We start from the raw sequence: 55,088 nt of genomic DNA, 5'->3' as shown, positions 1-55,088 counted from the left end.
TTTTTTTTGCTTGCTTCTGACAAGTGATTAAATTATCTACGAAATCTTTGTATTCTAAATAAAAATCTAAAAATGCAGTAGGGATATTTGTATAAGCCGTGTTGTGATGTCTTAATAAGTAATTTCCAGTGTGATAAAATTCAAACAGTAAAAGTACGGGGCGGCGAAGAGTAAATTGTAATTGGCAGTTAGGGGCATCTAAATCAAAGTCGAAGGATTCTTTAAAAAAATTTCGAGCTTCATTAGAGTTCACCTTCTGAATATTTCTCTTAACACAGAAAGTTTCAAAAGTATGACCAATCCATAAAAAATGATCCAGTGTATTGTCGGAATATCCATCGCCTTTCATTTTTTTGATAAGTTGATTCATAGTAGGAACAATCTGATCGGTATCCATGTAAAAACCTCCTTTTCTTTTATTTGGATACAAATCAACTGTACCACCATCTTTCATTATGTGAAGAAAAAAAGTGAATAGACATTGACAAATCAACGTCTGTTCACTCAACTTTACATAACTATTTACTTTTCATAACATCTCTTATGTAAAGCTTTGCATAAGAAATGCAGGTGCAGCCCCACGAGTTTTTTGAAGAACGTGCCTTATTCTATTTAGCAAAAGCCTATATGTCCCCCTATGGCGATGAAGCGGCGAAATATTATATTGAGAACAACAACTTTTCTGGATTATGTCCCACCTACGGCATTAATATAGTAGATTTTCACTTATTTGATCCAAACGAAGAAGCACTTCAAAGCTTCAGTCTTCGCAATGACAAGAACGCTCGTCTCTATTTAGGAAGAAAACAGCAACCCCTACTGTCCCTTTGCTTTTTTAGTCTAAAGAACAAAAATGTTGAACCGAACAGTCCCTTGGCTCATTTGCAATATTTTTTCAAAACAGGCGAAGTGACTGAGAATGCGCCAGAATATATCAAAATAGCAAAGAAGCGAATTGATTTTTACCAACTCGATGAGGAGGAAAAGAAAATGATTATGCGAATTGATAAAGCCAAAGCAATAAAGAAAGCCGAAATAGATTATGCACACAAGGAAGGGATGGATAAGGGCCTGGAAAAAGGAAGGACAATTGGAGAAAATGAAAAGGCGCTGGAAATCGCAGTAAATTGCTTAAAAAAAGGCATGAAGCCAGAAGAAGTTGCTGAATTAACTGGATTGAGTATTGAACAGATCAACGAGCTAAAAAAGGAACAAGGCTAATGAGTAGTAGTTGTTAGTGACACGTTTGGCTATTTATAAAAGTTACTAATAGCAGAATGAAATTTTAATTTCCTTGTATATCGGTGTAGATGGAAGCCCTTATACTTTTCTTTACCCTTAAGCATAAATATGGTGAAGTCCTGTGGTATCCGCTATGATGAATATACAGTAAGATTATTCCTTAGGGGAGTAACCAACAACAGAAGTTGTAATAATGCCAACAGTAAGTTAGTCGCAAGGCTTTCTGGTATTATTTTAAATGGTGAGACCTAAGACAAGTTCGCTTGTCTTAGGTCTCATTTTTTTTATAAGGAGATTACTGAAAAAAATTAAGGGAGCATCGTGATTGGCACAAGAAATTTATCAAAAAAAATTAAGTGATGTATTAACTGAAAATCAAACCTCTGAACAAGGCTTAACCACCTCAGAAGCGCAGCAGCGATTATCAGAGAATGGTCCGAATCAGCTGAAGGAGGCACCGCGAAAATCTAGCTTCAAGCTATTCCTGGAAACCTTTAAGGATGCGATGGTTATTGTATTGGTCATCGTGGCTGCGGTGCAGATGATCATGGGTGCTTATGTTGAGTCAATCGTAATTTTTGCAGTATTACTCCTGAATTCGGTGGTTAGTGTGGTTCAAACCAAGAAGGCAGAAGGCTCACTGGCAGCCTTGAAGAATCTATCAGCACCGGATGCCAATGTGGTTCGTGATGGTGCGGAGCAGTCGATCTTAGCTAAAGACCTAGTTGTGGGGGATATTGTCCTGTTGGAGGCTGGAGATTATGTCCCAGCGGATGGCCGTTTACTGGAAGAAGGGTCATTGAAAATAGATGAGGGCATGCTTACGGGGGAATCAACACCGGCAGAAAAAGAAGTCCAGCTGATTGATGCCGCTGTTCCAATTGGCGACCGCTTGAACATGGTCTACAGTGGAACAATTGTGACGTATGGTCGTGGAAGATTTGTAGTAACGGCAACTGGTAACAACACGGCGATTGGTGAAGTGGCTGGCTTGCTGGAAACCACGGTTGAACAGAAAACACCATTGCAGCGCGGCTTGGATCGCTTCAGCAAGAAGCTGAGTTTGGCGATTTTAGGCTTGTCCCTGATTATCTTAGGTGTACAGGTAGCTCGAATTTTTATGGGAGATGGTTCAGGAGATTTAACAGCTGATCTGGTGAACGCCTTTATGTTTGCCATTGCGGTGGCTGTGGCGGCGATTCCGGAAGCTTTGCAGTCAATTGTAACGATTGTTTTATCCTTAGGAACCAAGAAAATGGCTCGCGAGCATGCGATTATTCGTAAGCTGCCGGCCGTTGAAACGTTAGGTTCGACTAGTGTCATCTGTACTGATAAAACAGGTACATTGACCCAAAACCGTATGACAGTGGTGGATTACTTTTTACCAAATGGTCAAAGCGGGGAGTTCTCAAAGACACCCGACAGCTGGACCAAGGATGAACGGCGCTTAGTTGAGATCAGTGTCTTAGCTAATGATGCGGCGATTGCTGAAGATGGAGCCAAGCTTGGTGACCCGACTGAGGTTGCCTTGATTGATTTTAGTAATAAGCAAGAACAACCTTATAAAAAAATTCGCCAAAAATACCCAAGGCTTAATGAGCTGCCATTTGACTCGGATCGAAAATTAATGTCTACCCAGCACGAGATTGATGGTGAGAAATTGCTGTTAACCAAGGGTGGACCAGATATCGTGATTAACCGCAGCAGCCACATTTTGCTGGATGGTGAAGTAGTTCCTATGACAGAGGAGCATAAGCAGCGTATTCAGCAGCAAAACGAGGCTTTCTCAGAGCGGGCGTTGCGAGTTTTGGCCTTTGCCTACAAATCATTGGCTGATCGGGATTTAGAATTTGAAGATGAAGAAGCGCTGGTTTTCGTTGGATTGCTGGCGATGATTGATCCTCCCCGTGAGGAAGTATTCCAGGCTGTTAGTGATGCTAGAAATGCCGGCATGAAAACCGTGATGATCACTGGTGACCACAAAACAACCGCTGTAGCGATTGCTAAAGAAATCGGCATATTCGCTGAGGGGGATCAGGCGTTAACGGGAACTGAACTGGATCAATTAAGTGAGTTAGAATTAAAGGAACGCTTGGAAAAAATTACGGTTTACGCGCGGGTTTCGCCGGAAAATAAAATCCGAATTATCCGTGCATGGCAAAGCAAAGGCAAGATTTCGGCTATGACGGGTGACGGTGTGAATGATGCCCCCGCCCTAAAGCAAGCCGATATTGGGATTGCGATGGGTACCGGGACGGATGTAGCGAAGGATGCTGCGGCAATGGTCTTAACCGATGACAACTTTGCTTCAATTATTAGTGCGGTAAAGGTTGGCCGTAACGTTTATGACAACATCAAGAAGGCGATTGCCTACTTGTTTGCTGGTAACTTAGGAGCGATTATTGCGATTGTATTTGCCTTAGTTATGGGCTGGAACAATCCGTTTACCGCCCTGCAGCTGTTGTTCATCAACCTAGTGAATGATTCGCTGCCAGCGATTGCTTTAGGAACAGAGAAACCGGAGCCGACCATTATGCAGCGGGCACCGCGCGATCCTGATCAAGGGATTTTCACTGGGAAGACCTTAAGCTCAGTAACGTATCGTGGGATTCTGATTGCAGCGGCTGTAATTTTTGCCCAGTGGCTAGGCATGCAGGAGTCAGCAGGTATTGGTGTTGCTATGGCCTTCTCTACCTTGATTTGGAGTCGGACCTTGCAGACCTTGCCAGCACGCTCCAACACCCAGACTTCATGGCAAGCTGGTTTCTTAGAAAACAAACTGGTTTGGTTAGCGATTGTCGTGTGTGGTGCGTTGTATAGCATTACGCTGATTCCTGGTGTACGTGAAGTCTTTGCTATTCCAGACAGCTTTACGTTAAGTCATGTTGGCTTGAGTATGGTGTTAGCTTTGTCAGCAGTACTTTTAATGGAAATCACTAAGCTGATTCTGTTAAGGGTGCAAAAAGATCCAGCCAGGGTTGGCAAGACTGCCGATGTTGAAGGGTAAGTGAATCTAGTAAAAATAGAAACAACGCAAATAGGAATCAGGGCTCTCCCGATTCCTATTTGTCTATCGTTTGAGCTCCCCACAGTGATGGGGATTTTTTGCGTGGATTACTGTTCCTGTGAAGGCAACGTCTGCATCAGCGCGTAAAAATGCTCCGACTTGCCAGTGCTGAAATAGTCATACCAAGCTTCTAAGGTATCTGGTTGAAAAACATCCAACTGCTGAATAATTTGTTTCGCCCACAACAAGCTGCCAGTAGAGCTTGCGGTAATTAGGTTGTCGTCTGCTGTAGAGGGTTGATCTACATAGAATTCTTGTCCCTTATAATTAGGAACAAACATTTCAAGAAAACCTGGGCCATTACTGGTGTGGGGACGATTGTCCAACAATCCAGCATTAGCAAGAGCAACTGTAGCCCCGCAGATGGCACCGACTGCAGCACCTAAAGAGAGCAGTACGCTGGCTTTTTCGATAATCGCCCCATGTTTTGGCTCACTCCACGTATCTGCTCCCGGCAGCAGCAGTACGCTGTCTTCCCCCACAATAATGTCATCGATTAAGCAATCCGGCACGATTGTCATACCGCCCATTGATTTGATTGGTTCTTTAGAGCCGCCCACTGTTTTGACAGATACAGATTGTGCATCTTTTTTGAAAAAACGGCCAGAATTCAGCTCGGCAGTCACCTGCCCCAATTCCCAGTCAGCGAAAGTATCAAGAATATAAACATAAATGGTAGTCATAATGTTCCTCCGTTTTCTTATTTATACCCTTAGTATACGTGGCAATTGTTGACACCTGTATGGCAACAATTCTACAATGGGAAAAAGAAATTGCGGAGGGCGGTCCTTAAATGAAGGTTGATCGGCTGGTTAGTATTATTATGATTTTGCTGGATAAAGAGCGGGTAGCTGGCCAGGAGCTGGCAGAAATGTTTGAAGTGTCGCCGCGAACCATTTATCGTGACATCGATTCCATCAACCTGGCGGGGATTCCAATTCGCTCAACTCCAGGCGTTGGTGGGGGCTTTGAGATTTTGCCGAATTATAAGATGGATAAAAAAGTATTTTCCTCGACAGATCTTTCAGCCATTTTGATGGGACTTTCTAGTGTTTCAAATTTGGTGCAAGGGAACGACTTGGTAAATGCAATGGCCAAGGTAAAGAGCTTTATGCCTGCCGACCGAGCAAAAGACATTGAAGTAAAGGCTAGTCAGCTGCATATTGATATGAGTCCGTGGATCGGTAATCGCACTATTCAGCCTTATTTAGAAACGATCCAGACAGCTTTGCTGAAAAATCAGCTGCTTTCCTTTGATTATGCTGACAGCCACGGCAATAAAACCAGTCGAATCGTCGAACCTTATCAGCTAGTCTTGAAGGGGGGACATTGGTACTGGCAGGGGTATTGTCTCGAACGAAAGGATTACCGGTTGTTCAAGCTAACCCGCATGACGAACCTGCAATTGTTGGGGAAAACCTTCGTTCCACGAGAGTATCAAAAGCCTCAGCTGGAATTTAATGATGTTTTGGCCACGATGCAGGTGGAAATTACGCTGCGTGTTCATCGATCTGTGATGGATCAGGTACTTGAATATTGTGCTTACGAAAACTTTTCACCAGACGGCAAAGAGTATTATATCGCTCGTTTCCCATTTATCGAAAATGACTACAGCTACAGTATTCTGCTCAGTTTTGGGAATAAATGCGAGTGTTTAGAGCCAAAGCATATTCGAGAGGGGATGCGGCGACGAGTACAGGAGATGGGTGAGTTGTATAGGGATTAAAATGATGGGCATCTTTTTCGCAAAAATACTCATTTCGAATGGGTATTTTTTGCCTTTCAGCTTGGTTGAAAGGCCTCGCTATAAAGCTTCCCAATCAATATCATCGACAGCAGTAGATCCACTGTCATCCTTCTCGCGAGCTTTAACGGTATTCAGAGTTCCGGTTTGACTAAGGAATAAGGTTTCTTGAATAGAATTCCAATCAGCTAAACTTACTAAAACGGCATTGTTGCCAGCAGATTCATCAATAATTTCAACAAGCGTGTCGTTTTCATTTACTTCTTGCATAAGCTGTTCCAGCTTATGCTGTGCCACTTGGGCAGTTACTGTTTTTTAAGTCATCAAAGTCATCCTCTCCAGTTATCTACATAATCGTTTCTTTAGAAAAAGGATACCGTTGAAACCAAGGATTGTAAACTAAGTTTGAAATTACGTAGATGCACAAATCAGGACATAGAGCAGGCCACCTACAAGTAGTAGGTGGCCTGAAAGTCATTATTCTCTATTGATGCTCCTCCTAAGGGATCATCAACACCTTCAATTCCTCGCCATTCATCGCTAGCTGGAAGGCTTCCTCCCATTGATCCAACGGCAAGGTCTTAGTCACAATTGGTGTAAGATCGACTTGTTTCTCCTGAAGCCAAGCCAGCGACTGCTTCCAGGAGGTTGGCTTCTGGGTACGAGAGCCGATATACTCAAGCTCTTTATGAATCAACAGACTCATATTGATTTCGTTCATATCTTTGGCAAATAGCCCTTCCTGAATTAAGCGACCCTTTTTCTTCAGAATTTTCATTGCCTGTAAAACAGCAATCGGACTGCCAGAGCATTCAAAGACTTGATCCACCCCATGATTATCGGTGTGTTGATTGATGTAGTCTTCCAGATCTTGCTGCTGACTATCAATAATGTGCTGAACGCCTATTTGTGAAGCCAAGCTGAGACGTTTTTGATCCTTAGTAATACCAATGAGAAAGACCTCGGCATCTAAAGAAACCAACACAGCAGCTAGTAGCATCCCAATCGGTCCAGGGCCAAACACAGCAATCTTTTCGCCGGGAACAATAGTAGATTTCTCCATCACCGCATGGATGCAGCAGGCCAAAGGTTCCATCATTGCAGCCACCTTGGTATCAATCTCCGGCGGTACTAAGTGGCAGCGAGCAGCTTTCACAATGACGTATTCGGCAAAGCTGCCGTCTACTTGAGTCCCGATGCCTTTTCGTTGGCTGCAAAGGTTGTATTCTTCGTTTAAACAGTACTCACATTTTTCACAAACTTCAAAGGTTGTTTCACTTACGACCCGATCTCCCTGTACTATTCCTGTTACACCTTCTCCGATTTCCACTACTTCTCCAACAAACTCGTGTCCTAAAGTCAAAGGGATTTGTTTGTTATATTCTCCTTTTAAAGCATGGATGTCTGATCCGCAGATACCCGTGGCGAGCACCCGAATTTTCAGCTCCCCTTTAGTAGGGGATAGTTCATTTAAATCAATGATTTCCATGTTTCCATAGCCTGATTTTGTTTTTCTCAATGCTTTCATATAAATAACATCCTTAATTTATTGTAGAGGGATATGTGTTATTCTATAGAAAGAATCATTCAATGCCTTCAGCCTAACATGGCTGGCTTTTTTTGACAATCATTGTTCTAGTACAATTTTTTTGGACGCGCAGTAAAAAGGATTGGTCTTGTGAATTATCTGGGGGAAAATATAATGGGAAGTGTAGAGGTGATAGGTGTGAATCGAAGAATCAATAAAATTTTATTGGATATTTTGCATGAGAAGAAGCAAACGTTGCACAGTTACGCGAGTTTATTCAAAGTTTCCGAGCAAACGATTCGTAATGATATCAAGGAAATCAATTTTCAATTGGAGAAGGACAACGATGCTCGCATCATATTCGATGAGGTGGGACATCTGCAGATTTCAAAGGAGGTTGATCTAAACGAACTGCTGAAAACGTATGGTTCATTTCAGGATTATCATTTATCTCAAGATGAACGACGAACGATTTTAGCGTTGCTGCTGGTTACCAGCAAAGATTATGTAACTACGTATTATCTATCAGAATACGTGTTGGTCAGCCGCAATACACTGGTTAGCGATATTGAAGAGCTGAAGCTGTGGTTTGAACGCAATAACCTTACCCTATACTCGGCAGTCGGCAAAGGCTACAAGGTGAAGGGTGACGAGCAAAGAATTCGAACTGCTATGACCAAGCTAATTATCTTTAATGGATTGTTTGACAATGATTATGATTATGCCTTTAGCAGTGAAAGCAATATTTTTCAAAATCTGCTGCTGGATATCATTGATAAGCAGACCCGTTACCGTGAAGTCGGGCAATTGTTGTTGGAGGTGGAAAAGCAAGAGGGCGTGGAGCTATCGGACTTTTCTTATCAGGAAGTGGTTTGTTACCTGTTGATTATGTTGGAGCGGTTGCAGCTAGGCTTTCGGATTGAGGATTCAAGCGAGCTGCATCGATTAAGGGAAAGCTCAAAATATGGCTTTGCCAAGGCAATTAGCAAGAAGTTAAGTGAGCATTATGCAATGTCTATTAATGAAGGAGAGACAGATTATTTAGTCTCGATTCTTCGCAGCAAGAGCTACATTAAGAACAACAGTCGCAAAATTGACTCGATCGAAATGCAAATTTTGATCAATGAGTTTATTTTCAACTTAACTAAGGAGCTGGGCATTAAGTATTACTTGAACAGCGATTTGTTCGAACTGTTGGAAAATCACCTTAAACTACTGATTTACCGTATTAAATTAAACAGCAGTGTGAAAAATGCTTTATACGATGAAGTTTATCACTCCTACACCGACATTTTTCCGCTAGTGAAAAAGCACCTGCAAAAGATTGAAGAGTATTTAGGCAAAGAAGTAACCGACGATGAATTGTCTTTCATTGTCATGTATGTCATGGCGATTCTGGAAAATACGATCAACTCTACGTTTCAAGGACCGATTCGGATTCGCTTGGTTTGCAACTCAGGCAGTGGAACGGCCCAGTTAATCAAGGTTAAGCTGTTAGCGGCTTTTCCTCACTTAGAAATTGTCTCTGTGGATTCTTCTCACACGCTGCAGAAGATTCAGCCGGAAAATCAAGATCTGATTGTTTCCACGGTACCTTTGCAATTTAAAAAATCACCCGTGGTTTTGGTTCACCCGATTTTGACGGAGGAAGATATTGTAGCGATTCAAAAGGCAATTTATCAAATTAAGCCGCAGCAATTTATTGATCAGAATTATTTGATTACTAAGGAAGAAAAATTGATCCAAAGCTTTTTACCGGTAATTGAGAAGTATGTAGATGAAGAAAACCAGGAAAATTTCCTGCGGGATTTGGAACAATTTTATCGCTTGAATGAGCAGATGACATCAGATCCTCAAGAGGTAGTTCGACTGTCCTCAATCTTGCGTTTGGATCATATCGTGCTGGATCAAACAGCGGCCGATTGGCAGGATGCGGTACGTCAGGCAGGCGAAATTTTACAAAAGGATCACTACATTACCTCAGAATATATCGACGGTATGATCGATATCATCGAGGAAAATGATCCATACATTGTTATCTCGCCAGGTGTGGCGATTCCTCATGCGGAGGCCTCTCAGGGAGCCCGAAGAATTGGCGCTAGCTTCCTGCGTGTAAAAGAAGCGGTTTGTTTTAACCACAAGCAAAATGATCCAGTGAAATATGTAATCGCTTTTAGTTTGCCAGAAGGAAAATCAATTGGCACTTGTTTATATTATTTTACCGAAATACTGGCAACTGAAAACTTTTTAGAACGAATGGATCGTTGCCAAACGCCAGAAGAAATCATGCTTGAACTAAAAAAAATGGAAGACAAAGTGATGGGATTCTCTTATGAAAAAAATATTATGTGATGAAAAGCAAAAGTACTTATATTGTAAATTTGATGAAACTGACAAAGAAATGCTGCTGAAGAAAATGAGTGATGTCTTGTATGAGCATGGCTTCGTAAAGGACAGCTACCAGGCAGCTGTGATTGAGCGGGAGAAGAATTTCCCGACTGGTCTGCCTACTGCTGGCATTAGCGTCGCAATCCCTCATACTGATTCAGATCATGTAGAGAAGGAAGGCTTTTTGGTGGGGGTGCTAGAGCATCCGGTGACCTTCGAAATCATGGCCAGCAATCAAGAATACGTTGATGTTGAGCTCGTTTTCATGTTGGCAATCAAGGAGCCTCAGCAACAGCTAGTCATGCTGCAGCGATTGATCGCATTATGTCAGGATGAACATAATTTGCACTTGTTAAAACAAGGAAAACAAATGGATGAAGTAGAGCAATTGTTAGAGACGATAAATTAGGGAAATAGGGAAATAGATAAATAGGGAAAAAGAGAAAAAGAGAAAAAGACGAAAAGTTAAAATGAACGAGGGTGCCAGTCCAACTTTTTGCAGCAGACAAAGTTCGAAGTACACATTTCAGGTTTTAGCAAAGTAATGATACGAAGAGTTTAGTTGGATGGTACACGGCATGAAAATAAGACTATTTTTTGGAACAAAAAATAATTCATTAATAGGAATAAGGGTGCCAGTCCAACTTTTGGCAGTTAAAAAAGTCCGAAGCATAACTCACAAGTGTACCCGATTCATCAAAACAACCAGTTTAGTTGGATGGTATACGCTGTGAGAGTCAAACTATTTTTGGAACAAAAATATTACATTATTAAGAACGAGGAGATGAATGAAATGCTAGATATTATCAAAAACGGGGTTAACTATATTTTGGATTTAGGGGCAGCGGCCATGCTGCCGATTATCTTAACAATTTTTGGAGTTGTGCTCGGTCAAAAGCTGAGTCGGTCGTTTCGGGCAGGTTTAACCGTTGGTATTGGGTTTACTGGGTTGAATCTAGTTATTGGTTTGCTGTCTGATTCAGTTGGTCAGGCGTCAACCGCGATGATTGAACGCTTGGGCTTGAATTTAGATATTTTGGATGTTGGTTGGCCCATCGGAGCGGCGATCACCTTTGCAACACCGATTGCAGTATTACTCATTCCGACAATTTTTATCTTTAACATGGTGTTGCTGCGTTTTAATCAAACGAAAACAATGGACGTAGATATTTGGAATTATTGGCATTTGATTTTCCCAGGAGCAATGATTTATTACGCAACAGACTCAATTATTATCGCTGTTGTTTGTGCATTGATTAATACGTTTGTAATCTTCAAGCTGGCTGACTGGACGGCACCTGCAGTGGAACATTTCTATGGTTTGCCTGGAATTTCGCTGCCACACGGGGAGACGGTCAACTTTGCGCCAATTACGTATGCCTTAAATCGGGTATGGGATAAGATTCCTGGTATTAACAAAATTGATATTAATGCGGATAACTTGAAGGACAAATTAGGAATTTTCGGTGAACCGATGATGATTGGTTTGATTCTAGGGGTTGGCATGGGCTTCTTAGCTGGTTACGATTCACAGGCAATTATTCAATTAGGGATTCAAATGTCAGCAGTTATGATTTTAATGCCAAGAATGGTAGCGCTTTTAATGGAAGGGCTGTCACCAATTGCGGAAGCAGCAAAGACCTTCATTCAAAAACGCTTCCCAGGAAAAGAAGTATATATCGGCTTAGATGCAGCGGTGGTTACAGCTCATCCAGCAATTATCACAGTTGCTTTGATTATGGTTCCAATCACTATCTTGTTAGCAGCGGTTTTACCATACAACCGGTTGTTGCCATTTGCTGATTTAGCGGTATTGCCATTTACGGTAATTTGGTCAATTGCGGCTTCGAAAGGTAATATTTTCCGAGGATTGTTAAATGCGATTGTATCTGTTTGTATCGTCTTCTTTATTGCGACTAACTTAGGTGCTTTAACCACAACCATGGCTCATGCAGTAGGCTTTGCCTTCCCAGAAGGAGCAACTATGATTTCCGGGATTGATATGAGCTGTCATATTACCTTGTGGATTATGCTGAAATTAATTGATCCATCCAACGTGCCTGCTTTTGCTGCTGGTGTGATTGCTTTGGTAATGTACGGAGCACTTTGGTTCTGGACAAGAAATGACATCAAAAAACAATTCAACATTGAACCAGATAAAAAGAATGTAGAAGGAGTCGAGACAAATGAATAAAAAACATGTATTAATCGCTTGCGGAACGGGAGTAGCAACATCAACGGTAGTTTGTATGCGGGTCAAAGAAGAATTAGAAAAAAACAATATCCCAGCAACAGTAGAACAATGTAAGGTGGCTGAGCTGCCTTCGAAAATTGCTAATGCTGATTTAGTTGTTACAACAACTTCCTATGAAAGCAACGATATTCCAGTTATTCGCGCCCTGTCCTTTTTGACCGGGGTAGGAATTGAAGCAGATGTACAAAAAATTGTAGAAATCTTGCAATAAGGACGTGGACGTAGTGGAAAATATGCAAGGGAAAGTCGCGGTCGTCACTGGAGCGGCAAAGGGAATCGGGCGGTCAATTGCGGAGAAATTTGCGCAAGCTGGTGCAAATACCGTTATCGTTGATTTCGATCAAGCAGCTGGCGAAGAAACTGCTGAGCAATTGAGTAAAGAGTATGCCCAAGCACTGTTTGTTAAAGCCGATGTAGCTGCAGCAGAAGATTTGCAGCAGGTAAGAGAGCAAGTCTTTGCAACGTTTGGACGTGTTGATGTGCTGGTTATTAATGCCGGAATTAGTTACCGTCACTCGGTAGAAGAAATCAGTATCGAAGAATGGCAGCGAGTGCTTCACATCAACTTAGATGGGTCCTTTTACACTATCAAAGCCTTTTATGATGACTTTCTATCTAATCAAGGCAAGATCATTTTTGTAACGTCAGGCTCGGCCATTACTGGAACCGGCGGAGGAGCACATTATGCTTCTTCCAAGGCGGGTCAGCATGGCTTGATGCGCACCATTTCAAAAGAGCTGGGACCAAAGGGTGTAAATGTGAATGCCATCGCACCACGAGTAATTCAAACCGAAATTTTGGATCATTTGTATCCAGATGAAGCTAGTCGAGCAGAGCTGCTGAAGAAGATTCCAATCTCTCGCATTGGACAGCCGGAAGATATTGCCAATCTAGCCCTGTTTTTAGCCAGCCCGGAGAGCTCATATATTCATGGGCAAATCATCTTGGCAGATGGCGGCAGAACTTATTAATGGAAAAGGAAGAATTTGCATGAAGAATATTTTAGTAGCAGCTGGAACCTCAGATAACAAGCGTAACTTTGCAGTTAATTTTATCCAAGATTATTTGACACAAAAAGGCGTGGAAGCAACCGTTACTGGTAAAAGTATTTATGAAGTAGAAGCACTGGACCCATCAATTGATGTTGTGGTAGTCATTGGACAGCCTAAATTTACGATTGATGTGCCTAAGGTAGATGGTACCCCCTTCATCACTAAATTTGGGATGGAGACCTGCTGTGATCAGTTGATTGCAGCGATCCAGTAGTTTATAGAAAGCATTCTGCAGATAAAGCCATTGAACCCACACGATAGTAGACTGTCTTTCTAGTCAGCTCTGCTGCGTGGGTTCAATGGCTTCCTGTCGTAACTTTTTCCAAAAAACGTAACATATGTCACTAGAGCTCTCTCGTTTGGAACATACTGTAAACATTTACATTGGCGTCAGAATAGCGTTGACACCAGCATCAATCCGACCTACTATTAGTGTGTAACATATGTCACGGTATATAACATATGTTCATAAATGCACAAAGTTGGCAAATGCTTTTTAACAAAAAAAGTCTTTTGGAGGGTAGGAAATGAGTTATTCAGATGATCGCAGGCTGTTGACGGAAATGGCGTCCATGTATTACGAGGAAGGAGCCAAGCAGTCAGAGGTAGCCAAACGGTTTAATATCAGCCGTTCGTTAGTTTCTAAATATTTGGCTAAGGCTCGAGCTTTGGGATTAGTAGAAATCATCATCCATGATGATATGGCTCATCCTTACCGTGTACTAGAAGAAAAAATTGCCGAGAAATTTATGCTGCAGGAAGTCATTTGTATCGCCCCTACTGGTGTAGAGATGTTGAATAAGCGCATCGGAATCACAGCTGCAAAATACCTCGCCAGGATATTGCAGCCTAATCAAAAAGTTGGCGTATCCGCCGGCACAGTGGTTCACGAGGCGGCTATGAACTTCTCGCCTAAGAGTCAAATGGAATCGGTAAAATTTGTCCCTTTAGTTGGCGGCCTTGGTCAGCAGCATATGGCCCTGCAAGCCAATGTTGTCTGTGAATTGTTTGCTAAGAAAAGTGACGGTATCGCAGTTGAGCTGCATGCACCCATTACAGTAGATTCTGCGGAAGCCAAGCAGGTGTTCATGGAGCAGTCGTTTATCAAACAGGTATTTGACGAAGCCAAGAGTGTTGATGTTGCCCTAGTGGGAATTGGCGGTTTACCAGCCTACTCCACCATGACCAAAACCTATTTGTTAGCTGATTCAGATCAGCTGCAGGTGGAGCTGTCAGATCGTAAAGTGGCAGGAGATATTTGTTACAACTTTATTGATGAAGAGGGAAATTTAGCCGCATGTACTTGGAATGATCGAGTATTGGCAATTGATCTGGAAGATTTGAAAAGAATTCCGACTCGGATCGGTGTATCTGGCGGAAAAGAAAAAGTCGGTGGGATTCGGGCAGCTTTAAAAGGCGGCCTAGTAAATGTCCTGATTACTGATGAAGAAACAGCGAAAGCGTTACTCAAGTAAACCACTTTGATTTTGCTGGAAGCAGTGAAATTAGTGATAGATGAATCAAGAAAAGGAGCGTAAATTATGTCAGAGACAAGTAAAATGTCCGTACCAAATCGTGCAGGATTGACTGACGAAGATCTCAAAAAAGTATTCAGAACTATGTGGGAAATTCGTTACTTCGATGAAAAGGTGGATCAATTGTTTGCTAAAGGGTTAATACACGGAACGACTCACTTAGCAGTTGGGCAAGAATCATCCTCAGCTGGGAGCGGAGCAGTATTACGCAAAACAGATTGGATTACTGCAACCCACCGAGGACATGGTCAAACGATTGCTAAAGGGTGCAACATTAACGAAATGATGGCAGAACTTTTCGGTCGAACTACTGGCACGAACAACGGAAAAGGCGGATCTATGCATATCGCTGATTTAGATACAGGAAACTTAGGTGCTAACGGGATTGTCGGCGGCGGCTTCCCAATTGCTACCGGAGCTGCGTTAACCGCTAAAATGAAAGGTCAGGACAACGTGGCCTTGGCTTATGCAGGTGACGGCTCTACCAATGAAGGAAGTTTCCATGAAGCAGTCAATTTAGCAGCTATCTGGGATTTACCAGTTGTTTACTTTATTGAAAACAATCAATACGGCATGAGCGGTCCATTTAAAACGATGATGCGAGTGGACAAATTGTCTGATCGTGCAAAGGCCTATGGTATTGAAGGTGTTACTATCGACGGCAACGACCTAATCGAAGTTATCAACACCACTTATGATGCAGTAGAAAAAGCACGTCGCGGAGAAGGGCCAACCTTAATCGAAGCGATGACTTATCGTTGGAAAGGGCATTCAAAATCAGATGCCAAGAAATACCGCACCAAGGAAGAAGAAGAAGATTGGCGCAAAAATCGTGATCCAATCAAGCTGGCGAAGGACAAATTTGTAGCCGCTGGATTGTTCACTGAAGAAGAAGCCGAAGCGATCCGCGTGGAATCCAAACAAGCCATCGAAGACGCAGTGAAATTCGCCGAAGAAAGCCCAATGCCAGAAATCGAAAGCATGTACGAGGATGTCTATTCAGATTAACCCTACGTTTTTTGAAAGCAAAAATAATTACCTTAGTATAAACAAGGATGCCAGTTCCACTTTTCACAGTAAGTACCCGTTCGAAAGTAATAAAGAATGATAAAGCAAATAGAGTTACGAACTATATAGTGGAATGGTACACGTATTGAGAATCAAACTAATTTTTTCAGAGAAAAAATTAATACCTAATTATCGAAATAGGGTGCCAGTTCTACTATTTGCAGTAAACAATCGAACGAGAAGAATCAAAAGCTACCAACTAAATAAGCATACGAGTCGTTTAGTGGAATGGTATACGGCGTTAAAATCAGACTCATTTTTCAGAGAAAAATGATTACCTTAGTATTAACAAGGAGGAGCAAGTTGATGAGAGAAATCACTTATTCAGAAGCAGTAAGAGAAGCAATGTCTGAAGCGATGCGAGAAAACGAAGACGTTTTCTTGATGGGCGAGGATATTGGAATATATGGCGGGGCTTTTGGAGTCAGCCGAGGAATGTATGAAGAGTTTGGAGAAGAACGAGTTCGTTCAACACCGATTGCTGAGTCTGTTATTGCTGGAGCTTCTGTGGGGGCAGCGATGACCGGAATGCGGCCAATTTTTGAAATTCAGTTCTCAGATTTTATTACGATTGCCTTAGATCAAATTGTGAACCAAGCAGCGAAGATTCGCTACATGTACGGTGGAAAAGCGAAGATTCCTTTGGTTATGCGTACACCCGGCGGATCAGGAACTGGAGCGGCAGCACAGCATTCCCAAAGCTTAGAGAATTGGACGGCGCATATTCCAGGCTTGAAAGTTATCCAACCAGCAACTGCTTACGATGCAAAAGGACTGTTGCATGCAGCGATCGAAGACGATAATCCTGTCATGTTTTACGAGCATAAACTATGCTACCGAACTTCTTGTGATGTACCAGAAGGCAAATACACGATTCCGATCGGGGTAGCCGATGTGAAACGTGAAGGAGCCGACATCTCAGTGGTAGCGACTGGAATTATGGTACACAAAGCGTTAGAAGCAGCGGACATTTTAGCTGAAGAAGGCATTGATATTGAAGTAGTTGACCCAAGAACATTAGTACCATTAGATAAAGAAACCATTGTTGCCTCTGTTATGAAAACTGGAAAAGCCGTTGTAGTGACTGAAGCGGTAAAACGCAGCGGATTTAGTGCTGAATTAGCCAGCGTGATTGCTGAGGGCGAATCCTTTGATTTCTTGGATGCACCAATTGTTCGTTTGGCTGGGAAAGAAATTCCAATGCCATACCATCCTGAACTAGAGAAGAAAGCCGTACCGCAGGTGGAAGATATTGTTGAAGCTTGCCGCGGATTAATGTAGGAAGGGAGAAAAACGATGGCACATGAAGTACTAATGCCCAAATTAAGCTCGACGATGGACGTGGGAACCATCACCACTTGGCTGAAGGACGAAGGTGATTCGGTTGAAGTGGGAGAAGCGATTTTCGAAGTTATGACTGACAAGATTGCGATTGAAGTAGAAGCCTATGACGAAGGGATTCTATTGAAGAAATATATTGGCGATGATGAAAGTGCGCCGGTAAACTCCGTGATTGCCTACATTGGTGAAGCTGGCGAGGAAGTACCAGACGAAATGCCAGGCAGCACAGAAGAAGCAGCGCCTGCCGAAGAAAAAGCAGCAGAGCCAGAAAAGGCAGAGGAAAAGACAGTTGCCGCAGCACCAGTTGCTGCTAAGAATATTCGTGCAACTCCGGCTGCTCGTCGAATTGCCCGAGAAAAAGGCATTGACTTGCAAAAGGTAGAGGGCTCTGGTCCTAAAGGTCGCATTCAGGCCCAAGATGTTGCCAATTATCAAGAAAAACCTGCGGCACCAGCAGCGACTGCTGAAGCAAGTAGTGGCGAACTGATTCCATGGAGCGGTATGCGTAAAGTAATTGCTGACCGCATGCTTAACAGCAAGACTACGATTCCCCATGTCACGATGAATGCAGAAGTAGATATGACGAAGCTGAAGGAATTACGAGGACAGCTGTTGCCAATGGTGGAAGAACAAACCGGCAATCGGATTTCCTTCTTAGAAATTATTATCAAAGCAGCAATGGTTGCCTTGAAGTCTTACCCAGAGTTCAATGCTCATGGTTTGGAAGAAGGCATTCAGCGTTTTGACGAAGTAAACATGGGTGTAGCAGTAGCTGTTTCTGAAGGCTTAGTTGTTCCAGTTGTGAAAAATGCCAGCCGAATGGGCTTAAGCGAATTGACAAAATCAGTTAAGGAAGTTACGCAAAAAGCACGGGATGGTCAATTGTCACCACAGGAAATGAGTGGCGGTACCTTTACAGTCAGCTCATTAGGCCGCAGTAAAGTCCAAACCTTCAATCCAATTATCAATGCACCGGAAGTAGCAATATTAGGTGTTGGCGGCATGTACGACAAGCTGGCTTTGGATGCAACTGGTGAAGTGAAGACGATTTCCGCTTTGAATCTTTCTCTATCCTTTGATCATCGGGTTGCTGACGGTGCACCAGCCGCAGCCTTCTTAAGTCTGATTGTTGAGATGCTGGAAAATCCGATGAGTCTATTGTTATAGGAATGAAGACAACATTACGTGAATACGAGGAGTAAGCTATGACGAAAAAAACAGATACGGTGGTAATCGGAGCTGGTCCTGGCGGCTATGTCGCTGCGATTCGCGCCGCACAAATGGGACAGAAGGTAACTGTTGTCGAAGCGGAGCATGTCGGCGGAGTGTGTTTGAATGTCGGATGTATTCCATCTAAAGCCTTGATCACAGCAGGGCACCGTTACCAAGAAGCACAGCATTCTGACTTTTTAGGCTTGAAGACCAAGGAAGTGACCTTGGATTTTGAGAAAACCCAAAAATGGAAAAATGAAAAAGTAGTCAAAACCTTGACCTCTGGTGTGGCAATGCTGTTGAAGAAAAACGGCGTAGAAACGATTGATGGCCGTGGACGCTTTGTCGGCAAAAACACTCTGGAGATTGAAACTAAAAAAGGCAAAGAAAAACTAGAGTTCAAACATGCAATTATCGCTACAGGCAGTCGTCCAATCGAAATTCCTGGCTTTACATTTGGCGGTCGAGTGCTAGATTCGACTGGCGGTTTAAATTTGAAGGAAATTCCTAAACGTTTTGCGATTATCGGCGGCGGCATTGTTGGTTCGGAACTAGGCGGTGCTTATGCCAACCTTGGTTCAGAAGTCACTATCATTGAAGGTACCCCAAGTATTTTGCCGAACTTTGAAGCTGATATCCAGCAAATGGTCACTAAGAAGTTTAAACAAAACGGCATCCAGGTTCATACTGGGGCCAAAGCGAAAAAAGCGATTGAAAAAGGCAACAGTGTCGTCGTTGAATTTGAGGTCAAAGGCAAAACCGAAACTGTTGAAGTCGATTATGTAATGGTGACTGTAGGCCGCAGACCGAATACTGATGATCTTGGTCTAGATAAAGCGGGGGTTCAAGTCACTGAGCGAAACTTAGTTAAGGTGGATGAACAATATCGCACTACCCAAAAGAACATTTTTGCCATTGGTGATATTGTTCCTGGATTAGCCTTAGCCCATAAAGCCAGCTATGAAGCGAAGATTGCCGCAGAAGTTATCGGCGGCAAGAACGTAGCCAAGGATTATCGAGCAATTCCGTCCATCTGCTTTACTGATCCGGAAATTGCGACGGTAGGCTATACCTTGGCTGAAGCCAAAGAACAGGGGATCAAAGCTAAATCAGTTAATTTCCCGATGCAAGCCAATGGACGAGCACTGTCCTTGAATGCAACGGAAGGCTTTGTCCGGTTAGTCTTTGAAAAAGATACCGAGCTAGTTCTAGGTGCACAAATTGTTGGGGTAAATGCCAGCGACTTGATTGCCGAAGTTACTTTGGCAATTGAATCCTTCCTAACCTTGGAAGACATTGCTTTGACGATTCATGGACACCCAACCTTATCGGAAATGGTAATGGATGCCACCGAAGTTGGTTTGGGTTTGCCGATTCATATGTAGATGACAAAAGAGCGTGGACACTTGTTCATGCTCTTTTTGCCTGCTTGCACTGCGATTAAGCTTTTGGAATAATGGGGGAAAAGGAGAAAATTCATGAAGATACGGGAGGATTACACTTGTCCCTTAGAGATTACTCATGATCTGATTAGAGGAAAATGGAAACCAATTATTTTGTGGCAGCTAAGCAAGAAGGCTTGTTCACTTTCGGAATTAAAACACGAGATTCAAGGGATCAGTGAAAAAATGCTGCTGGAGCAGTTAGCGCAGCTGCAAAACTATCAGTTTATTGGAAAGCAGAGCGCGGATGGCTATCCTTTGAAAGTATCATACTTTTTGAAAGAGCGAGGGCAGAAAATGTTTGCCGCCTTAACGATTATGCAGGAAGTAGGGACAGAATTATTAGAAGAGATACCCACAAAAAAGTAAGTAATGTACAGCCGGAAATTCTCGTGCTATCCTCAAAATAAAAACGGAGGAAACGAGATGCGACCAAGGATAGAAGAGCTGATACAGGAACAAGAGATTTGTTTTCTCGGTTCGGTTACAGCTGTGGGTTACCCGATGATTCGAGCAATGCTGAGGCCAATTAAAATAGAAGGAAACAGTTTTTATCTGCACACGAATACGTCTTCCAGCAAGGTGCAGCAATTAATTAAAAACCCAAAGAGTTGTTTATACGTGTGCAATCCAACGACTTTTGAAGGGGTCACGCTTTTAGGAGAAATGGAAGTCTTGTTGGCGGAGGCAGAGAAGCAGCCTTTTTGGAAAGAAGAGTATCGAATCTACTATTCTCAGGGAGAAGGACTGTCTGATTTTACCGTCTTGAAATTTAAGGCGGCCAGCGGAGAACATTATCAGAATTTTGCTGTTGGAACCTTCGATTATTAGATGAATTCGCGGAAGTACTTCTGTATTTAAGGTGAACAGACAGTCAAAGAGGGAATGACCAGCAATTATGATTGCCGAGTCATTCCCTCTTGGTGTTTATTTTTGATTTAATTCGAAATCTCTTTGGATGGTAGCGTCGATGCCTTTAATTACGGTTGAAATGAAGGCATTATTTTCCAGTTCTACGATCCCAGCTACCGTTGTTCCGCCAGGTGAGCTGACCCGATCAATCAAGGTCCAAGGATTTTCCCCGCTGGCAGCCAGCATTTCGGCACTGCCTAGAATGGCTTGTGTAGCCATTTCCAAGGCGATATCTTTCGGCATACCATTCTTCACGGCTGCTCGCGCGATTGAGTCGATGAATAAGAACGCATAAGCAGGCGAGCTGCCGGCAATTGCGGTAAAAACAGAGAAGTATTGTTCGTCTAACGGCCAAGCTTTGCCGATTGCGTTGAATAAAGCAATCACTTCATCTACATCTTTCTTCGCAGCATGTGGATTCCCGCAAACTGCGGCGGCTCCTTGACCAACCATGGCATTCACATTAGGCATTACGCGAACAATGCGGATAGGCTGATCGGTTTCAAAGACTTCGTAAATAGCTTCTGTACTGGTTCCGGCTGCAATTGATACGACAAGCGGCTGGTTAGTCAAAATTTCTTCTTTCGCTTCCTGCAGTACACCTCGGATTACATTTGGTTTCACAGCTAAAATAACCATGTCGACTGTCCGAATTAATTCCTGCGGATCGGTCACTGCATGAGCCCCTAATTTTTCACAAAAAGCCTGCACCTTTTCTGTTGCAATATCATAAAGATATAAATCCTCTGCTTTACTAAAGTGGTTATCCACTACACCTTGGGCAATAGCAGAAGCCATGTTTCCTGCACCGATAAATCCAATTTTCATAAATGATCCCTCCAAAAAAGTGTCTGATTCAAATATTCCGTGTTATACTGATAAAGCTATTATAAGGTGTTTTATTTTAATGGAAAATAGTGTAGATAAAGAAAAAAGTGTTTGATTATAAGGTGGTGCAAAATGGCTTATTTCAATGAGGAGCATTACGAGGCATTTTATCAATTTTTGGTTACTCTGGATTGTTACCTGCATAATAATGAGGCAATGGCCAAGGAGGTAGCAGACTTTGCGAACAATCCGAAACGAGAAATCGCGGCCTTTGTGTCTCAGCAGGCTCAAGGAGAAATTACGGTTCCTCAGGGCTATACGCGAATTTTGTATATTTTAGAAGGGACTGCTCAGGTAGCCATTGATGGAGTGGAAGGCGTCTATCAAGCAGGACATTTGTTTTTGAGTAATCCTCGTACGAAAATAGTGTATAAGGAAAGCCAGGATACAGCGGTTGTTTGTTTCTATTTTAAAGAAAGCTATTTTACTGATTCACTGCTGACGCAATTTGTTGAAGAGCAGCAGCTGTACCGTTTCTTTGTGGAAGCAATCAGTGAGGAGTTCCAGCAGATCAGCCGTTACTTGATCTTTCATTTTGATCAGCTGACGGATGTGCATGTCTATTCGCTGTTGCTGCTGAAGCAAGTCGTGAAGATGTCTTATTTCAATAATAAAGTAACCAAGGCGGCGTTTGTTTTATTAATTGTTGAAATCAGCCAGGGGGCAGACCAGGCCTTAGTTGAAAAGGACCATCACGTTGCCAATGACCAGCTGATTGAAGAGGTACTGGCCTACATCGATACGATGATACGAGTGGTGAAATTAGAGGAAACCGCGAGCTATTTCCACTTCCATCCCAATTACTTATCGGCGTTATTAAAGGAAAAAACAGGTCAAACCTTTACGGAAATTGTTTTGCAAAAAAGGATTTTATTGGCACAGAAAAACCTGGCGCAAACCAACTTATCGGTGCAAGAAATTGTGGAGCATCTAGGCTATAAGGACAAAGCCTTTTTTTATAAAAAGTTCAAGCAAGCGGTGGGGATGACCCCTCGTTTGTACCGTATATATTGCCAAGAACGGGAGGAAGTATAAATGTACGAAGAAATTTTCCAGGAGCTTCATTTATCCGTGATCGAACTACCCATTGAATGGGCCTCAGAACGGCCGGTCTATTCGGGTTACTTGAAGGAGCTGCCTTTTATTACAGGTGAAGGTCAGTCGAGAAAAGAGCTGTATCGGCAATTGGTGGAAAAATACCAGACATACCGCGAAGAACAGCTGGAGGAGGCCGAGGTTGAGGAAGAAGAAACGCTGCTAAGTGCCAAGGATTTTCTTCGTTACTATGATGGTGAAACACCGGATGATTTCTCTTGGTTCAATCAGGAGGAAAATGAATGACTACGATCCAACTATACGTTCAGGAAACCCCCACTTTGACCTTCCAAAGGGCTAGTCTGTCATTATTGGGAGAATTATTAACAGTTGAAGTGAATAAAACCTTTCGCTTAAACGAACGGGAAGAACTCTTTCAGGAATTAGAAAATGCCAGTGTTCAATTGATCCAGCAAGGCCGCGAGCTTTTAGAAAGTATTGGTGAAACCGAGGATTTTATCGATTTTGCCTATGTGGCTTATGAGAACCCATTGTCGTCACCCACGCTGGAGCAATTGCTGCACTTTCCTTTTCAACAAATTCAAGGGATTTTAGCCGAGGTTTTTAGCGAGGTTGCGGATGAAGTAGCGGATAAATTTTTTGAGGAATTGAGCAATCGTTTGGAAGAATCCACCGATGATGAGCTGGTGATGGAGGCTCACCTAGGAGAAGACGAGCTGCAGCTGGAAGTATTTTTGCCACGCGCTTTTATTGAAACAGTTCCTTTAAGGGATCTAATGACAGATTATCAAGGAACGCTAGAAGAAGCTACCCGCTGGTTTTTAGAAGAATTGATGTAGAAGCAGCTCCATAAAACACTTGTTGAACAAGCGATACTAGTTTTAGTATCAACCATTGTTTTCAACAGGTGTTTTTTCTGTGGACAAAAAAGAGGGACTATTTACTCAGGTCATTTGATTTTGCAATCTTATCTGCCAGTAACTAAGCTTGGTAGAGTTAGTTGACGTCTGTTGTCGCTGCCCTTGTTTGCTGAAAATCGTATTGGATCAGCTGACAGTTTTTTAGTTAATAAAAAATTTAAATTATGAATGTTTATAAAATTTAAAAAAATTCAATAAAATTAGTGCATAACAACTTTTTGAAATTTAAAGACGATAGGCGTTGGTCTGCCGCTAGATTGATTAGCTTACGATAACCAGGAAAGTGATATTGCTTAAAAAGCAGAAAAATGCTCGTTTCGTTAAAATGGAGGTGCTAAAGGAAAATGAAGGGAGGGAGTGCGATGGACTTTCGCGGCATTCTTAGTACGAGCAGCAAGCGAAAGTTGATGTTGATTGAACGTCTATATTATAAGCGTGAAGGCATACCAAGCGATCAATTATTAGTGGAACTGTCTTGTTCGCTGCCCATATTGTTGAACGATGTCAAATTGATAAATGAGCAGCACGAAGATTTCTTTGTAAAAAAAATCAAAGGGTTTTATCGTCTGCAGATAAAAGAAAAGGTAAGTATCGGAAAGATTTATTCAGATGTAGTGAATCAATCACCTGAGTTTCAGATTATTGAGCAGCTGCTTTATGAGGAGTGTGACAATCTTATCACGTTGGCTGAACGCCTATTCCTAAGTGTCTCAAATACTCAGCGTTACCTGAAAAAAATTGAAAAAATCCTAAAACAAGCAGGTCTGCATTTGTGTTATCGTCCGTTAAGAATTGAAGGAAAAGAAAGTGTTGTTCGGCATTTTTACTACTGCTACTTTATCGAAAAGCAAAAAGCGGTAGAGGAGGTACTGCCGGATTTAAAAAGCTATCAATTCCTTTCTATAGAGCAGTTTGCGGTGGAGTTTATTGAGAGAAATCAGCTTTTGAAAAAGTATATTTTCCAAAAACGGATTGTTTATACGATATATATCAGCTTGTGGCGGATAATGAATCACCATCCCTATCCGATCGATGAAATGCATAATAATGGACTTGTTTTGCCCAGCAAACAAACTTGTACTGATTTTGGCAATACCGTGCAGGAATTGTTTCATATGGAGCTAACCAATGAAATCATGCAGGATTGCTTGTGGCTGTTATACTCAAATTCGCTAGTTGTTAGTGAGCAACAGCAAAAATCAGCTTTGGAAAAGAACCAGCGATATTTAAAAATGTACACCATACATAATGAACTGGCAGAGTCCTTCAATCAGTTGACTGGCAAAAAATTTAGCAAAGAGCAAGTGAATTACTTAACGACTGTGCTACTGAATGACTGCTACTTGTACGAGCCTAACGGAAAATACATCAATATTTTAAGTAAGAGCCGGGATGTTTTTCTTGAGCTGGCTTCGATCATGTATAAGCCGGCAATTGAAAAAGTACGGGCAATTGTGCAGAATTTTGTTACTAAGCATGAATTGTATCAGGAGGAGGATTTTGTAAAGAACTACATGTACCTGCTGCTTACGTCGATCCCCGAAACGTTTCAGCTGCTTGTAGAACAGGAGAAGGTTATTCATTTATTGCTTCTTTCGGATTTAACACCAACCGAGGAAGAGTTTTTGGCAATGCATATTAAGGATAATATATACGGAAATTTTAAAATTGATCATTTTGAGCTTGTAGCCAACGGGAAAAATGGGATGTATGCAGCAATGCTGTGCTACGACGGCTTAATTACTACTGGATCAGTCGAGGGGCTGCCAGAAAATTTTCCGTTAATTGTGCTGGATTCCTATATTACCCCGCATCATTTGGTGGTCATTCAAAACCTAGTTAATGAGCTTTCTATACAAAAGAACGCCGAATTTGTGATAAATTAGTCTTAGTGACGATCTTTTGTCTACCAGAGGGAGAAATAGGGGGATACAGAATGACTAGCATGGAGAAAATCAATCAATTCCGCGATGAACGCAATTGGCGCCAATTTCATAATGAGAAGGATTTAGCTTTGTCCATTTCGCTGGAGGCTGCGGAACTATTGGAATTGTTTCAATGGAAATCATCGGAAGAGGCTCGGGAAAATCCAGAACGTCTGAAGGAAGAGCTGGCAGATGTGTTGATTTATTCGTATATGATGGCAGATAATTTAGGGTTTGATATTGATGAAATTATTGCTGAGAAGCTAAAGAAAAATGCAGTGAAGTACCCAATCGAAAAAAGTAAAGACAGCAAACAAAAGTATAATAAATAAAGTCAGCAGAAAGAGTATTTTTGATAGTCAAAAGAGGTTTCGACTATCGAGCAAGCTCATTCTGCTGCTTTTTTTTAGCACTGGGTAATAAGATAATTGGAGCAGTGTTCAAGTGGAACTATTTATGTTTTAAATGAAATAAAATAGCTGAAAATGGCGATTTGATGAATTATTACGGTTTTTTTTACTAGTCAAATTTACAAAAATAAAAAAACCTGATACTCTCAAGTTGAAGGACAATTAGAAAAGGGGGAGATAAAAATGGACTTTCGCGATATTCTTGGTACGAGTAATAAGCGGAGGCTGAGATTGATTGAATTATTGTATTATCAGAGGGATGGGCTGCCAAGTGATCAGCTGTTAAGTGAGCTGGAATGTTCACTGCCAATATTATTAGAAGATGTAAGACTGATAAATGAGCGCACGGGATACTTTCATATAGATAAATACAAAGGGCTTTATCGTCTGACGATGAAGGACAGAGTCAGTATTGGTAATTTATATGCAGATACGTTAATTAGTTCGCAGGAATTTCAGATTATTGAACAGCTGCTATATGAAGAATGCGATAGTATTACTTCTTTGGCTGAGCGTCTATACTTGAGTGTGTCAAATACGCAGCGCTACTTAAAAAAAGTGAAGTATACGTTAGAAAAGGCTGGAATGGAGCTACGGTATCGACCTTTAAGAATAGAAGGAAAAGAAAGCGTTATCCGCCATTTTTATTATCGTTATTTCATTGAGAAGCAAAATGCTTTCGAGAATATTTTGCCTATGTTAAAGGATTATCAGTTCAATTCCATTGAGCAATTTGTGATTGAATTCATTGAGAAGAATGAGATGTACAAAAAATATATTTTCCAAAAACGTCTCATTTACACGATATATGTCAGTTTCTGGCGGATTAAAAATGGACACAATTATCCGAAATTTGAGCTGCGCAAAGACGGCTTCATTATTCCAGAAAAAAAATATTTTGATGAATTAAGCAAAACTGCTCATGAACTGTTCCGCATACACTTGACGGATGAAACTATGCGGGATGCAATGTGGTTAATCTACGCGGACGCAGTTGTTTTCAGCTACCAGCATCGAAATTTAGCTTTGTCCGATAATCACCGTTACCAAACGATGTACTCGAAGCATTATGAATTAGCGGAGGAATTTAATCGTCTGGTAGGCGGAAAAATGTCAGAACAGCAGTTAATTGATATGACTTCAGTGCTGAATAATGACCATTATCTTTACGATCGAGACGGCGCGTTTGTTTCTATTTTGCGACGAAGCCGCGACACTTTTTTGGAAATGACAGCTATTATGTATGAAAAACCGATTGAACGAGTGGCCAAGATCGTGAAAGATTTTGTAGATAAATACGACATGTACCGTGAAGAAGATTTTATTATGAATTATATCTATCTGCTGCTTACAGCTGAGGTAGATAGCCTGCAAATGTTAGTCGAGCAGGATCAGACTATTCAACTGCTGCTCTTATCTGATTTGACTCCAACGGAAGAATCATTCATAGCTAAGCATATCACACGAATTGTTCACGGGAATTTTTCGATCTCGTATTTTGAAAGCGTAGTGGATCGTAAACATGGCATGTACGAGGAAATGTTAAATTATGATGGATTGATCACTACGGGTTCTGTCGAAGGGCTGCCTGAGGATTTCCCTGTAATTGTAATGGATCCTTATGTGACACCCAAGGCTTTGGTGGTTATCCAGAATTTAGTTAATGATCTATCCTTGAAAAAGGAATTAGGTTTATAAAAGTAAAGCCAGCAGACTCTGCTGGCTTTACTCGTGTAATTCTAGCGGCAAGCCGTCAGGATCGAAAAAGAAGGTCATTTTTTTTCCAGTGAAATCATCTGTTCGAAGAGGCTCACAGGCGATGCCGTGAGATTCTAAATAGGTCATAGTGGCTTCAATATCATCCGTTTTGAAAGCTAGATGGCGCAATCCGCTGGCTTCAGGATAGCTAGGGCGTTTTGGCGGATTGGGTAAGGCGAAGATTTCTAGTTCGATATCATTTGTCAGCTGCAGGTCCAGTTTGTAGTCCTGACGTTCCTTGCGATAATTTTCTCTAATAATAGGAAGTTTTAAGATATTCACGTAAAAGTCGCGGGCTTTCTGATAGTCAGAAACGATGATCGCTACGTGGTGAATGGTAGAAAATGTCGGTTCGTACATAAAAATCCCCTTTCTAGTTGTTAGAATAGCACAGCTTTTAGTAGAAATCTGCTGAGAAAACTGTCAGGATGAGAAAAAGTATGCTATACTTTAATCACAATTTCATAAATAGAAACATTTGGGGTGCTTTAGAGCTGAGATTATACCCATGGAACCTGAAACAGTTAGAACTGGCGCAGGGAAATGTCGTAAAACCATCGATCTCGCCCGTCCATTTATTTGGTCGGGCTTTTTTTAAGACTCCTTTTGCTTCTATTTAAGTGAGGGGTCTTTTTTGTTTGAAGTAAGGAAAGGATGTTGGAGGTTTGCAAAGAGAGAAGTTGCAAAAGATGATGTTGCTGGCAATGATGATTGCACTGGATGTCGTTTTGTCGCCGTTGTTTCGGGTAGAGGGCATGGCACCGATGTCTAGTGTGATGAACATACTGGCAGGAGGGCTGTTAGGTCCTTTATATGGTACCCTGATGGCCTTGTGCTGTGGCATTATCCGGATGCTGCTGCTGGGGATTCCCCCGTTAGCACTAACTGGTGCGGTTTTTGGTGCTTATTTGGCAGGATTACTGTTTCGAGCGACTGGCAACCTGTATGGAGCCATGCTGGGAGAAATTATTGGAACAGGAATTATTGGTTCCCTACTTTCCTATCCAGTGATGGTTTTGTTTACCGGCAGTCAGCAAGGAATGTACTGGCTGATCTATACGCCTAGATTTGTTGGAGCGACCTTGATTGGGTCGGTGGTAGCTTACTTTGTCTGGAAGCTTTTATCTCGAGTACCGGTATTTAAACGGTGTCAGCAATTATTTTTAAGGAGTGATCAATCATGAATGAATTATCTGAACTAGTAAAAGCCGTGTTTCCTTTGTCAGCGTCGCCTTTGGTGCAATGTATCACCAATGAAATTACCTGTGAATCAATGGCGAATGCTCTGCTGTATATTGGGGCCAAACCAGTAATGGCCGATGATGCTCGGGAATTTCCGGCTTTTTTCCAGCAAACAGACAGTCTGCTGTTAAATTTGGGTCATATTTCACCACAGCGAGAGGCAAATATTTTGGAAGCCAGTCGTTTTGCTGAAGAGACTCATAAGCCGACTGTGGTCGATGTGGTTGGCTTAGCAGCCAGTCCTTTACGGGCGGAACTGACGCAACAATTAATGAAAAAGCATCCTGAAGTCGTAAAAGGCAATATTTCAGAGATGCGCGCATTATGCCGGTTAGAAAGTCACGGTCGAGGAGTTGATGGCAGCTCGCTGGATCAGTCAGAAGCAGCACTAAAAGAATTGACGGCAGCGCTGGAGGTCTTAGCTAAAGAGTACCCCCACACCACATTTCTTGCTACCGGGGCAGTGGATGTAGTGGTAAATCAAAATACCCGCTGTCTGCTGCAAAACGGCGTAGCAGAGCTGGATTGTTTTACTGGAACTGGTGATATAGTTGGAGCCATGGTTGCGGCTTTATTAGGTACAGGAGTGGAAGCTTTTCCAGCGGTTGCAGCTGCAGTCAGCTATTTCAATTGCTGCGGGGAAAAAGCGAAGGAGCTGGTACCAGAAGGTTTAGCTGATTTTCGTCAGGCAACATTGAACCAATTGTCGATCTTAATGAATCGAGACTGGTATAAACAAGTGAAGGGAATGTTGATATGAAAAAAGAATTACTGACACTTTATTTAGTTACGGGGCGTTATGATTTCACAGAGGAACAATTTTTAACCATTATTGAGCAGGCCTGCCAACATGGAGTTACATTAGTCCAGCTGCGGGAAAAAGAATTATCGACTAATCAGTTTTATCAATTGGCTTTAAAAGTAAAAGAGGTTACGGATCGCTATCATATTCCGTTGATTATTAATGACCGACTGGACATTTGCTTAGCAGTTGATGCCGCAGGACTTCATATCGGCGATGATGAGCTTCCCGTGTCGGTAGCTAGACGTTTATTGGGAGCGAATAAAATCCTAGGGGTGTCGGCTAAATCACTAGCACGGAGCTTAGAAGCTCAAACAGAGGGAGCTGATTACTTAGGGGTTGGGGCGATTTTCCCCACCCAAACGAAGGATTCTCAGCTTACACCAATAACCGTGCTGAAGGCTATTACGAAATCAGTGGAGCTTCCGGTAGTAGCAATTGGTGGAATTAAGCAGGACAATATTCTTACTTTGGCAGATTCAGGAATTGCAGGAGTATCAGTAGTGAGCGAGATTATGAAAGCCGAGGATGTTTCCCAGACTGTCAAACAGCTGCGAGTTGCAGCGGAAGCATTATAAATTAGTAGGAGGAAGCTTATGATCAGTTATCAAAAAGACCAGATATTTCAAAAGGTCGATGACAATACCGAACGCTGTATCGTTACTCATAGTGAGAAAATGATGGCTGTTCGCGTTCGTTTTAAGGAGAGTGGTAAAGAGACAACCTTGCACAGCCATCCTGAAGAACAAGTGACCTATATTGTAAAAGGCAAGTTCAAGTTTTTCGAAGAGGAACGAGTATATATAGTAGGACCAGGAGATTTTCTGCGCTTTGATGCGGATGTTCGCCATGGTTGTATTCCTTTGGAGCCAGATTCAGAACTAATTGACACATTTACACCGATTCGCAAAGATTTTTTATAAACGAATAATCCAGCCGATGGGGATAGCTCTATCGGCTCTTTTTGTCTAAACGTGAAAGCCTTGAAACCAATGATTTGAGTACTTGTGACGTATAATAAGTTTATATCAGTGAAGTGTAAAGGAGTACAATCATGTTAGAAAAAACAACGATCACAAGTGGAGAGAAGTCGCGAAGGTGGCTGTCGATTACTGCCCCGACAGAAGAGGAGATTCAACAGTATACGGCCCAGTTTGATTTGCCCAAAGATATCTTTACCTTGCATTCTTTTACAGAAGAAGTTTCGCGCATCGAAAAGCTCTCCTCAAAGGAATTAGGCGCGTGTGTCAGTCTTGTTTTAATCAGCTATCAGGTAGAGCAGGATGTGACTGACTCAGTGGAGGGAGCCTTGCAGCCGATTTCTTTCCTGTTTACTGAGGAGTTAGTGATTACGGTAGCTTCTGGGGCTTATGAGCTGTTAAAGATCCAGCAGATGTTTGAGGAATGTGAAGGTGAAGTAGATCAATTCATTATTTTCTATATTCTTTATACGTATCACAATTATTTATTGGCGTTGAATAAGCAAAAGCGGATGATTGATGAAGTGAATGACGCAGCTAAAAACAGTACTGAAAAGGATAATTTAATCTTGCTGCGGGATATCGAAAAGAATCTAGTCTATTTGGAACATACCCTAGATGATCAGAAGCAAACGACAGATCAAATTATAGAAAATGAACAAATTGTCGCTAAAATCTCAAAGGATGTGCTAAATGATGTCCGTATCAGCTGTCGACGGGTGGAAAAGCTGATTCATTTATATCGTGGACTAGTAGATTCAACCAGCGGCATGGTTTCTGCCTTAATGGACAATACCTTGAATCATCTGATGAAGTATTTGGATTCGGCGGCATTGATTATTTCCATTCCAACACTTATTTTCAGCTTATGGGGCATTAATACGGGCGGTTTATTATGGAAGGATTCGATTCTAGGCTCATTAGGGGTCGTTTTGTTGGCATTAATTGTCACTATAATCGGTATCATTTTATTGCGTCGCAAGGATTATATGAATTAGTGCTGCTTGTTTCCAGAAAAAAAGATACAACGATTGGCTGTATCTTTTGAAGAGACTATCTAAGAAAAGAAGATCCATGCTTTTCTGCTACAAAGTTGAGGCTGACTTATTTTAAGACTTGTTCTATTTGGTCGAGATGCATCCTCACTGCGATTTTCAGATTGTCAGCACTCTCTTTTTCAAGCTGTTTAAGTAAGGAGGGCAATGTGTTGTTCAAATAATGAGCAGCTTCTTCACTTGACTGGAAAGTTACTGTAGTGGGTTCTTCAACGACAGAATCAATACTTAAAATAACGCTTTCTAGCAGCAAGTGATATACGTTTAAAGTATAACTCATTGTCATTACCTCCTAAAGATATTTCTTTTATCATTATAAATCTAACAATTATTTCATAAAAGATCAATTCCTAAATGCGATCAATAATTACCAACTATTTCTTAAAAATGATTGAAAAATAAGTGGACTTTTCAATTTTTTTAGATTGTTTAAAAATGAGCTTTTATCAGCAAAACGTCTTTTTTAAAGGGAGAATAACCCTTGCAGTACAAGGATTTTTCTTCTTCAGGAAGGAGAAAGAAAAATTTCCGGATATTCGATAATTTAACAAAGAATAAATGATTTTAGTTTATTTGCTTATTTTAAGCAATTCGGGAGAATAGGCAGGTATTCAATAACAAAATTTTTTTAGGCTTAGTATCAAAGAGGGTTGCTTCTTTTGTGGTAAGATGAAGGAGAAGAATAAGATAGGAGGAGACAGACATGATGTGGATAGCGCTTAGCTCATTTATAGCATTTTTTCTTGTGCTGATCTTAGTTCAAAGCAAAAGGATGCAATCAGTAGATGCTTCATTGGCTAAACAAGTGATTGCTCAGCGACGAGATGGATGGACTAGCATATTCCTTTTTTTTACCAAGCTGGGAAAAGCGGTGCCGACTATTCTAATATGTTTACTGCTGGTTCTGTTTCCTACGACTCGTACAGCCATCGCGTTAAACGTCGGAATAAATGTAATGGCTACCACAGGACTTACTTATATAATTAAACGAATATTTAAACGTGAACGTCCTAAAGGTGACCGCTTGGTAGAAGAATTAGATCACAGCTTTCCAAGTGGTCATTCTTCTACAGCCGCCGCCTTGTATTTGGGCATATTTTTAAACAGCTTTTTGTATCTGAGTATTTCTTGGTGGTGGATTATCCCAGCCCTCCTGATCTGTTTTCTAATTGGTTTCAGTCGAGTGTATCTAGGTGTCCACTATTTTACTGATGTTCTAGGCGGCTGGCTTTTAGGAACAGGAATTGTTTTTCTAATACCGCTGATTGTTAGTTGAGAAGATTTAAGGAATAGACTCCTTCTGATATACAGAAAAGAGTCTATTTTTTTGCTTTATTTAATGCAGCTGCTAGTTTACGGTTCGTATAGTTTGAATAAAAATAGAAGCCAATTAAATGACCAATCAAGGTAATCAACAGGATAGGTAGAAAAAATGGCTGGATCCGACTAAATAATTCGGCAGAATAAAGAGCAATAACTGCAAAACCACAAAGTGTATTAAAGAGAGTACTGAGTAAAATATTTACGCGAGCTTTAAACACGGAGTATTCCCATAGGTAAGGATAAATGACACCAAAAACCAAACCTAGCAGACTGCCGATAGCTAGCAAACGCCAAATAAAGGAAACTGGCACAGTGGTTTGATTTGTAAAAAGCAAGGTAAGCAACGCGACCCAAACGGTACTGCCAAAAGCAGCTTGCATAAAATTATTCTTTAAATGTCTCATCATTGTAAGTGCTCCTTAATTTGTTTAGCATAGTGGCGACTAACGATATAGCGCTGGTGATTTTTAGTAAATACTTCTAAGCGAGCATGTTGACCAGCCGAGAACGCCGAGATTTGTTGAATATTTAAGATAGTTGAATTATTAATGCGATAAAAACCAGATGATTCCAAATAAGTTAGCTCTTTTAACTTCTTTTGCAGCCATAAGTCATTGCCAGATAGCAGCCGAATTTTACTCATATGACCCATTGTTTCAATGGCTTCTATCTCTGTCAGAGCAACTAGCAACGTGCGTTGATTAGTTGGTTGAATGGCTTGCAGAGTAGTTGTCTGCTGCCACTGATTTTGCCAGCTGGTCACGAGCTTTTGATTGATGGGATGACTAATAATGTCGATGCAATCTTTTTCTTTTTGTTTATTCCAGATAATGTTGAGTTTCATATAGCCTCCTTCTGAGATAAGCATAGCAAGAATATCTTATCTAGCAATAGTACTATTTGTTTTGTTGCAAATAAAGACGTGTTTGTTGCAAATATCCGCTATTTTCTTCAAAAATGAGTACCGTTAAGTTTTAAGAGAAGATTTAGCAAAAAATGCTAGGTCTTTTTTTTTCGAAAAGAGCATTGGAGTGCAAGCCGAGGGTTAGAGGATTGGGTATGATAAAAGAAAAAAGCAGGTGATGAAATGATTTGGAAGGATTGTTTTCCAGCTGAAGTCCAGCCGACGGAACAGCAAATAGCGACCTTTATTGCTAATCCTCTTTGGGATGTATGTAATCAGTATCTTCAACAAGCCTACGAAGCCAAGCCTAAATACAGCTACAGTGGTTGTTCGATGCAGGCCGGTTGGAATATAAAATATGCCAAAGCAGGTAAGTCGTTATGCACCCTTTATCCGATGGAGGGCTACTTTATTTTGTTAGTCGTGGTTGGAAAGAAGGAAATGGCTGCAGCAGAAGAACTCATGCCATTACTATCCCCTTACGTCCAACAAGTATTTGCAAAAGCTAAAATAGGGCAAGGTCAGAAATGGCTGATGCTGGAGATCAAGCAGAAGGAAGTCCTAGAAGATGCATGGAAGCTGATCACGCTGCGCCGTGAACCAAAGCATCCAATAGAATGGAGGAGAAGCAATGACTAGAATCAGCCAAATTTTGGAGAAAAAGCTACCGGAAATACAATTGCTTACGCTCCGTAGAACGATTCATTTCTTTGAGGAATATTCGGAGTTTGTCGGAGAAGCCGTTACAAAGATATCACAAGTACTTAAAAAAGCTGACAGCTTTCCTAGTAGTGGACCGATTGTTTGCTTTCATAATGTTGATTTAGAAGCATTGGATGTGGAGATTGGTTTTCAAGTCGCTGAGACGATTAGGGAAACTGAAACAATCAATGCTGTAACTTTACCGGCGTGTACCGTTGTTACGGCCATAGATTTAGGTCCTTATGAGCAGTCAGATCCAGTGATGGAAGAGCTGCTGAACTGGATACCGGCTAATGGCTACCAGCAGGGTGGCGGTATTTATTACCACTACTTGAATGATAACGAACGACCAGATACAGAGCTTTTGACGGAAATTTATATTCCTATAAAAAAATAATTGAACAGACAAATCACCTTCTATTAAAAAAATAAGGTGGTTTGTCTTTTTTATCTTCAAATTGAAGATTAAAAAAGTTAGATCAACAACAAAAGTCGACAGGTATAGAGTTTTATAGTCTAATATGTAGCAGTCTTTAGATTGTTCGCCTGGTTTGTGTCATAAAGAATCACCATCTGCAACTATTTTAAATGAGGTATAATGAAAAAAATCAGCAAAAGAGGTGGCAGAAATGCATGAGGAATATGAAAATATTCAATTGGATCATGAAACAGATAGCTATATCTTCAAATTTTTATCTCGCGATACGGCGCGAATCATCCCAATGCATTTTCATAAGGAAGTCGAAATTTTGTATTGTATTAAAGGAAATTTGAAGATTTGGATTGACGGAAATCAAGTAGTGCTGAATCAGGGAGAATTTTTCTGCTTAAATAGTCTGGTTCCTCATGCAACCCAAAGTTTAAGCAGCAGTGAAGTTGTCGTTCTTTATTTATCAGATGAAGTTTTTAAAAAGGAACAGGTTCAGGTCAAGATTCCTAAAGCCGAAAAGCCCACGAAGACCTATCAAAGATGCATTGACCTGATCAATCAAATCTATCAGCAAAGTCAAAGTCATGAACGATTCCAAAAATATTTACAGCAAAGTCTCGTTTTAGAATTGGAATATCTATTTTTGACAGAGTTTAGTGAAGATCTAGGAAAAGGCGATCAAAAGCAATTCGCTCAAAATGCAAAAATTACTAAGGTTATTAACTTAGTACGCAACAATTTCCATAAAAACATTAGCTTGGATGAGCTGTCACAGTTGAGCGGTTATTCGATGCATTATTTGTCACGAATGTTCCATAAAAATACCGGATTGACATTTTACGAGTATAAAAAAAGCTTGTGTTTGGAGCTGGCACTGAAAATGATTGAGACTACCAATGAAAGCTTAGAAGAAATTGCGCTGAAATCAGGGTTTCCTAACGAGAAATCAATGAGGGAATACTTTAAAAAGATTATGGGAATTAGTCCGATAAAATACAAAATGTCAAAAAATGACCGAAAGTAGATAAATTACCAACTGTTTAAGAAAACGCCATCATTATATAGTTAGAGTATCAAATAAACGGAGTTGAATCAGATGACACAGGAATATGAAAAGATTGGAAAAGCGGTAATTGATGCAGTTGGTGGACAGGAAAACATTATTTCCATGGCGCATTGTGCCACACGTTTAAGACTTATTGTGAAGGATCGAGAAGCTATTGATGATGAAAAAGTAGACACGATTGATAAAGCCAAAGGACATTTTTTTACCTCTGGTCAGTACCAAATTATCTTCGGAACCGGGACTGTTAACCGAGTATACGAAGCGATTGAATCATTAGGCGTTTCCGCAACTTCTAAATCCGAATTAAAAGAAATTGCTTCTCAGGAAGAGGACAATCCTTTTAAACGGGTGATTCGTGTATTCGGTGATGTATTTGTGCCGATCATTCCTGCTTTAGTAGCAACCGGGCTATTCATGGGACTTAGAGGGATTTTGACTCAGGAAGCGATTTTGCAATTTTTCGGGATGACTAGTGAGAGCATCTCAACCAACTTTTTAACCCTGACGCAAGTCTTAACGGATACAGCCTTTGGTTTCTTGCCAGTGCTAGTCTGCTGGTCGGCTTTTCGCGTGTTTGGTGGTTCACCGCTATTGGGAATTTTGCTGGGATTAATGCTGGTAAGTCCTTCACTGCCGACATCTTGGGACGTGGCTCAAGGAAATGCCGATCCGTTACTATTTTTTGGTGTTATTAAGGTAGCCGGCTACCAAGGCTCAGTTTTACCAGCTTTTATTATGGGCTTTGTTGGTTCGACAATTGAAAAACGGATTCGTAAAATTGTACCAGAAGTCTTGGATTTAATTGTGACACCTTTTCTAAGTTTACTGTTGATGCTGTTGATTGCATTGTTTATCGTAGGACCGATTTTCCATCAGGTTGAAATGTGGTTATTAACTTTAGTTGAGCTTTTATTGAATCTGCCATTTGGTTTAGGCGGCTTAATTTACGGCGGAATCAACCAAATTATAGTTGTCACGGGTCTGCACCATGCCTTGAACTTAATTGAAATTCAAATGCTGGCGGATAATGGCTGGAATTTGGTTAATCCAATCAGCTCTGCGTCAATCGCGGCCCAAGCAGGAGCAGCTTTCGCGGTGGGAATGAAAACGAAGAACTTGAAAACCAAATCGATTGCCTTTCCTTCAACTGTTTCGGCGTTGCTAGGAATTACTGAACCAGCGATTTTTGGAATTAACATTCGTTTTATAAAGCCGTTTGTTATGGGATGTATTGGTGGAGCAGCCGGCGGATTTATTGCCAGCCTGTTCTCAGTTAAAGCAACTGGGATGTCGATTACGGTTATTCCTGGCATGCTGCTTTATTTAAACAATCAAATGCCGTTGTATCTGTTGGTATGTGCCGTTGGCTTTGGTGTAGCCTTTGCTCTAACCTGGATGTTCGGTTACAAAGACGATGGGATGGAAATGAATGGATAGTAAAGAACTAAAAGCTTTGGCAGCTAGTCTGTCAATTGAAGAAAAAGTTGGTCAGCTAGTGCAGCTGACTGGGGATTTCTTTAATACTAGTGAAGAAATCATTGTCACGGGTCCTATGAAAAAATTGGGTCTAGACAGTGAAAAATATCAATTAGGCGATACTGGATCGATTTTAAATATTGTTAATCCACAGGAAATCATGGCTATACAGGAGAAGTACTTGGCGCAGTCAGCGCACAAAATTCCTTTATTATTCATGGCGGATATTATCTATGGCTACAAAACGATCTTCCCGATTCCATTAGCTCAAACCTGCAGCTGGAATTTTGATTTAATTAAGGCCAGTGCAGAAGTAATTGCTAAGGAATGTTACGAAGCTGGAATTCATGTAACCTTTGCTCCGATGGTTGATGTGGTGCGGGATCCACGCTGGGGCCGGGTGATGGAATCTCCTGGTGAGGATACTTTAGTGGCACAGCGTTACAGCCAAACGATGGTTGAAGGTATCCAAGGAAAGGCACCGAGTATTCCCAAAAACAAACTGGCCGCTTGTGTGAAGCATTTTGCCGCTTATGGTGCACCTCGTGCCGGAATTGAATATGGGGCTGTGGAGCTTTCAGATGATTCGTTGCGCAATTACTATTTGCCTAGCTACCAAGCGGCTATTGATGCTGGAGTGAAATTGGTAATGACAGCTTTTAATACGTTAAACGGGGTTCCTTGTACTGGAAATCAATGGTTGAATCGGGAGATTTTACGTAAGGAATTTGATTTTTCGGGCGTGTTAATCGCTGATTATGCTGCGGTAGAGGAATTAAAAAACCATGGGTACACGGCTAATGATCGAGAATCTGCTAAGAGGGCTATAGAAAGTACTTTAGATATTGACATGAAAACATCCGTCTATGCCAACCATTTAGCTGATCTGGCAAAATCCGATGGCTCAATCATGGAACTATTGGATGAAGCAGCTCTGCGAGTCCTTACACTTAAGAACGAGTTAGGATTATTCGAAGATCCCTATCGAGGCTTGAAAGATGATAAACAACCAAGCTCGATTCTTTCAGAAGAACATCGAAAGCTTTCCCAAAGATTGGCAGAGGAATCCACTGTTTTGTTGAAAAATGATGGAGTCCTGCCGTTGAAAAAGGGGCAGCGCATAGGATTAATCGGTCCTTACAGCGAGGAGCCCTCCGCATTAGGATTCTGGGCAATAACTGGTGATGCCAAGGATACAGTCACATTAGCGGAAGGAATGAAGGCTTTAGAAAATGAGCTGGATTGGGAAATTCAAACGGCAGCGGGTGCTCGAACGATTGAAGCTGTTGACGTTGAAAAGTACGGAAAGTATTCGGAAATAATTACTGTTGATGAACGAAGTGATCAAGAGCTGCTTCAGGAAGCTGCGGCAGTAGCGGAGAATGCGGATATTTTAGTTTTAGCGCTAGGAGAATCGGTTTATCAAAGTGGTGAAGCTGGTTCGCGGGTTGATCCTTCCTTGCCAAAAAGTCAATTGAACTTAATTAAACAAATGAAGCAATTCAACAAAAAAATTGTTTTGGTTGTGTATGCCGGACGTCCTTTATTGTTGACGGAAATAGCCGACGAGGTAGATGCGATTTTGTACACTTGGTATCCAGGAACCAATGGCGGCAAGGCACTTGCGAATATTTTGAGTGGTCAGGTGAATCCTTCAGGGAAACTATCCATGACTTTTCCACGGGCTGTAGGACAAATACCATTGTTCTACAATACAAATTCAACTGGTCGCTCAATCGATACCAACAATCCTAACCATCGTTTTGCTTCTCGATATATCGATGAAAGCAATGATCCCTTATACTGTTTTGGCTATGGCTTGTCTTACACTGAATTTATTTACCAAGATTTTCAAATGGATAAAACTGAAATTATGCCAGAGGAAACGTTGACCGCTGCAATTAAAGTTAGAAATGCTGGTTCGCAAGCAGGTCAAGAAATTGTTCAACTATATCTTCACGATATTGCTGCTTCAACCGTCCGACCAGTAAAGGAGTTGAAGGATTTCCAAAAAATTGCTTTGGCAGCTGGTGAGGAAAAAACGGTAACCTTCACGATTACACCTGCTATGCTGCACTATTATACTAAGAACAATTGTTGGGAAAGTGAAGCTGGAGAATTTGAGCTGTTTATCGGCAAGGATGCCAGTGATCATCGTTTTTCTGCAAAATTTACGCTGCTTGCAAAGGAGTCATTATGTTAGACGGAAAAGTAAAAGCTTCTGAATTTCCTCTGCTGTACCATATTACCCCTGAGGAAGGGCTGTTGAACGATCCTAATGGGTTGGTTAAATTTCAGGGCAGCTATCATGTCTTCTATCAATTAAATCCCTTCGGTACGGTGCACAAAAATAAATGTTGGGGCCACGTAGTATCTGAGGATATGATTCATTGGAAACGCCTGCCGATTGCTCTGGCTCCTTCAGAATATTACGATAAAGACGGTGTATATTCTGGCAGTGGGATTGTAAAAGATGGAAAGCTGTATTTATTTTATACAGGAAATGTGATTGTTAACGAAGAAGAACGCAAGAGTTATCAATGTGCTGCTGTTTCCAGCGACGGGATTACCTTTGAAAAGCTGGGACCAGTGATTGAGCATCCCATCGGTTATACTCGTCATGTGCGAGATCCGAAAGTCTGGCAGGAAGAAGACGGCAGCTATTGGATGATTCTAGGTGCACAAACAGAAGAATTAACTGGGGATACGTTACTTTATCGTTCAGAGGATTTGCTGAATTGGGAAAGCTGCGGCAGCTTGCTGCAGGACAAACCTGAATTAGGCTATATGTGGGAATGTCCTGATTTGTTGAAATTTAATGAGTCGGACTGTTTTCTCTTTTCTCCGCAAGGTTTACCAGCAGAAGAGAAGCGATTTTTGAATACCAATCAAACAGGTTATCTCGTTGGTAAATTTAGTCAGACTGATCATTTTGTCAGCGTCAGTCGCTTTCAAGAGTTGGATCATGGCTTTGAGTTTTATGCACCTCAAACCTTTCGGGATGGGGAGCGGACGCTTTTATACGGCTGGGCTGCAGCCATGCCAGCTTCTAATGAGCAATGTCTGCCAACGATCAAAGAAGGCTGGGTACATGCGTTGACTATTCCTCGGGAGGTGGCGCTAATTGAGGACCAGTTGATTCAAAAACCGGCAGTCGAACTAAAGCAACTGCGGGTTAACGAGGAACAAAGTACGTTTAGTCTAGACATGGCCAAAGAGTATAGAAAAACTATGGCACATGCGTATGCAGAGCTGGTTGTAACGTTCAGCCAGCACACCAAAGATTTTGTCATAAATATCTCTGATGCTTTCTATTTGAAGCATCGATATAAAGAACAGGAGATAATCATTGAACGAAAGAATTGGGAAACGGGTCAAATGGAGCAGCGTTTTGGTTTTTATCAAGGGACGCTCACTGATCTGACAATTTATTTAGATGGTTCAATGATTGAGATTTTTATTAACGGTGGCCGTTTAGTTTTCACCTCACGCTATTTTGTTTATGGCAGCCAGCGTGAGCTGATAATTACCGGTGAATTAGGAGCAGCAGAGGGGATAATTTATCCGTTAGCCCTTCAATAATACGAAAAGCTCAGGCATTGTTTCTGCGAAAACAACGTCTGAGCTTTTTTTATCCAATGCCAGTAACAAAATAGAACAACTTATCGGCATAGGTTGGTGCCTTTAAATCAGTTTTGATGGTTTGCTGCAGCAGTCCCAAATCATCGGTGACAATACCATCCACCCCGTAAAACATCATTCGAGTCATCGTGTCTTCATCGTTTACTGTCCAAGCAAAAACAGCCTTACCGTCATCGTGAGCAGCATCAATAAAGTTGCGATTCAAGGTAGTGTATTCCATCGTGAAAAAATCTACCTTGGAAACGGGTGGTCCGACAATATTAAAAGGCATGATATAGCCAACATAAAATTCTGGCGCCTTTTCTTTCAGTTGAGTGGCAACATCAAAATCCAGTGTCTGCAAAATTGAGTGCTGATCTAAAATTGCTTGCTTATACTTTTCAATAAATCGATCAATCATATCAGGACTATCTTGAGGTGTCGCTTTGATCTCGATCATTAACGGCTGTTTCAGCTCTTCAGCCGCTGCCATATAATTATCGAAGGAAACCACTGATTCGCTTTGACCGTTGTCTTTGACCCGCAATTTTTCCAGCTCAGCTAAAGTCAGCTGATTTGGCCGTTTATTGACGCCCGTCAAAGCCTTTAGGTTAAAATCATGCATCACTACAAACTGTTTATCCTTGGTTTCCTGAACATCCATCTCAACATAAGATGGATGCAGCTTAGTCGTTTTGTGCAGGGCGGCTAGACTATTTTGTACACCATTACCCGCTGAAACACCACGATGAGAAACGGTTTGCGGTGCCTTTAGCGAATAATTGCTGAGATAATTAGTATTGTAGGTACCGACCCCAATTCCAAAGAGGATGGCGACTACGATAAACAACGTAATTTTTCCAAAGGACCAAGTTCCTTTAGGCTCGTCTGGTTGAAACCAGTCAGGCAGTGAGTTTAGCAAATGATTATCATCCATATAAGCAATCGTAATGTAAAAAATCCCCACTGTCGAAAGTACAATGTTAGCTAGAAAAATAAACTGCATCAAGGTCATTGCTACTACTGCACTTGGCAATGCATACTCAGGCAGGTTCATCTCAATCAGACTGAGGCCTAAAAAGACAGCCCCATAGCTAAGAGAAGCCAGGAACACCACCGCTGCACTAATCAGAAAAAACTGACCAAAAATCCGCAGGAAATTCCAGCCCTTTGTAGCCTGCCAGCTCTCTTTAACGGCTTGTTTAAAGCGACGGTCTCGCAGAATCATTTCTGGGAGAGCGAAAATCAAGCGAATCGAGAGATAGATCAAAATTAAGTAAGCCACTATGACTGAAGCAACGATTATTACCCGATTGGCGAAAATATAATCCAAAATGAAGGCGGGAATCTTCACCTTTGCCAACAGGTCTGAGTTGAAATTCAAACCGCCAAAGGGCAGAATCAATAGAAAATACACTAAGAAAAACAAAATAGTAGAAGGCCTGATTTTTTTTAACTGAATCAAGGTGCCTGTTAAAAGCTGTCGAAGAGAAATCGGTTCTTTCTTTTTAATGAAGTAGACGCTAATCAGCAGGAAGGTGAATTCAAAAAAGACTCCCACCAGAATTGCCAGCAATACAGCAATCAACGAAACCAGTACACCTGGATGATTTCGCAAAATAATCCCCAGCGAATCATAGGATAAATAAGCAATGTGGCCGCGCCTTAAAATAAATTTAATCAGACTGGTCAAAAAAGGCAGCAGCACAAACAACATAAACCCATGCAGCAGCAAAACATCTCGAAAATAAGCCATCGTGCTGCGTAAAAAGCGAAATAAATGCAGAAAACTATTTTTTACATAAACCATTCAAACATCTCCAATTGTCGTAAATCCACCCTATATTCTACTAGAAGCAGGAAAACAAGTCCCCTCATTATAGCAAGGAATCCAATATTTATTGAATATTTTACTTTAACGAAAGAAAGTAGTTGACAACTGTTAGGTACCGAACTATAATAAGCCTCGTCAGATAGTTAGGTACCGAATTAAAAGGAAAGAGGAAATGATGATGAGTCAATTTACAGATAGCTTAATGAAGCAGCTGAGGTTTATCAGTGTAGCCAGCAATGCATTTATGAGTCAAAAGAAGCAACGATTAACAGGACAATTACGCGTTCTAGCGATTTTAGAAAAAGAAGATGGGTTAATCCAAAGCCAATTGGCGGAAATTTTGGATTTGCGACCTAGTTCGCTGGCTGAATTGTTAAAGAAAATGGAAAACAACGGTGATGTTATTCGCAAGGAAGAAGAACAAGATCGTCGTTTGAAGCGGGTATTTCTAACAGATCAAGGACGTAAAAAGATTGCCAGTGTAACGGGTAATGGCAATAGCCAAAGTGAAGATTTCTTTGCTGGCCTGACTGAAGAGGAAAAGCAGCAGTTTAGTAAATATTTGGAAAAGATTGCTGCTGGCTGGGATGACAAATTCCAAGAACAAGCCGAACGTTTCGTTGACCCGATGGATCGTTTACGTCAGATGCAAGATTTTCGGGAGCAGTTTGGTGATTTTGATGGTGACTGGCGGAACCTTTCCCGTGATGATCGTCGTAAATTCCGAGATAAGATGCGGAAGGAAATGCGGAATGATCCGTTCGGTGGTGGTCGTCGTGGTGGCCCATTCCCAAATGGCTTCCCAAGAGGCGGCAAGCCTGATTTTTCACAAGATTTCTGGGGAAGCTTTGGCGGTGGACCTCGGGGATCGCGACCTTTTGACGAAGACCCTCGTACCGATGAAAACGACGAATGGAAAGATTTTTAATAAAGAAGACTTCTGATTAGTGCTTCAGAGGAGGAGGATTCAAGATGGAACGAAGAATCGAAGAGGTAAGTGAAGTGACGGATAAGTCCGCCTTTAAATTAAAAGATTTTATACGGTTAATCAACAGTGTCAGTCCTAAGAAGTTTTTATTCTTCTTAGGCATTGGCCTGAGTCTGGTTACAAGCGGCGCCAGTTTGATTGTACCGCAGCTGACTAAGGGCTTGATTGATACTAGTGAACTGGCACGAATCGACAGTCGAATGCTGATTGTTTTAATTTTGGCTTTTGTCGCCCAATTGGGTTTTGGTACAATTGGCGGATTTTTATTGCGCTATGTTGGTGAAAGTGCCGTGAAGACTCTGCGGGAGAGATTATGGGGACATTTATTAACTCTGCCAGTGGGTTATTTTGATGACCACAAATCTGGGGAGAGCAGTTCGCGATTAGTGAATGATACTTCTGTGATTAAGGAATTGGTAACTTCTCAGTTTCCTAACTTTATCACTGGAGCGATTCAATTAGTCGGTTCTATGATTATTTTATTTGTGATGGACTGGAAAATGGCGGCATTAATGTTTTTAGCCGTTCCAGTAATGGTTTTGATTATGCTGCCGATTGGCCGAATCATGATGAAAATCGGGAAACAGCTGCAAGCAGCAACCGCCGATTTTAATGCAGAAGCCAGCGAAAAGCTGTCAGAAATTCGTTTAATTAAAGCTAGTAATGGAGAAGAGTTTGAAAAACGCAGCGGTGGCGAATTTATTAATCGCATTTTTCGTTTAGGAGTAAAAGATGCCAAGGTAGAGGCTGTATTGCAGCCCATTATGATGACAGCCATGTTAGGTTTATTCGTCGGTATTCTTGGTTACGGCGCAGTTCGAGTACAGGCAGGCACCTTAAGCAGCGGCGAATTAGTAGCTTTTCTATTGTATTTGTTTAACATTATCATGCCGGCAGCGACATTTGCTACCTTCTTTTCACAAGTACAAAAAGCGATGGGCGCAACTGAGCGGATTGAACAAATCTTGGAAACATCCGTTGAACCCATTGGTGAAGGCAAAGAAATTGTTGTTGCTGGAAAAACGATTGCGGCTGAAAATCTGTCCTTTGGATATACAGCAGACCGTTCAGTATTATCCAATGTCTCCTTTGAGGCCAAACCCAATACGGTAATTGCCTTTGCTGGTCCAAGCGGCGGCGGAAAATCTACTATCTTCGCTTTGCTGGAACGGTTTTATCAACCAACTAGCGGACAAGTTTTGATTGATGGTCAAGATATCCAAGAGCTGGATTTGACTCATTGGCGTTCCCAAATTGGTTATGTTTCTCAGGATAGTGCCGTTTTTGCCGGCAGCATTCGTGAAAACCTGCAGTATGGCTTGGAGCGAACTTTGACCGACGATGAATTATGGCATGGATTATCTTTAGCCTATGCGGATCAATTTGTCCGGGAGTTTCCAGAACAATTAGAAACTGAGCTAGGAGAGCGGGGCGTCAAATTATCTGGTGGGCAAAAGCAGCGAATTGCCATTGCTCGAGCTTTTCTGCGTGATCCGAACGTTTTAATGCTGGATGAAGCTACAGCCAGTCTAGATTCACAATCTGAGGAAAAGGTACAGCGAGCACTGGAACAGTTGATGGAAGGTCGAACAACCTTAGTGATTGCTCATCGTCTATCTACGATCGTTGATGCAGATCATATTTACTTCATTGAAAAGGGGACAGTTACCGGACATGGTACTCACAGCGAATTAATGGCAACTCATCCACTGTATGCAGAATATGTAAAAGAACAAGTAGTAAACTGAAACGACCCTTGCTTTTCTTAGTTGGAAAAGCAAAGGTCGTTTTTATTGGTTTCAAGAGCTTACGATGATCATTAGAAAAATGCCGCTAATACCCAGCAAGGCAATTCCTGCATAAAGAAGAAATTTGTAGTCCGTCTTGTGCCAGCCTTGCAGGCCTATAATTAATGGTAGCAGTGGCAAAATCAAAACGGCAAGATTTTTCGAAAGTGTATAGTTGACAGAACCGTCTGCAGCCCATTGCATAGGCACTGCGGCAGGTAAGAACCACCAAAAAATGCCTGCAAGAATCAGTGCACTAAGTGTAATTAGCGCTAAACTGGTTTTATATTTGCCAATAAAGAAAGTCATAACTCCTTCATCCTCCAATAAAAGATGCCTTGGTTTTTAAGGCAGTCAAAACTGCGAAAAAATCAGATCGTTAGTACCAATAAAGTTAAGTACATAGAGAAAAAGCACTACGCCATTTATAATGGCCGAAAAAAGGATTAAGGCATAGCGAATTGTAAGATAGCGATAAGAGGGATTTAATTGGATTTTGTCAGCTTGTTTTTTTGGATAGCTGAAGCTCATGACCAACAGAATCAGGGTAAAGAGCACCTGAAAGACAATCCCCAACAAGTAGACACCCTTGAAGGGCAGACGCAGCTGCAGAAAATAAGCTGCTGCAGTAATCAGATCAATAAAGATTGCGAAGATAGGCATTCTGGAAACCTCATTTCGTAATTTGGTGACTCACAATATAACATAAAAAGGTTGAAAAAAATACGAACAGCCTTGCTCGTTTTTAATGAAAAAAATAGTTGTGGACAAGCTCGATTGTTGGAATGTATCCACTAAACGTGTAAGTTAACTAGAGCTTTTTTTACTTTTACACATGTAGATGACAAAAAACAGACTGTTTATGTGGATATATGGCAGGTTTTCCCACAAACTATCCACAGGTTATCCACAAACGGTGGAAAACCTGTGGATGGCTGACACATAAGCGTTTCTAAGCTATCAACATGCCTCATCAATATACGGTTGTGGATAACTTTAGAGAGTATCTGTTACAGAATATCATCTAAGTGAAAGCATAAATAAGGCTAATACGAGAGCAATGGCAGCAAAGAAGCCAAACAAGATCATTAATACAGTTCTGCCAGTTTTGTTTGGGACAGCTGTGGAAAGCTTAATGGCACCAACGGATAGTAAGACAATCAAGCCGAACAAGCTTGTACTGATAATAGGGATAAGCCCCATATCCATCGATAGATAGGCACCTGCAAAAGGATACAAACACTGAACACCAACGAGGAATAAAATCAGAAAGCTTATCAGCAGCAAATATTTAGCTGTTTTGTTTTTGATCATCATGGCAGCACTTCCGCCAAAGATACTTAAGACAACCGCTGTAACCCCAAATAAGATAAATGAAGCAACAATTGCCAAAAAGATCAGTGGCAACAAAATAAGCATGACATGGAACATGAGATTCACTCCTCGATGAAAAGTTTTAGCTAGTGCAGGTAAGTCAGCAGCAAAATAAGTAGAAATCCAATAAAAAAGGGTGGGACATACTTAAAAATAAACATACTGAACGTTTTGCCGGCTTGACGTTCTAACTCATATCTTGGATCAGTACTGTCTTGAATAAATTGATGCGGGAAACGGGAAATAAAAAGTCCTTTGGTTATCCTTGTTAAGATGGCAAGCAACAAGAGCACACCAGTGCAGGCAATACCGGCAAAAGCGAGCGCTCTAATGGAATAGCTATCCATATAAATCACTGTCCTTTGTATAGATGAAAGACGAACGATCTTCTTATTAACAGTATAGGAGAATAATAGGGGAATGTATAGATAAGATCGCCTTCATATCAGCTAATAATCTTAAAAATAAGGATAAAAGGATAAAATAGCATCAAATTTAAGATTTCATAGGCGCCTTGCATAAGGAATTAAACGGAGATTTTTAAAACTAGGATCGTAATATTGAAATGAGGCTACTTGAGCTCAATAAATAGTTGCTTATAAAATAGTAAGCTTTTCCTGAAACACATTTCAAATCTTGAAACGCATTCCTATGTAAGCGTTATCTCTATCAATCATCAAAGTTCTTCCCTATAATGAACCCATCAAAGAAAAAGGAGACAGTAAGATGAAAGCGAAAATAATGGACACCATGCAGAAATTTTCCAAGGCGATGTTTATCCCCGTCTTGATCTTGCCGATTGCCGGGTTATTAATCGCCATCGGGAATGTATTTACCAATCCGCGATTGATTGAGCAATTTTCATTTTTAGATAATCCAATCACGATGGGGTTCGGCAGTATTTTGTCCGCCTCTTTATTACCGATTTTAACTAATTTAGGTATTATCTTTTGTGTTGGGATTGCCTTAGGTTTAGCCAACAAGAAAAAAGCTGAAGCAGCTTTTACTTCTTTATTAGGCTACTTAGTATTCTTATATGCCATGAACAAGTTTATGGAGCTGCGAGGCATGCTGGTGGAGCCGGATGCTTTGCAAGGCTCTGGTCAAACGATGGTTTTAGGAATTCAAGTATTGGATATGGGCGTTTTTCTAGGAATTATTTTAGGAATCGTGGTGGCACTAGTCCATAATCGCTTCATCGACACTAAATTTAATAACGCTTTTCAAGTATATGGCGGTGCTCGGTTTGTCTTTATCGTTTTGATCCCGATTTTAGTTTTATCAGCGATTGCCTTATCCTTCATCTGGCCGGTGATTCAGCACGGTATTGATGGATTAGGTGGGGTAATTAAAGAAACGGGCAACTTTGGGATCTTCATGTATGGTTCACTGGAGCGCTTGTTAATTCCAACTGGACTGCATCACTTAATCTACACCCCATTCTTATATACCTCTTTAGGTGGTGTAGCCGAAGTTGGCGGACAGGTTTTCGAAGGGGCCCGCAATATCTATTTTGCAGAAATTGCTGATCCGGCAGTTCGAGTATTATCTGGCAGCGTGATTTGGGATGCTCGCGGAATTTCTAAAATGTTTGGGTTAATCGGGGCATGTTTAGCAATGTACCAAACAGCTAAACCAGAAAACAAAATGAAGGTAAAAGCGATTTTGATTCCAGCCGTAGTTACATCATTTGTTGCTGGGGTTACTGAACCAATTGAGTTCTCCTTTATGTTTGTTGCGCCAGTATTGTTTGTTATTCACTCTGCTTTAAGCGGGTTGAGTATGGTAGCTTTGAACATTTTTGGCTCTCGAGCAATTGGTCCTAATGGCTTCATTGATTTCTTACTATATAACTTGCCTCTAGGTATCGAGAAGACCCGCTGGCCGGTGTATATTGCAGTCGGCATTGCTTTCTTCTTTATTTACTACTTTACTTTCCGTTTGCTGATTACCAAGCTGAACTTGAAAACAGTCGGCCGGGAAGACAGCGGACAGGAAACCAAGCTGTACTCGAAAAAGGAATACAACGAGAAAAATGCTGCAGTTCCTGCAGGTGCCGCTTCATCGGCTGCCTTGGATGGCATTGATGGCGGGATATCTGCAACGATCGTTGAAGGCTTAGGCGGCGAAGCTAATATTAAAACCATTGATAATTGTTACACTCGATTACGTTTGAAGCTGCAAAATCCTGAACTAGTGGATGAGACCTTGTTAAAGGACCAAACGAGTGCCAAGGGCGTCATCAAAAATGGTGAGAATGTTCATGTAGTTTATGGATTAACGGTGCCGCAAGTGCGGGAGGATTTAGAGAAGTATTTAGGCAGAGACCCAGAAGGAGACGAATAGATGATGAAGAAATTTTCAGTAGTAATTGCCGGTGGCGGTAGTACCTTTACACCTGGTATTGTGATGATGTTACTAGACAACAGCGACCGGTTTCCCTTAAGAAAGCTGAAGCTGTATGACAATGATGGCGATCGCCAAGGAATTTTAGGGGAAGCGTTGGAAATTCTGTTGCGAGAGCAAGCACCAGAAGTCGAGTTTTCTTACACCACGGATCCTGAGGAAGCCTTTAGTGATATTGATTTCTGTATGGCGCACATTCGCGTCGGCAAGTATGCGATGCGAGAAAAAGATGAGAAGGTGCCGTTGCGTCATGGTGTCTTTGGACAAGAAACCTGCGGACCGGGCGGAATTGCTTATGGTATGCGTAGTATCACCGGTATGCTGGAAATCATTGATTATATGGAAAAATACTCACCTGAGGCTTGGATGCTGAACTATTCCAACCCAGCTGCGATTGTGGCGGAAGCCTGTCGTGTCCTGCGTCCAGACTCTAAAGTGCTGAATATTTGTGATATGCCGGTAGGAACATTGCGTCGGATGTCACAGATTGTCGGTAAAAAACCGGAAGAATTAGAGGTTCGTTATTTTGGTTTGAATCACTTTGGCTGGTGGACCAGTGTCAAAGACAAAGAAGGTAATGAGTATTTGGACCAAATTCGTGCGTATGTTGCTGAAAATGGCTACCTGACTCAGATTGAAGTCGATACCCAGCATACTGATCCAAGCTGGCAGGAGACCCACAAGAAGGCCAAAGATATTTTGGCAGTGGCACCAGAATATTTGCCGAATACGTATTTGAAATATTACTTGTATCCGGATTATGTAACGGATCATATGCAGGAACATCCTGAATACACTCGGGCCAACGAGGTAATGGCAGGACGCGAAAAGACGGTCTTTGATCATGCCAAAAAAATTATTGAAAATGGCTCGGCTGAAGGAATTGCCTTTGAGATTGATGCCCATGCATCATTTATTGTGGACTTAGCGCGAGCAATCGCCTACAATACTCATGAACGGATGGTTATGATCGTTGAGAATAATGGGGCAATTGCTAACTTCCCAGATGATGCGATGGTGGAAGTACCATGTATCGTAGGGGTAGATGGACCTGAGGCACTGACACAGGGCAACATCCCAGCTTTCCAGCAAGCACTGATGTTTCAACAGGTAACAGTGGAAAAATTAGTGGTGGAAGCTTACGTGGAAAAAAGCTACCAGAAAATGTGGCAAGCCTTGACCCTGTCGAAGACTGTGCCAAGCGCTCAGGTGGCTAAAGAATTGCTGGACGATCTGATTGAAGAAAATGGCGAGTTTTGGCCAGAATTATCATAGAAGCAAAAAAGGCAGACCATTGGCTGCCTTTTTTGAGATTGAAGGGTGAGCAAATTGACGAAGGCTTTTTTAGGTATTGATGTAGGAACAACGGCAATAAAGCTAGGGGTAATTGCGGAGAATCAGCTGCTTTATCAGGCGACGATTAACCTGAAGACTTACGTGGAAGGACCAGCGAGATATCAGCAATCCTCCGAACTGGAGCAGGCTTTTGTACAAGGAATTCAAGCTATTCCTGCTGAAGTACGCCAGCAAGTAGAGCTGATCAGCTTTAGTACCGCGATGCATAGTGTTATGCCAGTAGTGGATGGTGTGAACGGTAAGATTTTTATTTGGTCGGATGAACAAGCCAGCCAGGTAATCGAGGAATTCAAACATACAGACTTGGCAAAGCATTTTTATCAAAAGACTGGTACGCCGATTCATCCCATGTCGCCTTTCGCCAAAATTTTGTACTTCGGTCAACAGAAAAGCTACTCGAAAAATGTTCAATGGTGGGGCATCAAGGAGTTGTTGATGGACTATTTTACCGGAAAAGCCCGCGTGGATTATTCGATTGCTTCAGCTACGGGTTTGTTTAATTTGGAAACGCAGCAATGGGATTCAGAAATCTTGGCTTATTTAGAGGTAGCACCCAAGCAGCTGGCAGAATTAACCGATACGACAACTGCCTTTCTGATTGATTCGGGCGCTGCAGCTAGCTTGGGATTGTCAACTGAAGTGCAGGTTATTGCAGGAGCCAGTGATGGCTGTTTGACGGCATATGCCAGTTTCTATCGTACCGGAAACACCAGTAGTTTAACGATTGGAACCAGTACAGCCGTTCGCAATCTTACTGAGCAGCCTCATTTCGATGTGGAAAAACAGAATTTTTGCTACTACCTGGACCGGGAGCACTATGTGATCGGTGCGCCATCCAATAATGGCGGCTGCGTTCTGGCGTGGGCTTCACAAGCTATTGGGGAACCGGGAACTTTCTATCAACAGCTGCCGGCAACGTTGGCAGCCTCTCCCCTTGGAGCAAAAGGGTTACGCTTCTTTCCTTACTTGAATGGTGAACGTGCACCTTTTTGGTCTTCTAATAAAAAGGCTGAGTTTAAGCATTTAACAGTTGAACATACGAAGGACGACCTGATTCGCGGAGTAGTGGAGGGAATGCTGATGAATGTTCGTATTCTGACGGGGATGGTAGGGGCCCGAGGTGCTTTATCAGTGAGTGGCGGCTTTTTTCAAACAGATGCTTTAACCCAAATGACCGCAGATTTATTGGGCTTGCCATGTATGTATGCTGAGGAAAACGAACCGCTTTTCGGCTTGTATTACTTGATTCAGCAGCCCGAGAGAATAGTGGAAGCTGGGAAGACCTTTACCCCAGATGCTGTTCGTGCGGAACAGTACCAGGAACTTGCTGCAAACTATTTTGCAGAATAATAAAAACAGCAAATTCACGACTGCAGAGTGTGAACTTGCTGTTTTTATGTCTGATTCATAAATTGTTGAATCGCACGATCCACTAAATCTCCGCTGTCTGCCATAATATGTCCGCCTGATTCACAAATGGCGGTGTGGGCCTGATCGGGTACGCGAGCCAATAATTTTTCAATGGTTTGGTAGCTTGCCATTGGATCATCTTTCGCATGACAAACTAAAAGAGGGACATTTAGTTCCTCTAACGGATACTTCTCGTAATTTCGAGTCATGTCGGTGTTAGTGACTTTCGTATCAGCCGCTACTCCCTTTTTGCGTGGGCTAGCTGGCAGCATAGTGGTAAAGAGCTGATTTTTTTCTATTTTTGCGCCCATCATTTGAGTAAACATTGCGCTGAAGTATTTCATAGCAAACCACATGATAAAATCATTGACGATCATTGGAGGCGGACCTTGCAGCCCCATCTTGCGAATTTCCTCTTCAGTCCGTTTCTTATCAGGCGCTCCTGAAGACAATAGAATCAACCCCTTGGTCCGCTCAGGGAAATCCAGAGCAAAACGAAGGCCGGCAGCCCCCCCTGCTGAGGTTGCTAAAAGATAAACCTGGTCAATCCCCAAGTCATCTAACAGCTCTTTGAATACAAGTGCCTGATTTTTAGGTGTTGGCTCACTAGGCAGAGCTGAGCCAATATAGCCAAAACGTGAAGGTGCCAGCTTTCGGCAACGTTCTCCAGCTACTTGTTTCAAACTAACCATCCCTTGATCGTAGCCGCCAAAAATGCCATGAGAGATTAAGATAGCTTCGCCGGATCCTTCGTCTACATAACTCATTGTACCGAAAGAACTTTCAAAAGTTGTGACTGTGTAATTTTCTAAACGTCGATAAGCTGCTTTTCGATCCTTAACAAATTGCAGTAATAAAACGCCTAAAACTACCAGCAGTAAAATAGCTATAATCCAGACTATCATCAATCCCCCTGCTGGTTTGATTAATAAACTAGCTCTACCTTATCATTCATAATTTCATTTACCCGGTTAATAAAATATTCCCGTGACGTATCCTGTCCACCATAGAGATGCAGCATGTGTTGATTGGCTAATTCATCTGTATAATCTTTTAAAGCATAGACTTCATAGGTTTGATAATTATCGCCAATATAAGTAATTGTCGGCCAGAAGGTCACATCTTTGAAGCTAACTTCGTCTGTAGCTTTGTTGAAGCTAATTTTCCAGCGAGCCATGCCCCCTAGCATTTGGTCATTCACGTTTTGTGAAGACAGAAAATTTCCTAAAGAATAAATAACGAGCGTTTCATTTCCACCACTGCCGGTAATATAATCCATTGGCTGAATAACATGAGGGTGACCACCTACAATTACATCTGCACCTGCATCACTTAATAGCTGAGCCAAGCGTTCCTGCTCACTGTCGGGTACAAATTGATACTCCTGTCCCCAATGCATGCTGACAACCTGGACATCGCTGATTTGATTCAGCTCCTCCATGTCTGCTTGAATTACCTCATCGTCAATTAAATTCACTAAATATTCTTTACCATAAGGGAGTGCATAGCCGTTTAATCCATAAGTATAGGTAGTAAAGCCGACTTTCACACCATTGATTTCTTTAACCTTCAAACGGCTGTCTTTCGCTGAACGCTGTGAACCGGTGACCATCATATCAGGATAATTTTGATCTAAATAATTTAGTTGACTAACAATGCCATTTTCGCCGCGATCCATTGAGTGATTAGAGGCCGCTGCCAGCCAATTAAACCCTGCACCGTGGACAGCGTCTAAAATTTCCGTTGGACCATTGAAAGCCGGGTAGCCAGATAATCCTAGAGCCTCTCCACCACAAATGGTTTCCTGATTAATATAGGAAACATCCGCATCGCTCGTTAAATAGCGAGTTGGCTCATACATATAGTCGAAGCGATACGTACCGTCGGGATTTTGGTTGTTCATGTAAATAAAATCATGAATTAGGTTATCCCCAACGGCTGAGAAGGAGACTTCTACGGGCTCATCATCGCTTCGGCTGTCAATCCGCAAGCTTCTTTTTTCAACTTCCCCTTTGGAGCACCCTGCTAAAACGATTACTAAGGCAATACCTGCCAACAACTTTTTCATTTGCCACAAACTCCTTGTTTTTTGATTATCCTAGCTTTTCATTCCTGAACAAATTCTTGCACGATATATTCTAATAACAGCATTAACTTTCCAAAAAAGCTGTTGTATTTGATGTTTTGACTATCTAATGGCCGCTCGTCTTCTACTTCAAAGCTGATAGTCGCCAATTGCTCTGCTCGCGAGTGCAAATTTCCCGTAAAAAGGATATTAGGAATATTTCTTTCCTGACAAAAGGTCATCTTCTCGATCACCTTTTGCGTTTCGCCAGATTTGGAAATACTGATGAGCATGCTGATATTGTCGGTATTATTGCTGATGATCCCTGATGAATCCCCGGCGCTGACGAACAGCGTCTTAATTCCGTTGACCAGCAGCTTTTTATGTAAGTAATCAGCAACAATACTGGAAAAGCCAGTAGCATAAATGGTCACAAATTTATCCTTATTGTGGGCATAAATGTCCTTCATACTGCTGATGGAAGGTTCAATTCTCTTTGTGTCGATATTGAAATCGATTGTTGCG

Annotated in this window: 55 protein-coding genes, 1 pseudogene and 1 riboswitch (1 of these 57 cut by a window edge); of the genes and pseudogenes, 39 read left to right on the top strand and 17 right to left on the bottom strand. The window is 41.7% G+C overall.

Going from position 1 to position 55,088, the window contains the following annotated elements:
- A pseudogene (locus tag I588_RS19835) lies at positions 1 to 397 on the bottom strand (tyrosine-type recombinase/integrase); the annotation flags it as partial.
- Between the two features lie 167 nt (positions 398 to 564).
- Here I588_RS19835 and I588_RS19830 point away from each other — a divergent pair.
- Together I588_RS19830 and I588_RS19825 are read left to right on the top strand one after the other, a co-directional pair.
- Positions 565 to 1,221, top strand: a complete 657-nt coding sequence (locus I588_RS19830; protein ID WP_010758651.1) for an Rpn family recombination-promoting nuclease/putative transposase — start codon at positions 565 to 567, stop codon at positions 1,219 to 1,221.
- A 346-nt stretch (positions 1,222 to 1,567) separates the two neighbouring features.
- Positions 1,568 to 4,249 carry a cation-translocating P-type ATPase gene (locus tag I588_RS19825; protein WP_010758650.1) on the top strand — a complete coding sequence of 894 codons (2,682 nt, stop codon included), beginning with the start codon at positions 1,568 to 1,570 and terminating at the stop codon, positions 4,247 to 4,249.
- 107 nt (positions 4,250 to 4,356) lie between these two features.
- On the opposite strand, the gene I588_RS19820 is transcribed toward I588_RS19825, so the two are convergent.
- Positions 4,357 to 4,992: a type 1 glutamine amidotransferase family protein gene (locus tag I588_RS19820; RefSeq protein ID WP_010758649.1), complete on the bottom strand. Its 636-nt coding sequence runs from the start codon at positions 4,990 to 4,992 to the stop codon at positions 4,357 to 4,359.
- 110 nt (positions 4,993 to 5,102) lie between these two features.
- Between I588_RS19820 and I588_RS19815 the strand changes: the two genes are divergently transcribed.
- Entirely contained in the window at positions 5,103 to 6,035 is a 933-nt protein-coding gene (locus I588_RS19815) for a helix-turn-helix transcriptional regulator (RefSeq protein ID WP_010758648.1), read from the top strand.
- 78 nt (positions 6,036 to 6,113) lie between these two features.
- On the opposite strand, the gene I588_RS19810 is transcribed toward I588_RS19815, so the two are convergent.
- Together I588_RS19810 and I588_RS19805 are read right to left on the bottom strand one after the other, a co-directional pair.
- Positions 6,114 to 6,350: a type II toxin-antitoxin system prevent-host-death family antitoxin gene (locus I588_RS19810; protein ID WP_034694039.1), complete on the bottom strand. Its 237-nt coding sequence runs from the start codon at positions 6,348 to 6,350 to the stop codon at positions 6,114 to 6,116.
- 202 nt (positions 6,351 to 6,552) lie between these two features.
- Positions 6,553 to 7,581, bottom strand: coding sequence for a zinc-binding dehydrogenase (locus I588_RS19805; protein ID WP_010758646.1), 1,029 nt, complete (start codon positions 7,579 to 7,581; stop codon positions 6,553 to 6,555).
- A 174-nt stretch (positions 7,582 to 7,755) separates the two neighbouring features.
- Between I588_RS19805 and I588_RS19800 the strand changes: the two genes are divergently transcribed.
- The 13 genes from I588_RS19800 to I588_RS19740 all read left to right on the top strand — a co-directional run bounded on the left by I588_RS19800 (position 7,756) and on the right by I588_RS19740 (position 20,704).
- Positions 7,756 to 9,933 (top strand): BglG family transcription antiterminator, encoded by a 2,178-nt coding sequence (locus I588_RS19800; RefSeq protein ID WP_010758645.1) that lies wholly within the window; start codon positions 7,756 to 7,758, stop codon positions 9,931 to 9,933.
- Complete coding sequence (locus tag I588_RS19795) at positions 9,914 to 10,378, top strand: PTS sugar transporter subunit IIA (RefSeq protein WP_010758644.1); 465 nt, start codon at positions 9,914 to 9,916, stop codon at positions 10,376 to 10,378. Before I588_RS19800 ends, I588_RS19795 begins: the two co-directional genes overlap by 20 nt.
- A 384-nt stretch (positions 10,379 to 10,762) precedes the next feature.
- Positions 10,763 to 12,163, top strand: coding sequence for a PTS galactitol transporter subunit IIC (locus tag I588_RS19790; protein WP_010758643.1), 1,401 nt, complete (start codon positions 10,763 to 10,765; stop codon positions 12,161 to 12,163).
- Positions 12,156 to 12,434, top strand: coding sequence for a PTS sugar transporter subunit IIB (locus tag I588_RS19785; protein WP_010758642.1), 279 nt, complete (start codon positions 12,156 to 12,158; stop codon positions 12,432 to 12,434). The genes I588_RS19790 and I588_RS19785 overlap by 8 nt, the downstream gene beginning before the upstream one ends.
- A gap of 22 nt (positions 12,435 to 12,456) precedes the next feature.
- Positions 12,457 to 13,194 carry an SDR family NAD(P)-dependent oxidoreductase gene (locus tag I588_RS19780; protein WP_034694187.1) on the top strand — a complete coding sequence of 246 codons (738 nt, stop codon included), beginning with the start codon at positions 12,457 to 12,459 and terminating at the stop codon, positions 13,192 to 13,194.
- 19 nt (positions 13,195 to 13,213) lie between these two features.
- A complete protein-coding gene (locus tag I588_RS19775; RefSeq protein WP_010758640.1) occupies positions 13,214 to 13,489 on the top strand; it encodes a PTS sugar transporter subunit IIB in 276 nt (91 codons plus the stop codon).
- Positions 13,490 to 13,802: 313 nt separating this feature from the next.
- Entirely contained in the window at positions 13,803 to 14,750 is a 948-nt protein-coding gene (locus I588_RS19770) for a sugar-binding transcriptional regulator (protein ID WP_010758639.1), read from the top strand.
- Positions 14,751 to 14,816: 66 nt separating this feature from the next.
- Positions 14,817 to 15,818, top strand: coding sequence for a thiamine pyrophosphate-dependent dehydrogenase E1 component subunit alpha (locus tag I588_RS19765; protein WP_010758638.1), 1,002 nt, complete (start codon positions 14,817 to 14,819; stop codon positions 15,816 to 15,818).
- A gap of 366 nt (positions 15,819 to 16,184) precedes the next feature.
- Entirely contained in the window at positions 16,185 to 17,159 is a 975-nt protein-coding gene (locus I588_RS19760) for an alpha-ketoacid dehydrogenase subunit beta (protein ID WP_010758637.1), read from the top strand.
- Positions 17,160 to 17,174: 15 nt separating this feature from the next.
- Positions 17,175 to 18,386: a dihydrolipoamide acetyltransferase family protein gene (locus I588_RS19755; RefSeq protein ID WP_010758636.1), complete on the top strand. Its 1,212-nt coding sequence runs from the start codon at positions 17,175 to 17,177 to the stop codon at positions 18,384 to 18,386.
- Positions 18,387 to 18,424: 38 nt separating this feature from the next.
- Positions 18,425 to 19,816 carry a dihydrolipoyl dehydrogenase gene (lpdA, locus tag I588_RS19750; protein WP_010758635.1) on the top strand — a complete coding sequence of 464 codons (1,392 nt, stop codon included), beginning with the start codon at positions 18,425 to 18,427 and terminating at the stop codon, positions 19,814 to 19,816.
- Between the two features lie 93 nt (positions 19,817 to 19,909).
- Complete coding sequence (locus I588_RS19745) at positions 19,910 to 20,242, top strand: winged helix-turn-helix transcriptional regulator (protein WP_010758634.1); 333 nt, start codon at positions 19,910 to 19,912, stop codon at positions 20,240 to 20,242.
- Positions 20,243 to 20,299: 57 nt separating this feature from the next.
- Positions 20,300 to 20,704 (top strand): pyridoxamine 5'-phosphate oxidase family protein, encoded by a 405-nt coding sequence (locus tag I588_RS19740; RefSeq protein WP_010758633.1) that lies wholly within the window; start codon positions 20,300 to 20,302, stop codon positions 20,702 to 20,704.
- A gap of 96 nt (positions 20,705 to 20,800) precedes the next feature.
- Here I588_RS19740 and proC read toward each other — a convergent pair whose 3' ends face one another.
- Complete coding sequence (gene proC, locus I588_RS19735) at positions 20,801 to 21,613, bottom strand: pyrroline-5-carboxylate reductase (protein WP_010758632.1); 813 nt, start codon at positions 21,611 to 21,613, stop codon at positions 20,801 to 20,803.
- Positions 21,614 to 21,745: 132 nt separating this feature from the next.
- On the opposite strand from proC, the gene I588_RS19730 reads away from it, so the two are divergent.
- From I588_RS19730 to I588_RS19705, 6 genes are all read left to right on the top strand, one after another.
- Positions 21,746 to 22,708 (top strand): helix-turn-helix transcriptional regulator, encoded by a 963-nt coding sequence (locus tag I588_RS19730; RefSeq protein WP_010758631.1) that lies wholly within the window; start codon positions 21,746 to 21,748, stop codon positions 22,706 to 22,708.
- Positions 22,709 to 23,014 (top strand): hypothetical protein, encoded by a 306-nt coding sequence (locus tag I588_RS19725; protein WP_010758630.1) that lies wholly within the window; start codon positions 22,709 to 22,711, stop codon positions 23,012 to 23,014.
- Positions 23,011 to 23,568, top strand: coding sequence for a hypothetical protein (locus I588_RS19720; protein ID WP_010758629.1), 558 nt, complete (start codon positions 23,011 to 23,013; stop codon positions 23,566 to 23,568). Before I588_RS19725 ends, I588_RS19720 begins: the two co-directional genes overlap by 4 nt.
- A 443-nt stretch (positions 23,569 to 24,011) precedes the next feature.
- Positions 24,012 to 25,535, top strand: a complete 1,524-nt coding sequence (locus I588_RS19715; protein ID WP_034694036.1) for an AcpB/EbpR/MafR family transcriptional regulator — start codon at positions 24,012 to 24,014, stop codon at positions 25,533 to 25,535.
- Between the two features lie 50 nt (positions 25,536 to 25,585).
- A complete protein-coding gene (locus tag I588_RS19710; RefSeq protein WP_010758627.1) occupies positions 25,586 to 25,906 on the top strand; it encodes a nucleotide pyrophosphohydrolase in 321 nt (106 codons plus the stop codon).
- A 261-nt stretch (positions 25,907 to 26,167) separates the two neighbouring features.
- Positions 26,168 to 27,682 (top strand): AcpB/EbpR/MafR family transcriptional regulator, encoded by a 1,515-nt coding sequence (locus I588_RS19705; protein ID WP_010758626.1) that lies wholly within the window; start codon positions 26,168 to 26,170, stop codon positions 27,680 to 27,682.
- A gap of 27 nt (positions 27,683 to 27,709) precedes the next feature.
- Here I588_RS19705 and gloA2 read toward each other — a convergent pair whose 3' ends face one another.
- Positions 27,710 to 28,102, bottom strand: a complete 393-nt coding sequence (gene gloA2 / locus I588_RS19700; RefSeq protein WP_010758625.1) for an SMU1112c/YaeR family gloxylase I-like metalloprotein — start codon at positions 28,100 to 28,102, stop codon at positions 27,710 to 27,712.
- A gap of 109 nt (positions 28,103 to 28,211) precedes the next feature.
- Positions 28,212 to 28,301, top strand: a riboswitch (TPP riboswitch).
- A gap of 148 nt (positions 28,302 to 28,449) precedes the next feature.
- Here gloA2 and thiW point away from each other — a divergent pair.
- From thiW to I588_RS19670, 5 genes are all read left to right on the top strand, one after another.
- Positions 28,450 to 28,926 carry an energy coupling factor transporter S component ThiW gene (gene thiW, locus I588_RS19690; RefSeq protein ID WP_051130114.1) on the top strand — a complete coding sequence of 159 codons (477 nt, stop codon included), beginning with the start codon at positions 28,450 to 28,452 and terminating at the stop codon, positions 28,924 to 28,926.
- Positions 28,923 to 29,744 (top strand): hydroxyethylthiazole kinase, encoded by an 822-nt coding sequence (gene thiM, locus I588_RS19685; protein WP_010758623.1) that lies wholly within the window; start codon positions 28,923 to 28,925, stop codon positions 29,742 to 29,744. Before thiW ends, thiM begins: the two co-directional genes overlap by 4 nt.
- Complete coding sequence (gene thiE / locus I588_RS19680; protein ID WP_010758622.1) at positions 29,741 to 30,364, top strand: thiamine phosphate synthase; 624 nt, start codon at positions 29,741 to 29,743, stop codon at positions 30,362 to 30,364. The genes thiM and thiE overlap by 4 nt, the downstream gene beginning before the upstream one ends.
- A gap of 18 nt (positions 30,365 to 30,382) precedes the next feature.
- On the top strand, positions 30,383 to 30,709 hold the full coding sequence (locus I588_RS19675) for a cupin domain-containing protein (RefSeq protein ID WP_010758621.1): 327 nt from the start codon (positions 30,383 to 30,385) through the stop codon (positions 30,707 to 30,709).
- A 131-nt stretch (positions 30,710 to 30,840) separates the two neighbouring features.
- Entirely contained in the window at positions 30,841 to 31,764 is a 924-nt protein-coding gene (locus tag I588_RS19670; RefSeq protein ID WP_010758620.1) for a magnesium transporter CorA family protein, read from the top strand.
- 106 nt (positions 31,765 to 31,870) lie between these two features.
- Here I588_RS19670 and I588_RS19665 read toward each other — a convergent pair whose 3' ends face one another.
- The gene (locus I588_RS19665; RefSeq protein ID WP_010758619.1) at positions 31,871 to 32,101 is read right to left on the bottom strand and encodes a hypothetical protein; all 231 of its coding nucleotides are present in this window, start codon (positions 32,099 to 32,101) and stop codon (positions 31,871 to 31,873) included.
- Between the two features lie 423 nt (positions 32,102 to 32,524).
- Between I588_RS19665 and I588_RS19660 the strand changes: the two genes are divergently transcribed.
- Positions 32,525 to 33,097 (top strand): phosphatase PAP2 family protein, encoded by a 573-nt coding sequence (locus tag I588_RS19660; RefSeq protein ID WP_010758618.1) that lies wholly within the window; start codon positions 32,525 to 32,527, stop codon positions 33,095 to 33,097.
- Positions 33,098 to 33,140: 43 nt separating this feature from the next.
- On the opposite strand, the gene I588_RS19655 is transcribed toward I588_RS19660, so the two are convergent.
- Both I588_RS19655 and I588_RS19650 read right to left on the bottom strand, forming a co-directional pair.
- Positions 33,141 to 33,551 (bottom strand): hypothetical protein, encoded by a 411-nt coding sequence (locus I588_RS19655; RefSeq protein ID WP_010758617.1) that lies wholly within the window; start codon positions 33,549 to 33,551, stop codon positions 33,141 to 33,143.
- Positions 33,548 to 33,988, bottom strand: coding sequence for a LytTR family DNA-binding domain-containing protein (locus I588_RS19650; protein ID WP_010758616.1), 441 nt, complete (start codon positions 33,986 to 33,988; stop codon positions 33,548 to 33,550). The genes I588_RS19655 and I588_RS19650 overlap by 4 nt, the downstream gene beginning before the upstream one ends.
- A 243-nt stretch (positions 33,989 to 34,231) precedes the next feature.
- Between I588_RS19650 and I588_RS19645 the strand changes: the two genes are divergently transcribed.
- The 6 genes from I588_RS19645 to I588_RS19620 all read left to right on the top strand — a co-directional run bounded on the left by I588_RS19645 (position 34,232) and on the right by I588_RS19620 (position 41,304).
- On the top strand, positions 34,232 to 34,687 hold the full coding sequence (locus I588_RS19645; RefSeq protein WP_010758615.1) for a DUF3788 domain-containing protein: 456 nt from the start codon (positions 34,232 to 34,234) through the stop codon (positions 34,685 to 34,687).
- On the top strand, positions 34,680 to 35,147 hold the full coding sequence (locus tag I588_RS19640) for a GyrI-like domain-containing protein (RefSeq protein ID WP_010758614.1): 468 nt from the start codon (positions 34,680 to 34,682) through the stop codon (positions 35,145 to 35,147). The genes I588_RS19645 and I588_RS19640 overlap by 8 nt, the downstream gene beginning before the upstream one ends.
- Before the next feature lie 232 nt (positions 35,148 to 35,379).
- Positions 35,380 to 36,204: a helix-turn-helix domain-containing protein gene (locus tag I588_RS19635; protein WP_010758613.1), complete on the top strand. Its 825-nt coding sequence runs from the start codon at positions 35,380 to 35,382 to the stop codon at positions 36,202 to 36,204.
- 72 nt (positions 36,205 to 36,276) lie between these two features.
- The gene (locus I588_RS19630; protein WP_010758612.1) at positions 36,277 to 37,683 is read left to right on the top strand and encodes a sucrose-specific PTS transporter subunit IIBC; all 1,407 of its coding nucleotides are present in this window, start codon (positions 36,277 to 36,279) and stop codon (positions 37,681 to 37,683) included.
- Positions 37,676 to 39,925, top strand: a complete 2,250-nt coding sequence (gene bglX / locus I588_RS19625) for a beta-glucosidase BglX (protein WP_010758611.1) — start codon at positions 37,676 to 37,678, stop codon at positions 39,923 to 39,925. Before I588_RS19630 ends, bglX begins: the two co-directional genes overlap by 8 nt.
- Positions 39,919 to 41,304 (top strand): glycoside hydrolase family 32 protein, encoded by a 1,386-nt coding sequence (locus I588_RS19620; protein WP_010758610.1) that lies wholly within the window; start codon positions 39,919 to 39,921, stop codon positions 41,302 to 41,304. The genes bglX and I588_RS19620 overlap by 7 nt, the downstream gene beginning before the upstream one ends.
- Positions 41,305 to 41,353: 49 nt before the next feature.
- Here I588_RS19620 and I588_RS19615 read toward each other — a convergent pair whose 3' ends face one another.
- On the bottom strand, positions 41,354 to 43,153 hold the full coding sequence (locus tag I588_RS19615; protein ID WP_010758609.1) for a glycerophosphoryl diester phosphodiesterase membrane domain-containing protein: 1,800 nt from the start codon (positions 43,151 to 43,153) through the stop codon (positions 41,354 to 41,356).
- A 202-nt stretch (positions 43,154 to 43,355) separates the two neighbouring features.
- Here I588_RS19615 and I588_RS19610 point away from each other — a divergent pair, with 202 nt between their 5' ends.
- Together I588_RS19610 and I588_RS19605 are read left to right on the top strand one after the other, a co-directional pair.
- Positions 43,356 to 44,105 carry a MarR family winged helix-turn-helix transcriptional regulator gene (locus I588_RS19610; protein ID WP_010758608.1) on the top strand — a complete coding sequence of 250 codons (750 nt, stop codon included), beginning with the start codon at positions 43,356 to 43,358 and terminating at the stop codon, positions 44,103 to 44,105.
- Positions 44,106 to 44,149: 44 nt separating this feature from the next.
- On the top strand, positions 44,150 to 45,913 hold the full coding sequence (locus I588_RS19605; protein ID WP_010758607.1) for an ABC transporter ATP-binding protein: 1,764 nt from the start codon (positions 44,150 to 44,152) through the stop codon (positions 45,911 to 45,913).
- 51 nt (positions 45,914 to 45,964) lie between these two features.
- On the opposite strand, the gene I588_RS19600 is transcribed toward I588_RS19605, so the two are convergent.
- The 4 genes from I588_RS19600 to I588_RS27510 form a co-directional block, all read right to left on the bottom strand.
- Positions 45,965 to 46,261, bottom strand: a complete 297-nt coding sequence (locus I588_RS19600; RefSeq protein ID WP_010758606.1) for a DUF1648 domain-containing protein — start codon at positions 46,259 to 46,261, stop codon at positions 45,965 to 45,967.
- Between the two features lie 45 nt (positions 46,262 to 46,306).
- The gene (locus I588_RS19595) at positions 46,307 to 46,615 is read right to left on the bottom strand and encodes a hypothetical protein (RefSeq protein ID WP_010758605.1); all 309 of its coding nucleotides are present in this window, start codon (positions 46,613 to 46,615) and stop codon (positions 46,307 to 46,309) included.
- A gap of 357 nt (positions 46,616 to 46,972) precedes the next feature.
- Positions 46,973 to 47,383: a hypothetical protein gene (locus tag I588_RS19590; protein ID WP_010758604.1), complete on the bottom strand. Its 411-nt coding sequence runs from the start codon at positions 47,381 to 47,383 to the stop codon at positions 46,973 to 46,975.
- Between the two features lie 29 nt (positions 47,384 to 47,412).
- Entirely contained in the window at positions 47,413 to 47,673 is a 261-nt protein-coding gene (locus tag I588_RS27510; RefSeq protein ID WP_010758603.1) for a hypothetical protein, read from the bottom strand.
- 379 nt (positions 47,674 to 48,052) lie between these two features.
- On the opposite strand from I588_RS27510, the gene I588_RS19580 reads away from it, so the two are divergent.
- Genes I588_RS19580 through I588_RS19570 form a run of 3 tightly spaced genes read left to right on the top strand, consistent with a single transcriptional unit; the run spans position 48,053 to position 52,438 of the window.
- Positions 48,053 to 49,672, top strand: a complete 1,620-nt coding sequence (locus tag I588_RS19580; RefSeq protein WP_010758602.1) for a PTS transporter subunit EIIC — start codon at positions 48,053 to 48,055, stop codon at positions 49,670 to 49,672.
- A 3-nt stretch (positions 49,673 to 49,675) separates the two neighbouring features.
- Complete coding sequence (locus I588_RS19575; RefSeq protein WP_034694181.1) at positions 49,676 to 51,007, top strand: 6-phospho-alpha-glucosidase; 1,332 nt, start codon at positions 49,676 to 49,678, stop codon at positions 51,005 to 51,007.
- 45 nt (positions 51,008 to 51,052) lie between these two features.
- On the top strand, positions 51,053 to 52,438 hold the full coding sequence (locus I588_RS19570) for a gluconokinase (RefSeq protein ID WP_010758600.1): 1,386 nt from the start codon (positions 51,053 to 51,055) through the stop codon (positions 52,436 to 52,438).
- A gap of 44 nt (positions 52,439 to 52,482) precedes the next feature.
- Here I588_RS19570 and I588_RS19565 read toward each other — a convergent pair whose 3' ends face one another.
- The 3 genes in view from I588_RS19565 to I588_RS19555 are tightly spaced (at most 38 nt apart) and all read right to left on the bottom strand, a layout consistent with a single transcriptional unit that may run on beyond the window.
- A complete protein-coding gene (locus I588_RS19565; RefSeq protein WP_010758599.1) occupies positions 52,483 to 53,403 on the bottom strand; it encodes an alpha/beta fold hydrolase in 921 nt (306 codons plus the stop codon).
- Positions 53,404 to 53,423: 20 nt separating this feature from the next.
- Entirely contained in the window at positions 53,424 to 54,566 is a 1,143-nt protein-coding gene (locus tag I588_RS19560; protein ID WP_010758598.1) for a CapA family protein, read from the bottom strand.
- 38 nt (positions 54,567 to 54,604) lie between these two features.
- A protein-coding gene (locus I588_RS19555; protein WP_010758597.1) for a MurR/RpiR family transcriptional regulator crosses the window boundary here: on the bottom strand, positions 54,605 to 55,088 show its 3' portion. The gene runs 239 nt beyond the window's last position; only the last 484 of its 723 coding nucleotides appear in the window; its start codon lies beyond the right edge, outside the window; it ends in the stop codon at positions 54,605 to 54,607.

The sequence above is a fragment of the Enterococcus pallens ATCC BAA-351 genome (assembly GCF_000407485.1).
In the GTDB taxonomy this organism is placed as follows: domain Bacteria; phylum Bacillota; class Bacilli; order Lactobacillales; family Enterococcaceae; genus Enterococcus_A; species Enterococcus_A pallens.
This window is presented reverse-complemented; position numbering and strand designations above follow the sequence as displayed.

Coding starts and splice junctions, on each gene's coding strand:
- I588_RS19770 (WP_010758639.1), top strand. CDS start 13,803: ATGAGTTATTCAGATGATCGCAGGCTGTTGACGGAAATGGCGTCCATG.
- I588_RS19580 (WP_010758602.1), top strand. CDS start 48,053: ATGAAAGCGAAAATAATGGACACCATGCAGAAATTTTCCAAGGCGATG.
- I588_RS19575 (WP_034694181.1), top strand. CDS start 49,676: ATGAAGAAATTTTCAGTAGTAATTGCCGGTGGCGGTAGTACCTTTACA.
- I588_RS19670 (WP_010758620.1), top strand. CDS start 30,841: ATGTTAGAAAAAACAACGATCACAAGTGGAGAGAAGTCGCGAAGGTGG.
- I588_RS19650 (WP_010758616.1), bottom strand. CDS start 33,988: ATGAAACTCAACATTATCTGGAATAAACAAAAAGAAAAAGATTGCATC.
- I588_RS19615 (WP_010758609.1), bottom strand. CDS start 43,153: ATGGTTTATGTAAAAAATAGTTTTCTGCATTTATTTCGCTTTTTACGC.
- I588_RS19655 (WP_010758617.1), bottom strand. CDS start 33,551: ATGATGAGACATTTAAAGAATAATTTTATGCAAGCTGCTTTTGGCAGT.
- proC (WP_010758632.1), bottom strand. CDS start 21,613: ATGAAAATTGGATTTATCGGTGCAGGAAACATGGCTTCTGCTATTGCC.
- bglX (WP_010758611.1), top strand. CDS start 37,676: ATGGATAGTAAAGAACTAAAAGCTTTGGCAGCTAGTCTGTCAATTGAA.
- I588_RS19765 (WP_010758638.1), top strand. CDS start 14,817: ATGTCAGAGACAAGTAAAATGTCCGTACCAAATCGTGCAGGATTGACT.
- I588_RS19610 (WP_010758608.1), top strand. CDS start 43,356: ATGAGTCAATTTACAGATAGCTTAATGAAGCAGCTGAGGTTTATCAGT.
- I588_RS19620 (WP_010758610.1), top strand. CDS start 39,919: ATGTTAGACGGAAAAGTAAAAGCTTCTGAATTTCCTCTGCTGTACCAT.
- I588_RS19635 (WP_010758613.1), top strand. CDS start 35,380: ATGCATGAGGAATATGAAAATATTCAATTGGATCATGAAACAGATAGC.
- I588_RS19715 (WP_034694036.1), top strand. CDS start 24,012: ATGGACTTTCGCGGCATTCTTAGTACGAGCAGCAAGCGAAAGTTGATG.
- I588_RS19630 (WP_010758612.1), top strand. CDS start 36,277: ATGACACAGGAATATGAAAAGATTGGAAAAGCGGTAATTGATGCAGTT.
- I588_RS19675 (WP_010758621.1), top strand. CDS start 30,383: ATGATCAGTTATCAAAAAGACCAGATATTTCAAAAGGTCGATGACAAT.
- I588_RS19800 (WP_010758645.1), top strand. CDS start 7,756: ATGGGAAGTGTAGAGGTGATAGGTGTGAATCGAAGAATCAATAAAATT.
- I588_RS19820 (WP_010758649.1), bottom strand. CDS start 4,992: ATGACTACCATTTATGTTTATATTCTTGATACTTTCGCTGACTGGGAA.
- I588_RS19640 (WP_010758614.1), top strand. CDS start 34,680: ATGACTAGAATCAGCCAAATTTTGGAGAAAAAGCTACCGGAAATACAA.
- I588_RS19760 (WP_010758637.1), top strand. CDS start 16,185: ATGAGAGAAATCACTTATTCAGAAGCAGTAAGAGAAGCAATGTCTGAA.
- I588_RS19815 (WP_010758648.1), top strand. CDS start 5,103: ATGAAGGTTGATCGGCTGGTTAGTATTATTATGATTTTGCTGGATAAA.
- I588_RS19785 (WP_010758642.1), top strand. CDS start 12,156: ATGAATAAAAAACATGTATTAATCGCTTGCGGAACGGGAGTAGCAACA.
- I588_RS19560 (WP_010758598.1), bottom strand. CDS start 54,566: ATGAAAAAGTTGTTGGCAGGTATTGCCTTAGTAATCGTTTTAGCAGGG.
- I588_RS19730 (WP_010758631.1), top strand. CDS start 21,746: ATGGCTTATTTCAATGAGGAGCATTACGAGGCATTTTATCAATTTTTG.
- thiE (WP_010758622.1), top strand. CDS start 29,741: ATGAAAAAAGAATTACTGACACTTTATTTAGTTACGGGGCGTTATGAT.
- lpdA (WP_010758635.1), top strand. CDS start 18,425: ATGACGAAAAAAACAGATACGGTGGTAATCGGAGCTGGTCCTGGCGGC.
- I588_RS19740 (WP_010758633.1), top strand. CDS start 20,300: ATGCGACCAAGGATAGAAGAGCTGATACAGGAACAAGAGATTTGTTTT.
- I588_RS19600 (WP_010758606.1), bottom strand. CDS start 46,261: ATGACTTTCTTTATTGGCAAATATAAAACCAGTTTAGCGCTAATTACA.
- I588_RS19645 (WP_010758615.1), top strand. CDS start 34,232: ATGATTTGGAAGGATTGTTTTCCAGCTGAAGTCCAGCCGACGGAACAG.
- I588_RS19755 (WP_010758636.1), top strand. CDS start 17,175: ATGGCACATGAAGTACTAATGCCCAAATTAAGCTCGACGATGGACGTG.
- I588_RS19720 (WP_010758629.1), top strand. CDS start 23,011: ATGACTACGATCCAACTATACGTTCAGGAAACCCCCACTTTGACCTTC.
- I588_RS19605 (WP_010758607.1), top strand. CDS start 44,150: ATGGAACGAAGAATCGAAGAGGTAAGTGAAGTGACGGATAAGTCCGCC.
- I588_RS19790 (WP_010758643.1), top strand. CDS start 10,763: ATGCTAGATATTATCAAAAACGGGGTTAACTATATTTTGGATTTAGGG.
- I588_RS19590 (WP_010758604.1), bottom strand. CDS start 47,383: ATGTTCCATGTCATGCTTATTTTGTTGCCACTGATCTTTTTGGCAATT.
- I588_RS19775 (WP_010758640.1), top strand. CDS start 13,214: ATGAAGAATATTTTAGTAGCAGCTGGAACCTCAGATAACAAGCGTAAC.
- I588_RS19705 (WP_010758626.1), top strand. CDS start 26,168: ATGGACTTTCGCGATATTCTTGGTACGAGTAATAAGCGGAGGCTGAGA.
- I588_RS19780 (WP_034694187.1), top strand. CDS start 12,457: ATGCAAGGGAAAGTCGCGGTCGTCACTGGAGCGGCAAAGGGAATCGGG.
- I588_RS19565 (WP_010758599.1), bottom strand. CDS start 53,403: ATGATAGTCTGGATTATAGCTATTTTACTGCTGGTAGTTTTAGGCGTT.
- gloA2 (WP_010758625.1), bottom strand. CDS start 28,102: ATGTACGAACCGACATTTTCTACCATTCACCACGTAGCGATCATCGTT.
- I588_RS19830 (WP_010758651.1), top strand. CDS start 565: ATGCAGGTGCAGCCCCACGAGTTTTTTGAAGAACGTGCCTTATTCTAT.
- thiW (WP_051130114.1), top strand. CDS start 28,450: ATGATTGCACTGGATGTCGTTTTGTCGCCGTTGTTTCGGGTAGAGGGC.
- I588_RS19795 (WP_010758644.1), top strand. CDS start 9,914: ATGAAAAAAATATTATGTGATGAAAAGCAAAAGTACTTATATTGTAAA.
- I588_RS19665 (WP_010758619.1), bottom strand. CDS start 32,101: ATGAGTTATACTTTAAACGTATATCACTTGCTGCTAGAAAGCGTTATT.
- I588_RS19745 (WP_010758634.1), top strand. CDS start 19,910: ATGAAGATACGGGAGGATTACACTTGTCCCTTAGAGATTACTCATGAT.
- I588_RS19595 (WP_010758605.1), bottom strand. CDS start 46,615: ATGCCTATCTTCGCAATCTTTATTGATCTGATTACTGCAGCAGCTTAT.
- thiM (WP_010758623.1), top strand. CDS start 28,923: ATGAATGAATTATCTGAACTAGTAAAAGCCGTGTTTCCTTTGTCAGCG.
- I588_RS19725 (WP_010758630.1), top strand. CDS start 22,709: ATGTACGAAGAAATTTTCCAGGAGCTTCATTTATCCGTGATCGAACTA.
- I588_RS19805 (WP_010758646.1), bottom strand. CDS start 7,581: ATGAAAGCATTGAGAAAAACAAAATCAGGCTATGGAAACATGGAAATC.
- I588_RS19710 (WP_010758627.1), top strand. CDS start 25,586: ATGACTAGCATGGAGAAAATCAATCAATTCCGCGATGAACGCAATTGG.
- I588_RS19660 (WP_010758618.1), top strand. CDS start 32,525: ATGATGTGGATAGCGCTTAGCTCATTTATAGCATTTTTTCTTGTGCTG.
- I588_RS27510 (WP_010758603.1), bottom strand. CDS start 47,673: ATGGATAGCTATTCCATTAGAGCGCTCGCTTTTGCCGGTATTGCCTGC.